We start from the raw sequence: 56,754 nt of genomic DNA on the forward strand, positions 1-56,754 counted from the left end.
AAAGCCGTTTTGCGCAAGATATTTTACTCTCTTCAACTCCTCTCATCTCCATAGTTTCCATGCTGCCCTTGGTCTCAGCTATGAAGAATAGATGCTTTATACCTTTGTCATTACGAAATGCGATGGCCCAATCTGGAGCGTAATTTCCTACAGGTGTTGGAATCTGGAACGCTCTGGGCAATTTTGCATATACAGCTACTTCGTCAGCGTGATCCAACGCCTCTGCAAATTTCCATTCGATGCTGTTCCTGGGTGTTCCGTCTGGGAGTACCCATTGCTGGATGCATTTTTTGGCTTCATAAGCATTACGTTTCTCAACATTTCCGCTTGTTTTAGTGAAGATGTTTGAATCATATTGGCCTTTCGCGCGACTATAACTAATATGATCCACAATCATCGATGCCTTTTGCTCGATGATTAGTCTGCTGGCTCTGGAAATGAACTGTTCAGGATTCTTGCGGAAGAGGCTAAACTTTGACTTTCGGATGCCTTTGAGTATCTCAGCTGCGCAACGGCGGGTAATAACTGCTGTCCGCGCAATCTCTCCAAGTAGATCGTATCGTACTTGTGCTGTTAAATCTGCAACTATTTCACGTGTAGTACTGGCATCAGCGCCTTTATAGAAAAGTTCGCCAGACTCTAATTGGCTGACACGGGCTATTTCTCTTTGTATACCTCTTGTTATTGTAAAAGAGAATTCAGGTACGGTCAGCCGCTCATTAATGGCTTGTATTGATTTGTTTATTAGTTCTTTATCGTTAAAGCTTACTGTATAAGTGTATTTGTGGTTTATGCGTTTCCATAGATTTTGGAATTCTTCTTTGTTCCAATTATCATTCAAGGGGTTATCGCTTATTTTCGTAGCAAGTCCATTGCTGAGGTAGTTAGCTGAGAGTCCTTCTACAATACTATCTAATATAAGTTTAATGGCAGGAGCTTTAAAGCGGATGTCTTTGGGGAATTCAGTCAGTACTTCGGGATTCAAACCGTCGAGTCGATACGTGTCAGTCAGTTTCCCATTGTCATCTATCATATTAGTTTTGAATAAATAGAGGTAAATTTTCTTAGACTCCTCGGCAGAAAAAGTGATGGGCTCACTATCCTCATAGTCTGTGCCCAGTATTTGTGCAGGAATGCTAAACTTTGTGAACAATTCGCTGTCGACCTTCGTTGGTCGTTCTCGTAGGTTCGACTCCATGTCTTTTTGTAGAGAGGCTGCGAACTGTTCATAGCTTTCAGAGGCTATGACCGTTAGCAGATTGATTTCATGAACCATGTCTTTGCCGAGAACGTTCGCATCTTGACGAATGCCTTCATTATTAACGCATAAGCGTAGACCGCGACCCACTTCTTGTCGTTTGCCGATTTCATTGTCAGAGTGTTTAAGTGTGCATATCTGGAAAACGTTTGGGTTATCCCAACCTTCGCGTAAAGCTGAGTGGCTAAAGATAAAACGCGTCGGTTCTTCAAAACTTAGCAAACGCTCCTTATCTTTAAGGATTAGGTCGTACGCGCTTATGTCGTCGCTCTCGTCAGAATTGCGCTTTAATCTTGAGTTTATGGCGTGGCCTTGTTTATCTATGCTGAAATAGCCACGGTGTGCTGTGCGGGCTGTCGTTTTCCGCAAGAAACGTAGGTAGCCATGTTCATCCTCAAGCCGGTTCCTTAAGAACGAACGGACGCATTTGTCATACTCTTCTTCAAACATGACGGCATACTCGCCTTTGATTGGTTCATTGTGGTCGTTGTATTGACGATATTTGGAAACTTCATCAATAAAGAAAAGGCTGAGGCATTTGATACCAAGAGCCCACAGTTGTTCCTCTTTCTTGAGATGTGAAAGAATAGTTTCTCGAATTTGTATGCGACGCATGTCGGCTTCTGAGCCGTCGTTGAGGATCTTTCCTTTATAAAGGATCTCATTATTAAGGAAACGTACATATCCTAGGTGATTCGCCCGATCAGGCACTATGCCATCAGGAGCTATTTGCCAGCCTTCACTGTAGGCTGGCAAATTTCCCGACGCGGTGTACATGCTGTCCCCTTCGTCGAAAATGCTCGTGACGGTGGTGATGTTTCCAGAGTGTTTTCTTTCTTTATACTCGATACGGGCACGAGGAGGATGATTGGGACTCACGATAATATCCCGCAAATATAAATAACCATCCGCGCCGCTCATATTATGCAATTCAAAGCCTTTTACCTCAATGCGCTTGACAAGGCGCTGATTGTAAGCATCCAAAGCGTCTAATGCGTAGACTAAATTATGCTTGACCTTGTGCGTAGCTGAGTAATTCAGCAAGAATAAGGGTTTGAATTGTTTTATACCATTTTGCGTTGCTTTTCCGCCCATTTTTTGTGGTTCATCAAGGATGATAATCGGGTGAACAGCGCTGATGACGTCAATTGGGCGTCTGGAGCCGAAATCGTCTCGTTCAGAAAAAATGATCCTTGCGTCCTTGCTACGTCCACCTTCTTTCATAGATGTATTGAAAGCCTGCATGTTAATAATCATGACTGTGATATCTGGGGATTGAGTAAAGCTGTCTAATTCGTTTAGTCTCGATGAATTGTAAACAAACCAATTGAGCTTTTTCCCGTAACCTTCATTTCCGTCTTTGCCTGAGGTGTAAAAATAATCAGCCGTCATGTCAAGAGATTGTGCGACTCCCTCACGAATGGCGATGGACGGCACGATAATAATGAATTTGCTCCAACCGTATTTGCGGTTGAGCTCGAAAATAGTTTTAGTGTAAACGAATGTTTTCCCAGTGCCAGTCTCCATCTCAACATCCAGCTCTACAGGTCCAAGCATATTTGAGAGTTGAGTCGACTGCGGTAGATCGTTGTACTTTTGGACACGGCGGATGTTATCGAGTATTTGTGATTGTCCAATAAGCAGATTGCTGTTCTGATAACCTGTATCGTCATCTGCTTCCGTACCAGCAAGCGGATATAGATTGTCATATAAGGTATCTTGCAACAAATCGGACCTCTTAATACCAGTATCGCGGATATAACGTATTCCTGATAAATGCGGCTGACCCTGAAATACGTCGCATACAGCCTCAGCTGCTTGTGATTGGTATTGATACTGAGAGAATTTGAACTTCATTCTTGACCCCTAGATGATGCGAATCTGAGTTTGGGCATCAGCAGAATTCGTATTTTGTTTAAAAAGTTCTATGAAATTCGTTCTGGAGGCACTGTCGGGTATACTTTGCTCGCCTAAGACCACATATGAAGGACGTGGATTTAAGTTCGCTATGGTATGCATCAGTCCTTCGGAAATATTGTTGTCAAAGCAAGCTACTAATTGTCCATGATTCACACTGTAGACGGTATTATCGCTATACCGAGGTCCTGTTAATACGGTTATATTGCTGCTGTAGCAAATCTGGAACCTTGGTAATATCTCAAAAAGCAAATCGAGTGAAGAGCGCTTTTCCTTAACGTTACTGATATCTAACTCCAGCATTTCCTGGCTATATGAATTAGCTGGCCGTTTCATATCTAAGTAGTTGGAGGAGTCGATCCGTAGCACTCGGAAGCCTAAATCTAATGACATATTTCGAGGTTTAGTGTCGTGTGTCGCCTTAATTTTATCAGCCGTCCGGCGGATCCGTTCCTCGCCGATCTCACAAATATTGTTATATCCTTGCTTCAATGCTTCACTTGTTTTTGGTATTGATTCAGGTAGCTGTACCAAGATGAACTTGCGTGTTCCGTTGTCGGTTTCATTCATTTGCATAACAGCGTCTGCAGTTGTGGCAGATCCACTAAAATAATCGAGCACAATCGCGCTTTTGTCATCGTGGGTCATAATCTGCAGGATTCGGGTGATCAATTCAACTGGTTTGGGTGTCTCGAAGACATTGCTACCCATGAGTTTTTTTAATTGATTGGTTGCTGTCGATGTTAGACCCGCATCGTCCCACCAGGTCGTTACTGTCTTTCTGCTTTTCTCTGCATCGCTGAAATAGTACTTTTGATAAAGGTTATTGCCCGATAAGACAATAGTTCCGTTCTCGTATTTCTCAGACATTGTTTTTTTAGAGTATCTCCAGTATTTTGAAACACCCAAGAAGCTGTAGTATGGATTCCCCTTTCGCGCTCCTCCAGGGCCGTCAACCGGAACTAATTTATAGGAGCCTTTTCCATCATTATCATTGTGCTCAAAACCAGAGAGATCTGGATTTAATCCGATTTTTTTCTTTTTGCTTTCAAGTGTGTTTATATCTTTGGCATAAAACAAAAGGAAATCATGATTTGATGAAATAATCTTGTCATTAGACACTGAACCACGAGATTTATGACAGATAATGGCCACTCTATTACGAACTCCAAAAATTTCGTCCATTATCTTGATGAGGTTTGCTGCTTCATTATCATTAATGCTAACGAAAATAGCGCCATCTGTTGTCAATAAATCGCGTGTTATTGTCAATCTAGGGTAAATCATCGAGCACCAGTTTGAGTGAAAGCGCCCGTCGGTTTCCTGATTTGGTATGAGCAGATCACCATCTTCATCATATGCTGCGCTAGCAACTCGGTGTTCTTGATCAGATGCAACGAAATTGTCTCTGTAGATAAAGTCGTGACCAGTATTATAGGGAGGATCTATATATACCAGCTTAATTTTTCCCGCATATGTTTCACGTAAAATTTTTAGGGCGTCTAAATTATCGCCTTCGATATATAGATTTTGTGTGTTGTCCCAGTCCACACTGCTCTCCTTGATAGGCCGCAATGTCTTAGTAATAGGAGTGGATGCTTCGATTTTGGCTTTGTGCTTGCCAGGCCATGTGAATTGATATCGCTCACGGGTCCCTTCAGCAACATCGCCGAGCATGTCTCGAAGCGCATCAAAATCAACAGACTTTTTAACTTCACCAGTCTGGGCGTCTTGTACTTCAGTGGCTACCTCAGGAAAAAGCTGGACAATTTTATCAATATTCTCGTCTATCGGATCGCTAGTGTAATTTTGAAGCCTTTTTATAGTATTCATATGCTCTCTCCTTGCAGCTCGGAAAGTTGCGTTAAGGCCTTCTGCAGCTGTTCCCGTAGCTAGTATGCTTCGGGATCTGTACAGCCTTTGCATGAGCCTTGCTTAGCTTTTTGATCTCTTTCTTTGTACTTATTATCTGAATATCAAGCTTACTATCGAGATCGACTTGCTGTGTTTGAGCTTTATTCAGTATCATTCAAGAATTTATCGAATAGAGCCTATGCGCTATCCGAGTTATTCTCGTGTATCCTATCTGTCGTTTCTGATTATCTCACTCTTTGCAGGTAACACAGTATATCCACATTCACGTTAGGCTTAGTACCGGTATCCCGGTGCGATCGCAAAAGTATGTTTTTTGTGACTACACATATAAAGGTCCTTATAAAGTCGTTAGACCTTTTCTTGCGAGTGCGGGTGGTATGTGATCTAACCTCTATAGGTTCTAGTGTCCTGATGTATTCCATATCAATAACATCAATTTCTTCGGTAATCTTTCCAATTTGCAAGTCTGGCTCGTTTCCACGAATAGCTACAGGTATAAATGTGACAGTGATGTCGTCTATCAAGTGCAAGCGCAGCCGCAGATTGACGACAGTGATCGTTAAAAGTTATCTACGGTAACTGGTTTCGTTCAGCATCATCGCATGTGGTGCCTGGTAATCCGGGACTGCGTGCCATAATCAATTTCATAAGTCAATCATTATTGAGCTCTGCTGTTTTGGATAAAAGCTCGGCCTCCTGGACCAGGTAAGCCTGTCCGGCCAGTGCGCGGGTGGCGGCATCCTGCATATCGGCGGCGATGACGCCCTGCTTGGCAAACATGACCACTTGGCCCTTGATGCCATAAGGGGTGAAGCCCTGGAGCTGGACAATGGGCGGGTTGGATGGCATGGCCATGCCCTTGGTTGCCTGGGCCACCACCTGTGCAATGGAGTGGGAGGACTTGGCTATATCGGCATCTCCTCGCAGGGTGAAGGGAACCGTGGTGGCGGCTTCGCCGGCCTCGGTGATCTTCTCGAGCGCCGTGGTGTTGAGGATGGAGTTGGGGATCAGCAGCTGGTTGCCAGTTCTGTCGATGACGATGGTATGGCGCCAAGTCACATCGCGGACGGTTCCGGTGGTGCCCTGGATGGTGATGATGTCTCCGGGCTGGACCACCTTGCTGACCATGAGTCCGAAGCCGCCGACGATATTGGCGATTGTATCCTTCAATCCGAAGGAGAGGGCCAGACCGCTGACGCCCAGGGCGGCGACCACTGTGGATGGGTTGATACCGAAGACGGGTTGCAGGACTGTGGCAGCAGCGAAGATCCAGATCAGGGCGCGGACAATGTTGACGAAGATGGAGGCACTGGGCAGGTTTGTCCGTTCCAGAGCGCGTCGCATGGCCGCCGCCACAATCTTGGAAATCAATGCAGCGCAGACAGCCACGACGATCAGAAGGATGATCTTTCCGAAATTCTGTCGAAACCAGTAAATGACGGCATCGCTGAAGCTGGAGATGGCCTGTTCGGACCTTCCCATGGGATCCTTATTCGGATTCATACCTGTGATGCCTGTGCTGGCTGGAGCTGATATTTCATTGGCAAAATTGGCGGTCAGGTTCATGAGGCCTGGTCCTCTGGCTCGTTTCCGGTGCTGCCCGTCAGGGGCTTGTCCATCCACATGTGCGGGCATCCCTCGTCTTGATCGTGTATGCCCATGTCCCTATAGCCTAAAGACTCATAGAAGCCCGCCACCCGTTCCTGGGCGTGAAGCGTGAGCCGGTCGGCCCCGCGGCTCCGAGCGGTCTCCTCAGCCTTGCTTACCAAATTCGCGCCCAGGTGCTGACCGCGGTAGGGCTTAAGAACGGCCAAACGGCCAAGGGTCCATGTCTTGCCACGGTCGGGAAAGATTCGGCATACGCCGGCGGGATCATCCCCATCGTAGGCCACGATGTGAAGACTGACGTCATCGGTCTGGTCGAACTCGTTGTGAAAGCCCTGCTCCTCGACGAATACGGCCTTACGGATGGCCTTGGCATCCTCGGGAATAGCCTCGCTCACCTCATACCGCATGCTTCCTCCTCGCCACGGCCCTCCGCTGTCTCTAATCTACCAAGCCTGACCCTTGGCGTGAACGGATGTCCGCAACAGGATGACGAATGGTACGTATGGCTGCAGGCTGTCTGACCCAGACGATTACATGGACAGGGACTCTGTAAGCAGTGTGAGCTTGCAGAAGTGACAGTGAAGTGACACAGGAACGATGGGATGGCCATGGACAAGGACTCAAAACTGACAAGTGCGACTGGTGGAGCTGGTAAAGGGAATTGGCGCTCGCAGAAGGAGCGGATGCTTGCTGGCGAGCTTTATGACGCATCGGATCCCGACCTGAGCCAGCTGCGAGTCAAGGCCCACGAACTTTGCCGTCTTTTCAACGCGTCTTCCGAGCAGGAGCGGGAACTGCGCAGTCGGCTTCTGGACGATCTGGTGCCCGAGCATGGTCAGGACGTGGACTTTATGGGGCCTATCTACTTCGACTATGGGTGCTTCACCAAGCTTGGCTCGCGCATCTTCGCCAATTTCAACTTCACTGTTCTGGATACCTGCCCTGTACAGATTGGCGACGATGTGATGATCGGCCCCAACGTCACCCTGGCAACCCCCCTGCATCCCCTGCGGTGGCAGGAGCGGAATCTGAGACGCCATGAGGATGGCACCCTCTACGACTACGAGTTGGGCGCTCCGATCACCATCGGCTCCAACTGCTGGCTGGCATCAAATGTGACTGTGGCCGGGGGAGTGACCATCGGCGATGGGGCGGTCATCGGGGCCGGATCCGTGGTCACCCATGACATCGCACCTGACTCCCTGGCCGTAGGCGTGCCCTGCCGAATAATTCGGGCCATCACCGAGGCTGATCGGATGCAGCTGCCAGGGGAGGGCTGAAAGCCTCCTGGTCTGGCACGGCATCCATGTTGGCCAGCTGCTGGGCTATGGTCTGCGGGTTTCCGCCCGGGCATGCCGCCTGAATGCGCCCGTCTTGGAGAAAAACGACGCGGTGGGCCCGGGCGGCGACGTTGGGGTCGTGGGTCACCATGAGGATGGTCTGGCCGCTGCGGACGGCCAGGTCGAAGAGGTCCATGACCTCCCGCGAGCTATGGGTGTCCAGGGCGCCGGTGGGCTCGTCGGCCATGATGATCTCCGGGCTGGCGGCGAGAGACCTGGCGATGGCCACGCGCTGCTGCTGGCCACCGCTCATGTCGGCCGGATAGGTGTTGGCGTACCCTTCCAACCCGACGTTCGACAGGGCAGACAGGGCCGCTTGGGCGGAGATTTTTCTACCGCCGAAGAGGCTGGACAACATGGTGTTCTGCAGGCAGGTGAAGGCGTTGACCAGGTTGTAGTCCTGGAAGACGAAGCCGATATGGTCGCGCCGAAGCCTGGTCAACTCCCTCTCTTTCATTCGTGTCAGGTCCTCCCCGGCGACGGCCACCCTGCCCTGCCTGACTTGGAGCAGTCCTGCGGCGCAATAGAGGAGGGTCGACTTACCGGCGCCTGAAGGACCCATGATGGCTGTCCAAGTCCCCGCCGGACATTCCAGGCTGATTTCGTCCAACACTCTTGTGCCTTGCTTCTGCCGGGTTCCGTAGTCGTAGCAGACCTTGTCCAGAGTGAGCGGAATCTGTGCGTATGGATCCTTAGCCATTCGATGCTGCATCGTTGCCTTCCTTTCGGTCGTCGCCTGCCAGGTCTCTTCTTCTATGAGACCATGGCAAGAGCTCCTGTCAGGGTGTTTTCAGGGTCGAATCGGGGACGGTTCAGGGTGGGATCCACAGGATTCGCATTCGCTCCTGAAAGGTATGTATCGTGAACGTAGAGGGGTCGCATCTCTTGCCGGAAGGGGGATTGATGGGCGGGTCGTCATCAGAATGACAGGGATTCAGTGATCGCTTATTTCCTTGGAATTGCAAGGATGCAACCGTCAGTTGACAGCAAATATCGGTGTCTTTGCCGGGTGCAACCCAAAGCTGGTGGCGGTCGGAGCCCTGCACGTTTCATCATGGCCTCGTTGCTGGTTGAATCGGCATTCTGCTGATCGGGAGAAAGAATATTATGAGTTTCAGAACCAACGTGCAGTATCTACGTTCGCAGCGCAATATGACTCAGGAGCAGCTGGCCATGCTGGTGGGGGTGTCCCGTCAGGCGGTGTCCAAGTGGGAGTCGGACAAGGCATATCCTGAGATGGACAAGCTCCTGGCCATCTGCGACCTCTTCGGCTGCACCCTTGATGACCTGGTCCTGGGCGATGTTCGGCATCCGGGTTCCGGGCAGCGTGCGTCCAAGCCTGACCATCAGGATGCCGACCAGGCGACTTCGGCAACCCATGTGACTGCGCCTGTCCAGTCTGCCATGGAAGACGTAACCGGCTACGCATCCTTCAGCAATGCCTATAGTCTTCGGATGGCTTTCGGCATCGCCCTTATCATGCTGGGACTGGCTTTCGGTGGTCTCTTTGCCGGAGTCAGCCAGCCGACCGACGCACAGAATGGTCTGGCCTTTCTTTCTCTGATGATCGGCATCGTCCTGGGACTGGCCTGTCTGATACCGGCGGTTTCCGCCAGAAGGGATTTCCGCCGCAGGCATCCTTATGTGGCGGATTTCTATACCGATGAGGAGCGCTCGAGAGTATACCGGCAGACTACTTGGGAGTTGGTCTGCGGTTTGGCTGTCGTGCTCTTGGATGTGGGAATCAACTCTGCTGGGTTCCTGGTCTGGGGCTGGTCCCATCAGGTCAGAGGGTTTGTCTTCTTCCTTCTTCTGGCTCTGGGGATCTTCCTACTAGTCCATGCGGGAACGAGCCACAGAATGATGAACCTCCGAGCCTACAACAGGCAGATGGATTCCGTCGATGACGGTCGCTGGGACACCTATCGTTACGAACACCGGATAAGCAATGCCATCAGCGGAGTCATCATGGGCCTTTGCACGCTGGTGGCCCTGACCATGCTCTTCTCAGGCAATTACGACAACCTTTTTGGTTGGCGCATCCCATTCTGGGCCATCTGGATCATCGGCGGGGTATTTTGCGGAGTGCTTCAGTCTCTGATCGGCATCTTCCGCAAGCCTCCTCGTGCCTGAAACTGTTAATTTGCCTTATTTGGCGGAATGTAGTAGTCTAACAAAGTTGTGTGTTCATCCGTAGCCTTGTGTTGCGGCCTGGAGCACCTGGGACGACTTGGAAAACAACGTAAAGGAAGTCATCATGGCAGCTCGTTGCGCGGTGTGCGGCAAGGGCCCGCAGACCGGTTACAGTGTTTCTCATTCGCATATCCGGAACAAGCGCATCTTCCGCCCCAACCTGCAGTCGGTGCACACCACCGTTGATGGTCAGAACGTGCGTCTGCGCGTCTGCGTCAAGTGCCTCAAGGCCGGCAAGGTGCAGCGCGTCGCCGCCTGAAGGCGGTTCGTCGGTCGTATTGGGACCCCCGGGGGCAAAGCTCCGGGGGTTCTTGTCATCCTGAGGGATGATGATCGGCGCTTGCGGGAGGTGATCGGGTATGTCGGCAGTGGCTCGTGTTGGTCTGCACAGCACCGTGGCCTCGCTGGTGGTCAATAGGCGTAGGGTGAGTGCTCTCAAGGCTCTGGGTGTGGTCACAGTCGGGGATGCGCTGACCTACTATCCTTTCCGCATCGCTGATCCTATGCAGGTCACCACTATTGCCGGCATTCGCCTTGGCGAGCCTTGCGCCTTCGCCGCCCGGGTTGATCAGGTGCACCTGGTGCCGCTGAGCGGTCACCGGGGCTTTCGGCTGGACGTGATGGTGGACGATGCGGCCTTCGTCAGTAGCCACGGCGGCACTCCGCTGGCGGTCAGGCTGGTCTTCTTCTCTCATAAGAAGCCTTATATGGACTGGATGGTCCGTCGGCTGCAGGTAGGGGCGGATTTGGTCGTGGCCGGTGAGCCCGGCATCTACATGGACCAGCTCCAGTTCACCCACCCTGAGACCCTGGTTGTCGCTAATGCCGATCGAGAGGTTTCTGCGGACACATCTCGACCCGATGCGACTAGCCTTGACGAGGCCCTGGAGCGTGTGCGTCGACCGCGGCCGGTTTACCATGCCAGCTCTCGCATCTCCTCGGACCATATTCACGATGTCATTCTGGGGTTTTTGCGTCTGCTGTCGCAGGCTGATAATTCACCTGGCTCAACTCCCGCAGCCGGTGCTGCCGAAGAGGGGCAGCCCAGTGCCGATGTCCGTATTGATCCAGAAGCGCTGGGCCTTGCCATACCTGATGTGCTACCCGAGCAGGTCCGTGCCGACCAAGGGCTGTTGCATCGTGCCCGTGCCCTCTTGGGCATGCATGCGCCCGACAGTCCTGACGACTTCGCTGCGGCACGGAAGACCCTGCGCTATGAGGAGGCCTTTGTCTCGCAGACAGCTCTTCTGCAGACCCGCCGCCAGACCCAGCAGCAGCCTACTTATCCATGCACGGATTCGGGCGCTGACCGTCCAGACACCCTGCCTGCCCGTTTCATCGACTCCCTGCCATTCCAGCTGACCGACGGCCAGCGTCAGGTCATCAATGACATTGGCGTCGACATGGCTAAGGATCAGCCCATGCAGCGGCTTCTGCAAGGCGAGGTCGGCTCCGGCAAGACCGTGGTGGCCCTGGTAGCCATGCTCCAGGCGGTCCAGGCTGGTCATCAGGCTGTCTTGGTGGCTCCGACCCAGGTGCTGGCCGAGCAGCACTATGCTTCCATCGGTGGCATGCTCAAGGCTGTGGGCACCGATGTGACCGCAACTGCCGTAGAAGGCCGCCATAAGCCTGTTGACAACGTCACCATGATTCGTATGACGGATCAGCTGGTCCTGCCTGTGGTGCTGTTGACCGGAGGTATGAGACTGGCCCAGCGCCGCTCCGCCCTGGCTGTTTCGGCCTCGGGCCGTCCCTGCATTGTCATCGCCACCCATGCGGCTTTCTCCAAGACCTTTCAGGCTCCCAATCTGGCCCTGACCGTCATCGACGAGCAGCATCGTTTTGGTGTTGAGCAACGCGAGGAGCTGCGCCGCAAATCCGAGCGCGTTCCCCATCTGTTGATCATGACCGCTACGCCCATTCCGCGTACAGCCGCCATGACCTGGTTTGGAGATCTTGACATCTCCACCCTGACCGAGCTGCCCAGCAACCGCAAACCGGTCCGCACACACGTCATTGCTGAGTCCGACGGAGCGACCATGGGCGCCATGTTCTTGCACTTACGTCGTCGGATCGAAGCTGGGGAAAGGGCCTACGTGATCTGTGCCCGTATTGACGATGAGGATGACCCCTCGGCCTCCTCAGACCGCCCCGGCCAATCCGGTGGGACTGACTCCCAGCCTGAACTGCTGGTTGAGGAGGGCCAAGGTGACAGACAGCGTCCGCCACTGCATTCGGTGGCTGAAATGAGTCAGCGACTGGCCGCCCTGCCGCAGTTCCAGGGCATCGCCATGGCCACGCTGACCGGGCGAGACGACGATGCCACCAAGAACGCCGTCATGGCGGACTTTGCCTCGGGTCGCACGCCCTTGCTGGTGGCCACCACTGTAGTGGAGGTGGGGGTGGATGTGCCCCAAGCCTCCTGCATTGTCATCTTCGATGCCGATCGGTTTGGGCTCTCCCAGCTTCATCAGCTGCGCGGCAGGGTGGGACGTGGCGGCACTGACTCTTGGGCCTTCATGATTTCGCGCGCCCCAGCGGATTCACCAGCTGCCGAGCGGCTTGAGGTCATTCGCGACACCACTGACGGGGCTAAAATCGCCGAAGAGGACATACGCATCAGGGGAGCCGGCGACGTGCTGGGGGATGCCCAGTCCGGCGGTCATTCTTCTCTGAAGCTTCTGCGGGTGGTCACTGATGCGCCCATGATCGCCCGCGCCCGCGCCCAGGCAGGCCAACTCCTGGAGTCCGACCCCACCCTGGCCGGGCAGCCCGAGCTGGCTGGCGCCGTTCTGGACTTCATGAGGGGCAACGAGGGTTTCCTGGTCTCCAGCTGAAAGGACAACGGACCATATGCACATCATCGCCGGCCGATTCAAGGGATTCCCCATTCCCGCAGCCCTCAGAGGGACCCGGCCCACTACCGATCGGACCAAGGAGGCCATTTTCTCCCATCTGGAGTCCGAAGGCCTGCTGTCCGGTGCTCGGGTCCTGGACCTGTTCGCCGGCACAGGGGCTTTGGGATTCGAAGCCCTATCCCGTGGTGCCCAGAGCTTGGTGGCTGTGGAGTCTTCTGGCCGTGTCGCTGGACTGCTGTCACGTTCAGCTGCAGGGCTGCGCCATCACCCGGCTTGGGATTCAGCCATGGACATTCGCGTCAGCAGAAACCGTGCCGAGCGCTTTGTCCGTCCCCTCTCCTCAGGTCATGAGGATGCTGGTCTGTCCGAAGCTTGCTTCGACCTGGTCTTCATGGACCCGCCTTATGATCTGTCGACGGATGACTGCCAGAGCATTATGACCGGTCTGACTGCCCGAAAAATGGTGGATGGCGGAGGCATGATCGTTCTGGAGCGATCGACACGCACCCCGCCGCCCACGGCTCCTGAAGGATGGGCCATTGATCAGGCTCGCAGCTACGGGGAGACAGCAGTCTACTATCTGACGGCCCGCTGATCAGCCCTGCAAATTTGACGGGCAATCAATTTGACGGCTGGTCCAGAGGTCTCGGATGGGTTTTCCCTGTGCCCCAACCTAGGTCTTCCAAGAGACGGCGGTCGTGCTTATCGAGAGTGGAGCAGTCCAATCGGGCGATCAGGTCGGGACGGATTCGACTGGTTCTCTTGATGGCCTCGTCGCGCCGGAATCTGTCCACCTTTCCGTGGTCGCCGCTGGTCAGTATCTCGGGCACAGCCATGCCACGCCAGGTGGTGGGGCGTGTGTACTGGCGATACTCCAGCAGCGGCTCATCGCCAGTGTAGGATTCCTGCACAATGGATGCAGGATTGCCCATAAAACCGGGCAGGAGGCGTGTGATGGCCTCCAGCATGACCGAGACAGCCACTTCGCCCCCATTGAGTACGTAGTCGCCAATGGAATACTCACGAACGTCGATTCCCTGATTCCGGTAGTAGTCGGGGATGCGTGCGTCATACCCTTCGTAACGGCCGCAGCCGAATATCAGCCTCTCCGTCCGAGACAGCTCGGTCGCATCGGCCTGGGTAAACAGAGGAGCGGATGGGTTGGGGAAGATCAGGACTGGTCCGGCGAGATCAGCCTCATGGCTGTCTGCAGATGGATCTGCCTCGGATGCTATGCCGTGGCTTTTGTCGCCGGAACTCTTCATTGCCTCTTTTTCTTCTTCGGTATCGGCAGTGTCGGTTGTCTGATTCATGGTGGGTAGTTGCAGAGCCGACCCGTTTGGCATGTCCAGCAGATCGTCCAGGCACTGGCCCCAGACTTCAGGTTTCATGACCATGCCAGCTCCACCGCCCACCGGCGTATCGTCCACGGAGTGGTGCACGTCATGGGTCCAGTTGCGCAGGTTGTGGGCGCGTATGGTCACAAGGCCTTTCTCCTGCGCTTTGCCTAGCAGGCTGAGTCCAGTTACGTCAAAATACTCGGGGAAGACGGAGACGATATCGATTTGCATGTCACCAACTCTACCCAAGCCTGTTTGGGTTGGAATCGAGCGCGGAGTGGCACATTTTAAGTTCGCCTAAAGGTTCACCACGATGGCGAAATTCGTTTCCACCGAGTCTGTCAGATTGATGGCTGCTGTGCAGCAACTGTTCGGAGATGGTCAGCTCAGTGGGCTATATCGTCTCCTGGTATTTGTCGTCATGAAGATTCATGACAACATTGACGGTGAAAAGACAAAGCAAATCTGCATCTATTCTGACTTGATAGATTAATTTTGCGGTAGTAAACTCAAACTCAAATAGTAAAATAAAACAATGCTCCAAATATCAAACATGAACGCGCGTTTTAAGGAGACTCCTTGGAAAAACTTGAGCTCATTCGTCAGAACCTCACGCCAATCAATGATGCCCTTCCAACATTGTTGCCGCAGGCCAGGCTTCGCTCACTGTCGGCCATGAACGCGCTTGGCACTCCTCGAATTAAGTATCCGAAGCTCTATGCGGACAACTTCAATGCGACGCTCCGCGCAGAAATCGCAGATGAGCCAATCGACGGCTGGCAACTTACGAAGTCCACCTCCTGCCTTCATCTGCGCAATATCGGTTCAGGCCTCAGGCTTCGATTCCTCAAGAAGTTCAAATTCGAGGGAAGTGTTCCTCCCGCTGGACCGAACTTACGGCGTAGGGAGGCATGGGTGCAACCAGCTATGCTCGACCAGGAGCTTTCAGGCAAGAAGCCGCTGAGTGACTCGGAAATTGTCTTGGTTTGGACCGAAGCAAACGGCATTTTCCATTGTTCCGCCTACCAGCCTACTGGTACCGGCCGTTTTCCTAAGGGGGCTCCCTGCATTGCCCTCATGGTTCTTCAGATGGGTGAAGGTTTCAACGGTATGGCGTTCAACGGTGATGATGAGGAAAATGAGCTGTTGGTCCCACGCTCAAATACAATTGTCGAAGAAGAAAGGGAAGAGACGGTCCGATGAATGACTTCAACCCCACGCGCATTGAGCTTGCACGGAAGTATCGGGGTTGGACCAAAAAAGAGCTTGCCGAGCGTTCTGGCATGACCCCGACCTACATCGGCATGCTGGTTGGCAGTCCGACCGCGCATCTTACGGAATCGAGCGTCGAAAAGATAGCCTACGCAACCAGCCTTCCTCTGTCTTTCTTCATGCTGCGCGATCCAGGTCTTGACTGGAATCGCCTCGCTTTTCGTCGCAAGAAAACAATCACCAGGAATCTCAGCAATCGCATCTGCGCGGAGTTCGAGATGTTGGCAGACATGGTCTCCAGGGTCAGTTCGATGTCAAATGTGCCAGATAAGACGGCATCCTGGCTAGATGAGATTGCACCGACCTTGGACCCTCAGGCACAGGGAGTCCGCCGCATTGCGGCAAACGTGCGCGCGATACTGGGGCTGCCTTCCAAGGGAGCAGTGCGTAACATGATACGAAGCGTGGAACGCAAGGGAGTTATCATTGCACCGCTGACGACGAAGGTAGCTGATTCGGTCAGTGATGGAGTTACTTACCCAGACAAGGCCCTTATAGGCTATTTTCCCGAAAACAAGCCTGGTGACCGGCTCAGATTCACTATTGCTCATGAGCTAGGGCATCTGGTTCTGCACCGGTACCGCCGTCCCAAGGATGTGTCCTTGATGGAGAGGGAGGCTAACGAGTTTGCTGGCGAATTCCTTTTTCCTGAGTCCGACGCGCGAGCGATCATCAGCCCGAGCATGATGCTGGAGGACTACCTGTACGTAAAGTCCGGATGGGGAATTTCCATTGGTGCAGCCGTGCGCAGAGCCTTCGATCTGGGTCTGATCGATGGCGACAAATACAAATCCCTGTACGTTCGCATGGCGCAGCGTCATTGGATAAGGCATGAGCCCGTGGAGGTCAAGGCGGAGCATCCGGTACGTCTTGCTCAAATGCTCGGCCGTGCGTTCGGCGGACTGGACGACACTGGTCGTTCCACGGTGCCCAGGGATGGGATTGAGGGATTCCTTGGTGTTCCCTTCGAACTGGCGAACGATTGGTGTGACAACAGGCTGACGGAAAAGGCGGCGAGCTGGACGATCATGAGATAGACAAAGCGGCTATAGAAGCATCTCCATAAAGGCCATATTCGTCAGCAAGATATTCGGAAATGACTTACATGCCGGTAATGTCAAGTCAAAAAAAGAAGCTCAGTGGGTTCTTTGTTGACAGAACAGGAAAGTATGACCGGAACAGCGAGGGCTAGACTTGTCCAGGATCATCGAAGTCGTGGCAAAGTTAAAAACCAACGGAGGGGTAGCCTGGCCTGATCGATGTTGAACGTGAGTTGCAGGAGACACATCAGCGTTAACAGCAAATCTCGATGTCACCAACTCTATCCAAGCCTGTTCAGGTCCAGAGTGAGCGCTGATTGGTACGCCTGCAGGTGCTACACTAGCTGGGTCTTCAAAGGTTATGGAGGTGCACCGGCTCGTCGCAGCATGCGGCTGTTAGCCCGGCGCCACCTTGGAAGATGTCATCAACGCAGCCAGAGAGCTATAACCGTTGCGCAAACTGCAATGAGGGCGGCACCGGATGATGCCATGCCGTACGGATCCGTGGAGATGGCTATGCGAACAGTCTGATGCGTGAGGAGCGGACGGTCCATGGTCGACCATGTTGATAAAAGAACAAAACTGCTGATTGCCGGTACAGCCGGGCTCGCCTTCTGCGGGGTCCTTTTGGAGACCTCGCTCAACGTCACTTTTCCGGAGATGACCCAGTACTTCAAAACCGGGCTGGGCACAGTTCAATGGCTGACTACCGGCTATCTGCTGGTGGTAGCCTTGACGGTTCTAGCCGCCGCCTGGCTGGAGCATTCATTCACGACCCGCGCATTGATCCTCGCCAGCGTGGGAATATTCCTGGGCAGCGACCTGATGTGCATCCTTGCTCCATGCTTTCCCGTCCTTATGGCGGGACGCCTCCTGCAGGGCATCAGCACTGGTATTGCTCTTCCCTTGGTGTTCTCTCTGATCATGAAAAAGGTTCCCCTTCACATCCAGGGCCGTTACGTGGGCAGCGCTGGCATGGCGGTGGCACTGGCACCCTCCTTGGGTCCGACCTTTGGCGGAGCCGTTATCCAAGCCTTATCCTGGCGGGCCATCTTCCTGATCGTGCTGCCCATCGAGCTGGTATTCGGGATTATCGCCTTCATCTCAGTAGACAGGGAGACGGCCCATGTCGGTGCTTTCGCCTGGCTCCAGTTCCTTTTTCTGGGTGTCTTTCTGACCGGTCTGACCATAGGACTGAGCACCTTGGATGTGCATGGCCCTGTCACTTGGCTGTCCTTGTTCATTGGGGTTCTGGCACTTGTTGCAGGCGTCTGGACTCTTACGCACCAGCGCACCAGGCTGATCAACATTGCGGTCTTCCGGAACGGTACTTTCACCCTTGCCTTGATCCTCTACTTCCTGGTCCAGTTTGTTCAGATCGGCCTGACGTTCATCCTGCCCAACATGGCCCAGTCCGTACTGGGTGAGACCTCTACCGTGTCTGGCCTCCTTCTGCTGCCGGGGAGCCTGCTCTCCGCGCTCTGCCAGCCCGTCACAGGCGGCTATCTGGATGGCCATGGCCTGCGTGGACTGCTCGCGGTGGGAAGCACCGCCTTCTTCCTCTCGGCCTTAGGCTTCCTGGTCCTCAGCCGACACTTATCCGTTCCGCTGATGGTTCTCCTCTATGCCTGCTACATGGTCGGTCAGGCCTGCGTCTTCAACAACCTGCTCACGGTTGGACTGCAGCATATCCCAGCCAAACTGGTGCCCGACGGTAATGCGCTCTTCAACACTCTTCAGCAGTATTCAGGTGCCGCCTCGACCGGCGTCCTGGCAGCCATCATCACTGGCATGCCCAAGGCCAGAGGGATTCATGCCGGCGCTCAGGCCTTCCAGTTCGGAGCCGTTTGGGCTTTCGTTTTCGTCTTTCTCATCGTCCTGGTCATCCTTCTGGTGGCCTGGTTCCTAGAACATAGCCTGGCCAGTCAGGATAAGGGTGGGGTTCAGGTTGTATGACCTCTGATTCCTTCTGGAAGGCAGTGGTTTTAATTCAGCAATGAGATACCGACCCAGACGACCCAGCCCAGTGCAAGGACCAGGTAGGGCCACCAGTGCATGCGGGTGATGGCCACGAACTCCCGGATGAAGGCGGTCGGCCAGTAGTAGCCCTTGGTGTGTGAGCCGATTCCATCGGCATTTAGCCCGACCTTGCTGGCGTATTCGCTGGCCCGGAAGACGTGGTAGTCGCTGGTGACCAGGGCTACCCGGTAATGCTCAGGCCCGGTGCCCATCTCGTAGCGGTCGTCCAGTATCTGCTTGGAGTAGCGCAGGTTCTCCAAGGTTGTGGTCGACCTGTCCTCCATGATGATGGCTTCGGCTGGCACCCCGCAGGAGCTGCGCAAATACTGTGCCATGGCCCTGGCCTCGCTGATGGCCTCGTCGGGCCCCTGCCCACCTGAGACCACGAAGCGCCCGTTTCGTCCCTGTCGTTTCCAGAGGTCCACAGCCTTGTCCAGCCGCCCCCGGAGCAGAGGTGTGGGCTCTTCACCGCGCAGGCCGGCTCCGTGGATGATGATGTAGTCGTAGCGGCGTTTGCGGGGCAGCATCCTGTAAAAGTTGGAATAGAGCAGCAAGGCTAGGAAGGAGAAGAAGAACCAGGTGGCTTCCAGGTCGATCAGCCCGGCCAGCTTCTGCAGCCATGAGGGTGCGCCAAACCCGGCCAAGAGGGGTGAAAGAAGCATGTAGGCCACCACGGCCAGTGCAAGCAGGCCGGGCAGCAGAGTGGTCAGGGAGACCCCCTCGTGTCGGATGACGATGACCGTGTTGGCCAGCAGGAAGCAAATCACCAGCAAGGGAGCGGCGATGAGCAGGATGACCAGGGGCAGGATCAGCCAGCGCATGCCGAACTGCAGAAGAAGCGCTCCGCCCAGGGTCAGCAGCAGGAACAGCAACCAGATGGCATTGCGGAACTGCCGTGGCTCCTTGTGCAGGTCCCAGAGGAAGAGCAGGCCGAAGATGATGGCGGGTGCATAGAGCAGGAGGAGTTGCAGGTGGTTGGACATACGCCGATTGCCCCTTTCACGAGGATGGCCGCGCAGGGTCTGAATCCACTGTAGCGAATCGACCAGTCACCTCTCATCCTTGACATGCCAAAGATCCCCAGACCGTCGTGGTAAGATATATGTGGTAAATCTCACACGTTCAAAAGCTGAGGGTGGGCGATTTTCGACGGCGCGGATTCCAGGTCCAGACCATGATGATGATGGGTCCTTTCAAGGATTGCGCATCGATGCCCGCATGAGCGTGGTGGTCGCAAGGCAGCGATGTGTTGGAAGGATTAGGGGTTCAGGTGATGTTGGGTTTCTCCGCAATCCAGAGATGGTTCGGACCTGGCGTGCAAGGTTGTAGAGAGGTGCGGTAATGAAAGTAGTTATATTCTCCACCTGCGTGGTGGACCTCATGTTTCCGAACGTGGGGAAGGCCATGGTGGAGGTGCTGGAGCGGTTCGGCTGCGACACCTATCTTCCCAAGGAGCAGATCTGCTGCGCCCAACCCACCTTCAACAGCGGGTATGTCAAGGAGAGCATGCAGGTCATGCGCAATGAGGTCGATGCCCTGCTGAGCGTGGATGCCGACTATATCGTGGGTCCGGCAGGCTCCTGCGTGAATATGCTCAAGGAGCTGCCCTTCCATTTGCGGGCCGACCCTGTCTATGCAGCCAAGGCCCAGACCATGGCCGACAAGACCTATGAGTTCTCGCAGTTCCTCTATCGGGTGCTGGGTGTGCTGGATGCCGGCGCCGAACTCGATGCTGTAGCCACCTACCACCGCTCCTGCCACATGACCCGGCTGCTGGGGGAGCGGACCAGCCCCTTCGTCCTGCTGGACCATGTCAAGGGACTGACCATGGTCCCCCTGCCCCACATTGAGAACTGCTGCGGGTTCGGCGGCATGTTCTCCATGAAGGAGCCTGAGATCTCCAAGCAGATGGTGGACGAGAAGGTGAACGACGTGCTCAGCACCAAGGCCAGCGTTCTCATCTCCTGCGATCCGGGCTGCCTGATGAACATCGGCGGTCGCTTCAACCGGCGCGGCGAGAAGATCACCATCATGCACCTGGCTGAGGTGCTCAATCACAACGTGGATATGAGCCGCGTCAAGTATGTGGAAGGCCGCTCTGCTGGCGATGGGGCAGTGGGTTCCGTCAGGGCTGCCAAGGAAGAGGGGGCTCTGGTATGAGCAGCATGGTCAATGGCAAGAAAGCCGCGCAATATCTGCGGACCAGCAAGGCTCCCTTCCTGACCAGGGTCAAAGAGTCCGAGCAGGACAAATTCGCCCAACAGGCCGTGGCCAAGGCCCAGGATGCACAGTGGGTCAAGCGGGAGGCCGCCCGTCAGGAACTGGGCAACTGGGAACAGTGGCGCGACCTTGGCGAGCAGATTCGCCAGCACGTCATCCGCTACCTGCCTGACTATCTGGAGGAGTTCGCCGACAACGTGGAGAAGCGCGGCGGCCATGTCTTCTTCGCCCAGACCGACGACGAAGCCGCCCAGTACATCAAGCAGATCGCCATCGAAAAGAAGGCCAAGCACGTCGTCAAGAGCAAGTCCATGGTGACCAGCGAGATCAACCTGGATCCCACGCTGATGACTGTGCCCGGCCTGGAAGTGCTGGAAACCGATCTGGCCGAGTTCATCCTGGAGGAGGATGATTGGGACCAGCCCACGCATCTGGTCTTCCCCGCCCTGCACAAGAACCGCGAACAGGTTCGGCAGGTTTTCGAGAAGAAGCTGGGTTACAAGGGCGACAACGACCCTCAGCACATGGCTCGGTTCTCCCGCAAGGTTCTGCGCAAGCACTTCCTCGAGGCCGACATGGGCATCACCGGTTGCAACTTCGCCGTAGCCGACACGGGCATGATCAACCTGGTGACCAACGAGGGCAACGCCGACCTGGCCATGTGCATCCCCAAGACCCAGGTGGTGGTCATGGGCATGGAGCGTCTGGTGCCGACCATGAAAGAGGCCGAGACCATGGACAACATGCTGGCCCGTTCCGCTGTCGGCCAGAAGCTGACATCCTACCTGACCTACACTGCGCCGCGCACCGGTCAGGAGTCGGACGGACCGGACGATTTCTATGTGGTCATTTTGGACAACGGCCGCTCAAACGCTCTGGGAACGGTCTTCGAGCCCATCCTCCAGTGCATCCGCTGCGCCTCCTGCCTGAACGTCTGCCCCATTTACCGGCACATCGGCGGTCACGGCTACGGATCCATCTATCCCGGTCCCGTGGGTTCGGTGCTCTCGCCGGTGCTGGACGGCGGCTACGACGACTTCGGAGACCTGCCTTACGCCTGCAGCCTGTGCGCAGCATGCACAGCCACCTGCCCGGTCAAGATCCCCCTGCATCAGCTCATGATTGAACACAGGAGGATCATGATGGATGACCAGTCCAAGGCCAATCTGATCGATGACACGGTCATGAGGGTCATGGGTCTGGGAACCGGCCATTCCTCGCTCTTCCGCACTGCCCTGGGTGTGGACCACACCATGCTGACCCCCATATCCAAGAAGCAGCCGGAGACGGCCAAGAACCTCTTCGCCAGTGATCGGCATGTGGAATGGATGCCCTTCGTCTTCGGCGGATGGACCAAGGTACGTGATCTGCCGGATCCGCCCAAGCACGGGGAGAACTTCCGCAGTTGGTTCGCTCATCATAAGAAGGAGCAGCAGGCATGACCGATCGTGAGGTATTCCTGGATTACCTGGCCAAGAAGAGCGGTCGGCCCCGTCACCAGCTCAAGGATCATCCTCTGGTGCCGGTCAACGATTTGCCGGAGACCACCCTGTCGGGTCATACCCAGGACGAGCTCCTGGAGATCGCCCGAAAGAGCAGCGAGGCCGTCCATGTGGACTTCCGCACATGCACCAAGGCTGAGCTTCCCACTGCATTGGACGAGTTCATCGATTCACGCAAGGAAGACAGCGACCATGTGATGCTGCCCACCTCCGACCTGTTCGCAGACTTCGGGCTGGAGGAGTGGAGGGACAGCCTGAACCCGCCCGCCACTTTCTGGAAGCCGGGAGCCAGCCGCGAGGAGAACATCAAGACCGCCGACGAGTCCGGTACGGCCATCGCCTTTGCGGACTTCCTCCTGGCCGAGTCGGGCACCATCACCGTGGCTACCACTCCTGGTCAGGGTCGTGCCTTCCACTTCCTGCCGGTGCACTATCTGAGCATCATTCGCAAGTCGAAGATCCTGCCCCGAACCCGGCAGGCCATGGACTACTATGACCCAGCCCTGGTCTCAGGTGAGCTCAAGACCTCCAACATCAACTTCATCACCGGCCCCTCCAACACGGGCGATATCGAGATGGTGATCGTGGTGGGCGTGCATGGTCCCCTGGATATGACATATCTGGTGGTTGAAGACATGTAGCTCCGTAACATTTCCTGCTTATGCAGGCGCATTTCCCGCAAGTGGGGAGTCAGTGGCTTGAAGAAAGATGCTGACTCCCCACTTGCGGTTTTGCTCAAAGACGGGTTCAGCCCAAGCCAGGCAGAAGCCCTCCAGGTGGATCGATGGCCACATACCCGTTTTCAATGTCAACCTGGGGTACCAAGGCTTCGACGAAGGGTATCAGCCCCTCCGTTTCCTCGTCGTTTTCTGCGGTGGTCATGTGGATCTGCAGCTGCTGCTGGGCTACACCATCCAGTACATCGCTGACTTGGCCGACCACTCGTCCGGACGGTTCACCTAGTGAGTTGCCCGGGGCCATGCGAACCTCGAGTCCAATCAGATCCTCGGGATACCAGGCGTCCTCCTGCGCCAGCTCCTCGGCTGGATCAGCCTGGACATACAGTTCGATGCCATTCAACGCTTCGGAGGCGTTCCTGTCTTCCACTCCTTTGAAGAGGACGATCCAACGCTGTTTGAAGCGACGGGAGGAAACCACCGTGAAAAACTGTCCGTCCTTGGTCTGCAACTGGGAGCCGGGGGCGAAGCGCCGCTCAGGCTCGTCGGTGTAGACATATACGTTGACCTCGCCCTTGAGTCCCTGGGCGCGGCCGATACGGCAGACCCTCAGCAACCTTCGCTGCTGAGGGTCCGGACCCTGCGGGTCGTGATTGGTGGACCGGCTGGGGCTCACCGGCGTACGTCCATGATGTCGACGCGCACCTTGTGGTCGGCCAGAGCCTGGATCACGGTGCGGATGGCGTTGGCGGTCCTGCCGCCCCTGCCGATCACGCGGCCGATGTCCTCGGGGTTGACACGCACCCGCAACAACTCTCCGCGAGAGTTCTCGTGAGACTTGACCGACACGTCATCGGGAAAGTCCACGATGTTCCTGATCAGGTGCTCAACGGCCTGTGCAAGCATGATAGCCGGTCCTTCCAATCTTTAGTGAGTGTGCCTTACTCAGCTGCCTGCTCGGCCTGGGCGGCATCTGCCGACTCATCGGCCTTGGGGGCTTCCTTCTCCGCCTCGGCCTTGGCCTTGGCATCAGCCTCGGACTTAGCGGCCTTGAGCTTCTGAGCTTCGTTCTGTGCCTGCTCGATGCGGGCCTGGGCGTCGACCTCGGCCTGTGGCACCTTAAGGGTGCCTTCCTTGCCGGGCAGATCCTTGAACTTCTGCCAGTCGCCGGTGATCTTCAGGAGGTTGAAGACGGGGTCGCTGGGCTGAGCGCCCACACCCAGCCAGTACTGGGCGCGCTCGGAGTCGATCTTGATTGAAGAGGGCTGGGTGTTGGGATCGTAGGTGCCGATCTCCTCAATGACCTTGCCATCGCGCTTCTTGCGGGAATCGACCACGACCACGCGGTAGAAGGGATAGAACTTCTTGCCCATTCTCTTCAGACGAATTCTGGTTGCCAAAACGGCTCTCCTTGGTACTTGGTATGCCCGGCGGCGTCTCCATGTGGGGCATGGTGGCGCTCCTGGCGTGTTCCTCACGGCCGTCGGAATGAGAGGGCTCCTCCGGACATGAATAACAGCAAAAGTATACCTCAACCTTGGGATATGGCGGGTGGGAAACCTGTATGGTGTTCAAAGCTGGCGCGGCAGAGTCAGACGGGCCACTAGAGCTCGGTGGTCGCTGCCTGAAATTCGGAGGGCATGCATGGATTGTGGGTCCAGGTTGCCGTCCGTCAGAATATGGTCGATTTCGATCAACGGGGGTAGCACGCTTGCGGAGGGGAAAGTCAGGTGGCTGCCGGCTTTCAGGTGCAAAGAAGCGTCATGTAGCCCGGATTCGGCCAGCATAGCGCGGAAGGTCGGATGCTGCAGGGTGGCGTTGCAATCGCCCATGACGATGGTGGGCACAGTCGGATGAGTCAGCCTGGCCAGGGCAGCGATGCCCATGCCCCACTGTCTGGCGCCTCGTTGGGGTGATTTGGGATGGACGCTGGCCACTCGGATCGGTCCAGAGCTGGTCTTGAGCTCGACCAGGGGTACTGCCGCCGCCGGAAGGTCCAGGGCCGACGGGGAGGCTTTGACGGGTTGATGGGCCGAGAAGATAACGTTGTAGCCGCCGTTGTCGTCAGGGCCCGCAGTCCCCTGTGTCAGATAGGGTAGGAGCTGATTCAGGCCTGCAGCCTGAAGTGATTCCAGCAGCTTCTCCTTTACCTCTTGCAGGGCCAGAACCTCTACTCCGTAGGCGCGCACGCAACGTACGATTTCCTCAGGATCGGCCCTGCCGAAGCGGCAGTTCAGAGTCATGACGCTCAGTCCATGGCCAGGAGATGATTGACCGGCCCGGTCTGCTGGAGGTAGTCGGTAGCGCAGGCGCTGGCAGCTGACCAGAGTAAGTTCAATCAGCGCCAGCAGGCATTGGGGCCAGGCGCCCGCGACGACCGTCCATATCAGTATGGCCAACAGAGGAGCGGTCAGCAGGTCGATCAGGGCGATCAGCTCTACCAAGGGGCGGTGCCAGTCAGCCCCGGCGGGCAGGAAGCGCAGGGTAATCCATAAGGCGATGAGCCCCAGGAGAATCCAGAGAAGGGTGTTCACGTGCCATTGTCTCCTGCAGGAGGGAGGGGGTTATCGGCCGCCGAAGAGACCGCCCAGTCCGCCGCCAAGGTTGGGGGGCAGGTCCGGCAGGCCCTCGGGCATCTGCGGCGTTTCGGGGCGCTTGGCGAAGGCCGAACCGCCGGAGGATTTGCCCTTGCCCGACAGGCGCTCGCGTAAAGCCTTCTCTTCGGCCTCCCGCTTCATGGGATTGCCTGAGCGGGAACCCTTGCGGCCTTTCTTGCCTTTTTTGCCCTTCTTACCGCCGCCAGCGCCCATGCCGCCCATGCCGGGGATCGAGCGGCTGCCATTGGTCATCCGCTTCATCATCTTGGCAGCCTGCTCGAACCGCTGTAGCAGGCCGTTGACTGCAGAGACCGTAGTGCCGGCGCCATAGGCGATCCGGGCCCGTCGTGAGCCGTCGATGATGCTGGGGTCGCGTCGTTCCTGGGGGGTCATCGATTGGATGATGGCCTGGGTCCGGTCCACCTCTTTTTCGTCGAACTGCTCCAGCTCTTTGCGGTGCTGGGCCATGCCCGGGATCATCCCCAGGATGCTCTTGAAGGAACCCAGCTTGCGGACCTGCTGGAGCTGCTCCAAAAAGTCATCCAGGCCGAAGCTGCCCTCGGACATCTTCCCGGCGGCCTTGCGGGCTTCCTCCTCGTCGAACTGGCGCTGGGCCTGCTCGATCAGGGTCAGGATGTCGCCCATGTCCAGAATGCGGGAGGCCATACGATCGGGGTGGAAGACCTCGAAGTCCTTGAGACCCTCGCCGTTGGAGTCGAAGAGGATGGGCTTGCCGGTCACCGAAGTCACCGACAGGGCCGCGCCGCCGCGGGCATCGCCGTCCAGCTTGGACAGCACCACACCGGTGAAGTCCACGCCCTGGTCGAAGGCCTTGGCTGTGGCGACCGCGTCCTGGCCGATCATGGCATCGATGACGAAGAGGATCTCATCGGGGTGGACGGCATCGCGGATATTGCGGGCCTGCTCCATCAGCTCTTGATCCACGCCCAGTCGACCGGCCGTATCAATAATGACCACGTCGTAGAGCTTGTCCTTGGCCACCCTGATCGAGTCGGCCGCGACCTTGACGGGATCGCCTGTGATCTGCCCCGGGGCCGCCAGCTCGGATCCTTCGGTCTGCACGCCTGGCTCGGGTGCGTATACCGGCACTTCGGCGCGCTCGCCGACCACCTGGAGCTGGGTGACCGCATTAGGCCGCTGCAGGTCGGCCGCCACAAGCAGGGGGGTGTGGCCGGCGTCCTTGAGCCAGTAGCCCAGCTTGCCGGCCAGTGTGGTCTTGCCTGCACCCTGCAGGCCGGCCAGCATGATGACTGTGGGTGGATTCTTGGCGAAATTAAGCGGTCGATCCACTCCCGCGCCCAGGATACTGGTCAGTTCGTCGTAGACGATGGAGACCACCTGCTGGGCCGGGTTCAGAGCCTTGGAGACCTCCTCGCCCAAGGCGCGTTCCCGGATGCGTCCGGTGAAGGAGCGCACCACATCCAGGGAGACATCGGCATCCAGAAGGGCGCGGCGGATCTCGCGGATTGTGCCGTCGATGTCGGCCTCGGTCAGCTTCCCCTTGGAGCGCAGATGGGTGAAGGCCTGGGAGAGCCGATCGGTCAAAGATGAAAATGCTGCCATAATGTCCCAAGTCTACCTGTCAGCCGGGAGATTGGCTCTGGTTTCAGCAATGCCTGTGCCCAAGACCTGCCTGGCTGGTTCTGATATGGAACGACGATTTTGTTCAATAGCAGAAGACGTGTTACCCTAAATTTGCAACGTTGCAAATTAATATGAACCGGTCGGTCCGGCTCGCTGGGTGTCGATGCTTGATGCCTAGGGGCCGACGGGTTCTGAAAAGCGATGCAGGGTTGCCGGCATACGGGTGCGCCGGTCCCATCGAGAGGAGCAAGAGGGATTGTGAGTGTCTTCAAGGAAGAAAGACACGGGGGAGGTGGAACCCACATGCCCTTATTTGCGCGACGTTGGCTCAGGCTGTTGCTGAGCCTGGCGGCCATATGCGGCATGGTGGTCTCGACCGCAGGCTGTGGCGGCGGCGATCAATCCGCCAAGCAGATCTACTTCTGGAATGGTTTGACCGGCGATGACGGTCCGGCCATGCAGAAAATCATCAAGGCCTTCAATGCACAGAGCCCCGAGTATAAGGTGGTCTTCCAGCCCATGAACGGCGGAGATCTGACCACCAAGATCTACAGCGTCATGCAGACCGGGAAGAACATCCCCGATCTGGTCATCAACGATTCGTTCTCCACTTCGGTTCTGCAGAGCCAGGGGCTGCTCAACCCCTCCTCGGTGTGGACCAAATACCACCCGGAGCTCAAGGAGTCGAGCTTCCTGCCGCAGGCCTGGCAGAACACCGTCGTCAAGGGGAAGTCCTACGGCATCCCCCTGTACATGTTCCAGATGGCCATCTATTACAACAAGGATCTGATCCACAAGTACGGGCTGGACTATATCCTGGACGACCGGCTAGTCACCACTGATGAGATCGCCTCCATGAAGGGCAAGCTGCCCAAGGACGTCTACGGGCTCTGCCTGGGCAACCTGCCCTGGGCCATGATGTCCCTGCTCTACAGTACTGGCACCAACATCGAGGATGGCGTCAAGGATATGACCGGTCCGGGCTGGCGCAAGCCTCTCAAGGCTCTGCGTGATCTCAACGACCAGGGCATGCTCTCGCCCATCGACAGCGACGGTGAGCAGGTCTTCGCCTCTGGGCATGCGGTCTTCGGCATGCTGGGCACCTGGGCGCAGGGCAACATGTCCTCCACCCTGGGCAAGGACAAGGTTGGCGAGATCAACACCCTCCAGTACGGTACCGAGCATCCTTCCAACTTCCTGTACCAGCAGAACTGGCTCCAGCTCAAGGACAAGAACCGGCCCGAGGCCAAGGTCAAAGCGGCCGCCGACTTTGTGGACTTCGTCTACAGGAATTGGATGATGTGGTCGGACGTAGGGTCCATCTCTCCGGCCTACCGTGACCTGAACAACCCGGAATACCAGAAGCTCATCCAGGCCTCCTTCACCAATGACAAGCGTGAACGGCAATGGATAAAGACATCCAACTACATCTATGGCGGCTATGCCACAGCCGGGTGGGGATCCTTCATGGACATCGTCTATCGGAACATCTCCCTGGAGGAAGGTCTGAAGACGCTTGATCTGATGACTCAGGGCCAGATCCAGATTCAGGAGCAATCATGAGCGCGCACGGCACAACCGCAGTCATGGATGGACGGGGCAAGCGCCGTCCGCTGGGACAGAAGTCCTTCTGGCATGCCTTCCCCTACATCGCCCCGCACATGGTGGTCTTCGCCATCTTCGGCGTCATCCCGATCTTCTTCGGCATCTACCTGGCCTTCACCAGGTGGAACCTGGTCGGTTCCCCCACCTGGGTCGGGCTGGACAACTTCAAGCTGATCTTTGACAAGTCCACCTACTTCTACTCCATTTTCTGGAGGGACATGTGGCACACGATCATCTTCGTGCTGATCAGTGTGCCCCTGACCATCGTCGTCCCCCTGCTGCTGGCCTGCGCCCTGCAGACCAAGCACCTGAAGGGAGTGGGGCTCTTCCAGGCCATCTTCTATGTGCCCGGTCTGATCTCCGTGGCGGCAGGAGCCCTGGTCTGGCGGCTGGTCTTCAACTCCCAGTTCGGCCTGCTCAATACCACTTTCCGGTGGGACATCAATTGGCTGGGCAAGCAGCCCTGGGCCTGGATCGCCATCTTCGTCCTCAGTCTCTGGGGAGGCATCGGTGGCAACCTGATCATTTATCGGTCGGCCCTGTCCGGGGTAAGCCAGGATCTGTACGAGGCGGCCTCGGTGGACGGGGCCGGACCCATCCGGCAGTTCTTCAGCATCACCCTGCCAGCCATCAAGCTGCCGCTCTTCTATACGACCATCATGACCACGGGTGGTGCCTTCAATGTCTGGGGTCAGCCTCAAATGCTGACCGGCGGCGGTCCTGCCTATACTTCGCAGGTGCTGCTGATGGACATCAGGAACCTGGCCTTCCCGCAGGGGCCTTCGGCTGCTGGCATGGCCTCGGCAATGGCCCTGCTGCTGGGGATCATCCTCATGCTGATCTCCCTGGTCCAGATATTCTTCATGAACAAGGAGGACTGACATGAGTTCGGCAACCCTTGATATGGCATCCCTGGGCAAGGGGCTCAAGGCTCCTGGCCCCAGCGCAACGGTTCCCGGCGGCGAGAACGTGCCCGAAAACCACCACAAGGTGCTCAAGCCTTCGCTGGTGGCCATCTATGCGGTGCTGATCGTCCTGGCTGTGGTCTGGATCATTCCTGTGGTCTATACCATCACGACATCGTTCAAGTCACCCCAGGAGTTCCTGAAGAACGCCTACAACTTCCTGCCTGCGCACTGGGTCACCGTCAACTATCTGACCCTGCTGCAGGCCTCGGCCTCCTACCCTGTCTTCAACTGGCTGGGCAACTCGCTGGTCATCTCGCTGTCCCATGGCATCCTGGCGGTCTGCGTGGTGGCTCTGGCCGGGTACGGCTACTCCCGAATCAACTTCAAGGGCAGGGACACGCTCTTCTTCGTCCTCCTGCTCATTTCGATGTTCCCGGGTGTGGTCAACATGATTCCCTCATACCGCATCGTGGCCACTTTCGGCTGGATCAACTCATACTGGTCCTGCATCATCCCCGGCTTGGGGAACGTGGCGAATATCTTCCTGGTGCGCAACTTCATGAAGGGGATCCCCAAGGAGATCGACGAGGCTGCCGAGATTGACGGCGCCGGCGACTTCCGCATCTTCCGCAGCATCATGCTGCCTTCCATCCGACCAATCCTGATCGTGATCTTCCTGTTCGCCTTCACTGGAGCATGGAACGACTTCCTCTGGCCCACCCTGGTCTTCAACGACATTAAGAAGACCCCGGTCACGGCCGGCCTGCAGCTGCTGGGCAATCAGATGATGCAATACAACCAGATGGGCACGCTTTGCGCGGCCACCTGCCTGGCCATTATTCCCACCCTGCTGCTCTTCGTGTTCGCCCAGCGCTACTTCCTGCAGTCGCTGAACATCACCTCGGGCCTCAAGGGCTGAAACAGTGAAGGTGGCAACAATGGCAAAGGAAAACCGTAGCAATCATCTGGCGGGCAAGGACGTAGCGAGCAGAAGGACCGAGAAGATCATCCTCCTGGTGGCGGCAGCCATCAACGTGATCATGGCCTCGGTCACCATGTTCATCTACTCGCCCTGGTTCAAGGACGAGGGCTATGCCATCCTTGGCCGTGCCGGACGTCTGGCCGACGACATGGCCACAGTCAACGGCGCGGCAACCGTGGCCCAATCCTACGGTTTTCTACTGCTCATTCTTGGGGCGGTCTCCTTCATCGTGGCTCTGCGGGCCATGCGGCCCTCGACGATTATTCGGGGGGTGCAGTACTGGATGATCTTCTGCATGGTCTTTTCCTTGGCCACGGCGGATTGGCTTTCGCTGATCGCCTACGGCCTGGCCTTCGTCACCTATGTGGCCAGAAACAAGACCATCCGCCGGATCTCGTCGAGTCGAAGGTGACCAGCCCCGAGGGTATGCGGCGCCCCTGACCGCTGCACTTCCAATCCCCTCCCGCTTGTCCGAAACCATCGGGCAAGGGGGAGGAATTTTTGATTTTGGGCAATCTTCTTCTGCGTGCCTTGTTGACATGACCCATGGCCGGCTTCTATACTGAGTCGAAACGATTCGACATCTCGGGTGCATCGACGGAGATGGTCAGTGCCCTGCAATCCGCGCGAAGTCGAAACCTTTCGACACGTTGAATCGCAGTAGATGGATGCAAGGATGCAAGGAAGTTAGGAGCCATCATGAAGATCAGAAGAGGGATCGGAGCGGCCTTGGCCTTGGCCATGTCGATCCTGCCGCTGGCGGCCTGCGGATCGGGGGGCGATGCTCCCCAGGAAGCCCATCCGTCCAGCATCAAGATCTGGTACTACGAGGAGCCCAGCAGCGGTCAGGCCCGGGGCTGGCTGAAGGCTGCCGATATCTTTACCCGCCAGACCGGCATCAAGGTGGATTTCGAGGTCAAGTCTTTCACTCAGATTGCCCAGAACGGCAGCCAGTTCCTTAATTCGGACGACGCCCCGGACGTCATGGAGTCCAATCGCGGCAACGGCTCGGCCGGGGTTCTGTCCACCCTGCAGCTGCTGACCGACCTGAAACCCTATGTACAGAAGTACGGCTGGGACAAAAAGGTACGCGGCCAGGCGGCGGCAGTGGGCAAGTACGATAAGCGCGGCGTCATGGATGGGAACACCTGGTACGGGGTTTCCTCCTACGCGGAGATGCAGCGCGTCTACTACAACAAGGACCTTTTTGATAAGTACAAAATCCCCATCCCTCGTACTTTCGACCAGTTCGTGGCAGCCCTCAAGGCTTTTAAAAGCCACGGGGTCACGCCCATAGCGGCCGATGCCCAAGAATACGGTGTGCTTTGGCTCTGGTGGCAGCTGGCCATGACCAAGGCTGATGCCCGATTCGTCGACGATTGGCAGCTCTACAAGCATCCAGTCAACTGGCGCAGCAAGCCGCTGACCTTCGCCACCAATACCATCCGTGACTGGATCGACAAGGGATACATTTCCAAGAACGCCACCGGTATGAAGGCCGAGGATACGACCACGGCATTCATCAAGGGGACCTATCCCATCTACCAGACCGGCACCTGGAACCAGACCCGCTTCATGGAGCAGGTGAAGGCCTTCGACTGGACGGCATCCATCTTCCCAGGGGCCAAGATGGTCGAGGGCTGCGCGGGCAACCTGCTGGTCATCCCGCAGAAGTCACGGCGCAAGGATGCCGCAGCCCGCTATATCAATGTGGTCCTGTCCAAAGAGGTTCAGAACTACATCGGCAACAAGGGCGGCGTGCCGGTGGCGGCCGATACGGACGCCATCACCAACCCCAAGAGCCGTGACCTGGTCAACGAATACACCAAAGCCTCGGACGCCAGCCGGATGAGCTACTATCCCGACTACCCCGCGCCCAACCTGACCGACGCCATGCCGGCCGCCTTCCAGGAGCTGGTCAACGGCACCAAGAGCCCCGACCAGGTTCTGGACACCCTGCATAAGAACTACGACGACGGCGTCGCCCAGCTCGATCTGGATGACGACTGAGCTGCGTCAATCCGCCAAGGAGAGTACAAGCATGTCTGACACACATAGCAGGAAAAAGGCGCAGTCCCGAATCCCGGGCAGTGCGCCCTCGCGGTTCGTCCCTTATCTGATTCCCGGTCTGATAGGCATTGTGGCCATCGTCATCGTGCCCATCTTCTGGAACATCTACCTGAGCTTCACCCGCTGGAGAGGGGTGGGGCCAACCAAATGGGTGGGTCTGCGCAACTGGCGACGGCTCATGGGCGACTCGACCTTCTGGGTCTCCTTCGGGCACACCCTCTGGATCATTGTGGCCATCGTCATCATTCCCACGGTTCTGGGCCTGCTGATCTCCTCGGCCCTGACTGATGTGATCCAGAAGAAGTTCGGCCCTCATACCTCCTCGACCCTGCGGGCCCTCTACTACCTGCCCCAGGTTCTGCCTGTGGCCGTGGCCACCATCATCATGGGCTGGATCTTCCGGCCTGAAGACGGTGCGGTCAACGACCTGCTGACCAAGATCGGCCTGGGCGGATTGGCCCACAACTGGCTGGGTTCGACCACCACGGCCCTGCCCATCCTCATGGTCATCCTGATCTGGATCCAGCTGGGCTATCCCATCGTCATCTTCATGTCTGGACTGCAGCGGGTGGATCCCGAGCTCTACGAGGCGGCCAGCCTGGACGGGGCCAACTGGTGGCAGAAGTTCCGCGTCATCACCCTGCCCTCCATCATTCCCGAGCTGCTGGTGGTCATCCTCACCTCCACCATCGGCGCTCTGAAGACCTTCGCTCCGGTCTATCTGCTGACCAAGGGCGGGCCCGGCACCTCCACCATGGTTCCCTCCTACTACTCCTACAACCAGTTCTTCCAGGTGCAGCAGGTGGGCTACGGCGCCGCCATTTCGACATCCCTGACCGTGGTCATCGTCATCTTCTCCATCGTCTTCACCATTGTGCAGAAGCGCGTGCAAAAGAGCATCGCCTGAGGAAGGCTAGGAAGCACATCATGAATAATCAAGCTACACTGCAAGCCGACGCCCGGGTGTCCTCCCGGCACGCCCGTAGAATCCGCACCTGGGGGAACTGGGCCGGTCTGATCCTGCTCATCGCGGGAGCTGTGATCATGCTCTTCCCCCTGCTGATCCTGGTCCTGAACGCCTTCAAGACCACGGCTGACTACAACGCCACGGGCCCCCTGTCCGTGCCCGCCCACTTCAGCATGGACGGCATCATCTCATTCTGGAACAAGAGCAATTTCCCGCTCAAACTGGGCAACTCCCTGCTGATTTCCCTGGTGGTTGCCGTGGTCGGGGTCCTGCTTTCGGTCCTCAACTCCTTCGCCCTGGGCATCGGCAGGGTCAAGGGCAACACGGTCATCCTCCTGTTCATCATGCTGGCCAACATGGTTCCCCAGGAGGCCCTGCTTTACCCGCTCTACGTCATGTTCAAGTGGATGGGCTTCTATAACTCCCAGTGGTCCATCATCATCATCTTCACCATCATCCAGAGCGCCTACGGCACCTACCTGCTCTCCTCGGTCTACGGGACCTTCCCCCAGGCCATCCTGGAGGCGGCCACCGTCGACGGGGCCTCGCGCTGGCAGATTCTGCGCAAGATCGTACTGCCGGTGTCCTGGTCGACCATCAGCGTCCTCTTCGTCTTCTTCTTCATCTGGACCTGGAATGAGTACATGATTCCCATGGCCTTCCTGATGAGCGAGAAGACGCAGACCATCCCGCTGGCCTTGGCCACCATGCAGGGGCAGCACACCATGGCCGCCACCGACCTGGCCTCCGCCTCCCTGCTCAGCATCATTCCCACCATCATCTTCTTCATCTTCTTCCAGAGGAAGCTCTCGCAGGGAATAGTGGCGGGCGCTGTCAAGTAACCGCCGCTGCACAAGTACACTGAACATGGCCGCCCGCTGCAAGAAGGCAGAGGAGGGGAACGGGCGGCCCGAATATGAAAGGCAATCACAACCATGGGTATGACCATGCCGAACATCACCAACGGTCTTGAGGCGCTGACCCGCTCATCCGCGGACCGCACCCGCTGCATCAACGCCGAGAACCCTCGGGGAGGCAAAGGCAGAGCGGCCATGACAGCCAGCAATCTCGGTCCATCCAGAAAGGGGACCCCCTGTCTCAAGAACATTCCTCCCGGGCAGGACATGGTTCTGGCCGACCTGTCCGGCGCGGGCGAGATCCGCCATATCTGGATGACTGTGACCGATGCCACCTCACCCACCGGGCCCAACGTCCTGCGCAATCTGATCCTGGAATGCTACTGGGATGGCGAACAGACACCCTCAGTCTGCGTGCCCCTGGGCGACTTCTTCTGCTGTGGTCACGCCCAGGCCTGCCGGGTGGAGTCCGTGCCTGTGGCCGTCTATCCGCGTCGAGGCTTCAACTGTTACTGGCCCATGCCCTTCCATGACGGGGCCCGGATCGTCCTGCGCAACCGGCACAACGAACCCATTGAGGCCTTCTTCTACCAGATCGACTATGTGGAGAAGGACGAGCTGCCCGAGGAGGTCATGACCTTCCATGCCCAGTGGCGCCGTCAGCGGGTCACCGAACTTGGCCAGGACTATGTGATCCTGGATGGGGTGCATGGCCGGGGCTCATACGTGGGCACCTATCTGGCTCTGACCGCCCTGGAGAGCCGCTGGTGGGGCGAGGGCGAGATCAAGGTCTACCTGGATGGGGACAAGGACTATCCCACCTGGTGCTCCACAGGCAGCGAGGACTACTTCGGCGGCGCCTGGAGCTTTGCCGGGCAGGACCCGGATGGCCGGATGCGCGAGGCCACCTACAGCGGGGCCTACATGGGATTTCCCTTCCACTCCAGGCAGTTGGACAACCGCGAATCCCAGTACTGGGATGCTGACACCCCCGTGACCAGGGGGTTCTACCGCTGGCACATCCCCGACCCGATTATTTTCAGCAGCGATATCAAGGTGACCTTGCAGCAGATAGGTGTGGACGAACAGGGCTACTTCGAACGTCAGGATGATCTGGCCAGCGTGGCCTATTGGTACCAGCAGGAGCCCCATAAGCCCTTCCCGCAGAACGTGCTGGAGACGGGGGAGCGGGACCGCCGACCCCGTTGATTGGCTCAGGCGGCCTCCTGCTTCTGTCGGCTGATGGAGGCGCGATCGATCAGCCTGGGGCGCTCCAGTAGGACTCGTCCAGCCAGAGAAGCCCCCTCCTCCACAGCCTGTGTCAGCAGATCCGCAGCCTTGGCGCACAGTGAGCGGGGGGTAAGTGGCATCTCAGAGATACCCTGAAGCTCAAGAGTATGGCTGACCTTGCCTGCAGCGCAGGACAGAACAGCCACGTCATCGGGAATGCTCATGCCGTCTGAGCGCATGCGGACCACCACAGTGTCCAGTAGGGAGGGGCGGATCTGGCCGATCAGACCATCAATGTGGCCGTGATGGATGATGTCCAGCACTTGCTGGGTGTAGGCCAGATCGCTGCCGGTAGGGCCCGGTTCAAGCTGCAGATCCATCCCCAGACGGCAGGCCCAGGTTTTGAGACTGCGTAGCAGGATGAGGCGGAAGCCGGACCCGCGCCGGTATTCGCCCTCCAGATCCTCCAGAAAGAGCAGGCGTTTGCGTCCCGCTCTGGCCATGGCTTCCACCGCCATACGACCCATCAGGTCAAAGTCCAGATCCACACAGGCGCATGCTGTGTGCTGCCGAGGCAACCCCAGTGCCACGCAGGGGCGTCCATACGAGGCGGCCTGGGCGGCGCGGATGTCATCGTCCACCAGATCCATCAGCACCACTCCGTCGGCCAGATTGCTACGAGTGACCCGCCGGATATCTTCAACGCCATTCTCGGCAGTCAGCAACAGGGAGTCATAGCCCCGGGCATGCTCGCAACTGGCCATCTCGATGAAGTAGTCCGCATATGAGTCCCGGTTCTGACCGGGTCGGAGCGGGGCGCTCAGAGCGACGATCTGATTGCGCTTGGCCCGCAGCATCCTGGCGCCGGCATCCGGGGCGTAGTCCAGTTCGTCGGCGGCCTGCATGATTCGCTGGTAGGTTCCGGGAGAGACGGGACGTTTGCCGGAGAAGGCATAGGAGACTGTGCTGACCGAGACCCCGGCCCTTCTGGCGACGTCGCGTATGTCGGACATGGGTTCAGCGGCTCAGGTCCCAGGTGCTGCCAGCGGGTGTATCCGCCACAGCCACGCCGGCCGCCGTCAGCTGGTCCCGGATGGCATCGGCACGGGCGAAGTCATGATCTTTTCGTGCTTGATTGCGTTCCTGCAACTGCTGGCCTACCAAGGCATCCAAGGTGTTCATGGCTCGATTGTCACGGACGGCCGCGGCTCCTGCCCAGTGGGGATCAAGTGGATCAAGTCCGAAGACATCAAGCATGGCTCTGACTTGGAGCAGGGCATTAGCCAGCCACTTCCGGTCCAGAGTTTCAGAATTGGCATCCATGGTCGCGTTGGCCTGACGGATCAGCGCATAGAGGGCAGCCAGACCGCCAGAGACGTTGATGTCGTCATTCATGGCCTGCACAAAGTCCTTTGGCAGATCGTCCGCGCCCAGTCCCGTTACCCGAGTGCGCTCGGGCTGTGATCCCAGGATTCGTCCGGCCCGGTCCACGAAGTTGCTGATGCGCTCGTAGGCACCTTCGGCTTCCTGCAGGGATTGGTCGGACCATTCCAGCATGGACCGGTACTGCACTGAGACCAGGGCATAGCGCACCACCCAGGCCGGATGCTGCGATAGCACCTGGTCCACGGACAGCCCGTTGCCCAGGGACTTGCTCATCTTCTCGCCCTTCTGGGTCACCCAGGCCGTGTGCATCCATCGATGGGCGAACCCCCAGCCGGCTGCGTGCGACTGGGCCATCTCGTTCTCATGATGGGGGAATCGAAGGTCAAGACCGCCTCCGTGGATGTCGAAATCCGCACCCAGATAGCGGTGGCTCATGGCCGAGCATTCCAGATGCCAGCCCGGCCTGCCCGTGCCGAAGGGTGTTTGCCAGCGAGCCGTGGGCGGATCGGTGGGTTTGGGCGCCTTCCAAAGTGCGAAGTCACGGGGGTCGCGCTTGCCGGGCTCTTCATCGGCGTTGGCAGCCTGGTCATCGGTGTCGATACTGGGTCCCAGCCGGTCGTTGGCGGCGGCCTGTTCGTCAGCGGGCTGGGTGCCGGTCTGCTGGTGGGTCAGGGCACCATACTCAGGCCAGGAGGCCACGTCGAAATAGACGTTGCCTGATGGTCGGCCCTGCTCGTCGGGCACCACATAGGCATGGCCGTGGTCGATGATGCGCTGGATCAGGTCGACCATCTCGGGGATGTGTCCGGTGGCTCGAGGTTCATAGGTGGGTGGCAGGACTCCCATGGTTTCATAGGCGTGGGTGAATTCGCGCTCGTAGATGTAGGCCCGCTCCCACCAGCGCTGGCCGTTGGCCGCCGCCTTGGTCAGGATCTTGTCGTCAATGTCGGTCACGTTCCGGATCAGGGTCACCTGGTATCCCAGCCTGAGCAGCCAGCGTCGGATCACGTCGAAGGCCAGGGTGGTCCTGATATGGCCAATGTGGGGCGAGCTCTGCACCGTGGCTCCGCACACATAGATGCCGACCTTGCCCGGTTCAATGGGTCTGAAGGGGGTCACCTGGTGATCAGCAGTGTCATACAGACGTAGACCAGCTGCGGCCAGACTGACTGAAGCCTTGGAATCATGCGGTTGCGAACTCGTGTCCATATCCTTGAGCCTACCAAGGCTTGCTGACTGTCCAGGGGGAAATGCCGAGCCCGCAGACTCGGTCCGACGGCATGTGTGCAAGAATGGAATCATGGCGAAACCTAGGGTGCTGGTACTCCAGCATGTGGATTGGGAAAAGCCGGGTCGCATTCTCGACAATCTTCAGGAGTGCGGGCTGGACACCGAGATCACCAATATCGTGGATGAGAAGAAGCCCGAGCTGCCGCGCTCGCGTGAGCTGGCGGGGCTGGTCATCATGGGCGGGCCCATGTCGGCTGATGACTACGCGCAACACCCCGGACTCAAGGCGGAGACCAAGCTGGCCAAGGCGGCGATGGCTGCCAACAAGCCCATTCTGGGGATTTGCCTGGGTCATCAGATTCTAGCGCGGGCCCTGGGAGGCACCCTGATGAAGAACCAGGAGCCCGAATACGGCATGGGACCCATCCGCTGGGTGGGGCAGGACGACGACGTGGCCATGTGGAGCAAGAACACGGATGTGCTGCACTGGCATGCCGACCAGGTCACCCTGCCGCCGGGGGCCAAGCTACTGGCCCGCTCCCAGGCCACCAAGGTTCAGGCTTTCCGGCTGGGGTCGGCCCTGGGCCTGCAGTTCCATCTGGAGGTGACGGCGCCCATCTTCGAGGAGTGGATGCAGGTGCCGAGCATGGTCGGCACGATGAAGAAGTCCAAGATCGCTAAAATGCGCGACGAGTTTATCAAAGGGATGCCGCAGATGCAGCCTCTGGCCGACGCAATCTTCTCTGCTTTTGCGGCACGATGCTCGACCCAGGCCGCCCAGCTGGCCGTCGCCTGAGATTACTCCAGTTCCTCCCCGATGGTCAGCCACTCCTCCTCCAGCTGGTCCGATTGCCCGGTCAGATCTTTGAGCTTGCTGTTGAGCTCGTTGAGACCCTGGTAATCGCCGGGGTCGTGCTCGGCCATCTGTCGCTCAAGATCCTTGCGCTGATCGGCCAGCTTGGCCAGCTTGCGCTCGATGGCGGATGCCTGCTTGCTCAGATTTCGTCTGGCAACTCGTTCGGCCTTGGCCTGATTGGGATCCCCAGCCTCCTTGGCTGATGTCTGACTTGGAGCATCCGCAGCCTCCCGGTCGGCAGACTCGACCATATCCAGGTAGTCCTGAACACCGCCGGGCAGATGAACCACCTTGCCGTTGATCAGCGCGAACTGCTGGTCGGTCACCCTCTCCAGCAGGTAGCGATCATGGGAGACCACAATCAGGGTGCCCGGCCATGAGTCCAGCATGTCTTCCATGACAGCCAGCATGTCGGTATCCAGATCGTTGCCAGGCTCGTCCATGATCAGCACGTTGGGCTCGTCCAATAGGATGAGCAGGAGCTGCATACGGCGCTTTTGCCCGCCAGACATGTCGCTGATTCTGGTCATCAACTGGGAGCTTTCAAAGCCCAGGCGCTCCATCAATTGGCTCGGGGACACCTCCTTGCCTTCGACCAGATAGGTGGGCTTGTAGCGGCTGAGGACCTCTTTGATTCGATAGCGGCCGAGCTTTTCCAGCTCGTCCAGACGCTGGGTCAGCACCGCAAAGCGGACCGTCTTGCCGACCTTGACGTGTCCTGCCGTGGGAGACACACTGCCGTCAATCAGACCCAGCAGAGTGGACTTGCCTGCTCCGTTGGCGCCTACGATGCCGAATCGGTCGCCAGGACCGATTAGCCAGGTCACGTCGTCCAGGACCTTGTGTCCGCTGATGGTAAGGGTGTCGGCCGCTGCAGTGCCCGGACGGTCCTGGCCATCTTCGCCATCCTTGTCGGGATCAGCAGCCACTGTTACTGAGCCCATCAGAGGGCGTTCGGCATGAGGGGAGGGGACCCGGTTGTCATTGCCTTCGGCGGCATCTGAGTCGGTCCCCGGATAGATTTTGGTCACGTCGACCAGGTCCACCACCTGTTTGCCCAAGCGGGAGGTGGCCATCCGCTTGAGTTCCAGGCTGTTGCGCATGGGTGGTACGTCGGCGATCAGCTCCTGCGCGGCCTTGACATGGAACTTCTGCTTGGTCGAGCGGGCCCGGGCGCCTCGGGTCAGCCAGGCCAGTTCCTTGCGGGCCAGGTTCCGGCGCTTGGTCTCGGCCAGGTCCGCCTGACGCTCGCGCTCCACCCGCTGGAGCATGTAGGCGCTGTAGCCGCCCTCGAAGGGGTCGATGGTTCCGTCATGCACCTCCCACATGGAGGTGCAGACCTCGTCCAGGAACCAGCGGTCGTGGGTGACCAGCAGTAGGGCTCCGGAATTCTTGGCCCAGCGGTTCTTCAGATGCTCGGCCAGCCAGTGGATGGTGAGCAGGTCCAGATGATTGGTTGGCTCATCCAGGGCCAGGATGTCCCAATCCTGGAGCAGCAGCCGTGCCAGATCCACCCTGCGGCGCTGACCGCCGGACAGGGTGCCCACCTTGGCCTCCAGCTCCATGCCACCCAGAAGGGACTCGACGATTTCGCGGGATCTGGGGTCGGCGGCCCACTCGTAATCTTGTCGGTTCTCCAAGGCCGCCTTGCGGACCGTGTCCTCGTCTTTCAGGGGGTCACGCTGGTCCAGCATGCCGAAAGTGAGCCCATTGCGCATGGTCACCCGGCCCTGATCGGGTTCCTGGGTGCCTTTCAGCAGGTGCAGCAGAGTGGACTTGCCGTCGCCGTTTCGGCCCACGATGCCAATCCGGTCACCCTCGAAGATGCCCTGCGTCACATCCGTGAAGATGGTTTTGGTGGCAAAGGATAGAGCGACGTGTTCCAGACCGAGATCATAGATGGGCATGATTCCCCAATCTACCGCCAGCCTTGGATGGAATGAGCTGTGGGCTCTTCAGGGAAGGGGGATTATTGGTCCTGGTCGTTCTCCTGGTCCCGCTGACGAATTCTGTCCAGATAACCGGTTCTGTCCGCATCGGTGATTGGCCGCAGGACAGTGCAGGGGTTGCCGACCGCAACTACCTGATCCGGTATGTCATGGGTGACGACAGACCCTGCCCCGATGACGGCTCCACGGCCAATCCGCACTCCTCCCAGGACGACCACGTGACCACCCAGCCAGGCACCCTGGCATATCTCGATGGGTCGGGCCTGGCAGGCACCAGCCTTCCGCTCCTCATAGTCCAGGGCATGGTTGGTGCAGAAGAGCCCTGCGCCGGGGCCTATCCACACGTTCCTGCCTATGGTGATCGGGGCGTTGTCCAGCATGACGGCGCCGTAATTGATCAGAGTCTGACTGCCGATCCGTATGTTGCAGCCTACCTCGCATCTGAAGTCCGGGTTGATGACGACATCCTGCCCCACTTGGCCGAGCAGATCTTCTAGAATCCTTCGGCGTTCCTGCTTCTGTCCGGGGCCGGTCCTGTTGTATTCCATGAAGAGGCTTTCGGCCCGTTCCCTTTGGCGATCGATGTCGGGGTGGGTGTCCTGATAGACCTGGCCGGATACCATCCGCTCCCATTCGATTCGGCCCGTCCGGCTCATTCCTTCCATTACATCGTCAGTCATGGGCACCACCTTCTAGGATTTGAGGATGAGTCAGCGGCCGGTGATCTGCGAGCCCAGTACCTTTTCGCTCAGGGCCCGGGGTCCGCGAGTGACGGCCACGGCGCCCGAACGGACCAGTTCGATGATGCCGAAGGGACGCAGCAGACGCAGCAGGGCTTCCAACTTGCCCTCGGCCCCGGTGGCCTCAATGGTCAGGGACTCGGGGTGGACGTCGACCACGCGCACGCGGAAGAGTTTGACAATCTCCAGCACGTCGGAGCGGTTGCGTTCATTGGCCTTGACCTTGATCATGACCAGCTCGCGCTCCACGGCCTCGTCGCCCTTGAGTTCGACGATCTTGAGCACATGCAGGAGCTTGTTGAGCTGCTTGATGATCTGCTCCAGCGGGACGGCCTCCACGTCTGCCGTGACCGTGATCCGGGAGATATCGTCTCGCTCAGTCGACGAGACGGACAGGGAGTTGATATTGAAGGCGCGCCGGGCGAACAGGCCGGCCACCCTGGCCAGGACGCCGGGGCGGTTCTCGACCAGGACGGAAAGGGTGTGCCGTTCGGAACCGGGCTTGGATGCTGGATAATTGGCCATGTGGTGCCCCTTTCCTACTTGTTCATGCGACCGGCGGCGTCGCTGGCCATGGCTGCCCGGTCGGCTCCAGTCTGCTCATGCGGCTCGGGCTGCTCCTGCTCCGGACGGATGCCGGCCAGGGGCTGCACGCCAGGCTTATAGATGATGGTGTCATTGGAGGCGCCTGCCGGGACCATGGGCCATACCATGGCATCCTTCCAGACGCGGAAGTCGATCAGAACCGGCCGGTCGGTCACCGCGTTGGCCTTATCGATGGCCTCCAGAGCCTGCTCCTGGGTAAAGGCCCGCAGTCCCAGGCAGCCATAGGCCTCGGCCAGTTTGACGAAGTCGGGGATGCCGTTGCCGTCCGTGGGCTTGGCGCCGCCGTCCTCCAGGTTGGTCTGGGAGTAGTGGCTGCCGTAGAAGAGGGTCTGCCACTGACGGACCATGCCGTAGACAGAGTTGTTGAGTATGGCGATGCGGATGGGCAGTCCCGCCTGCCCGGCCGTGGCCAGCTCCTCGGAGGTCATCTGGAAGGAGCCGTCCCCGTCGACCAGCCAGACGGGCCGCGGATCTTCCTCTTCCCTGGTGCCGATTGCTGTTCCTATTGCAGCGGGCAGGCCGTAACCCATGGTCCCCAGTCCGCAGGAGGAGACCCAGGAGCGGGTGCGTTCGAAGTCGATGAACTGGCTGGCCCACATCTGGTGCTGGCCCACGCCGGATACCCAGATGGTATTTGGATCGGCCTTGTTGCTCAAGGTCTGAACCACCCACTGGGGGGCTAGGGTGCCGTCTGGGCTGGGTTCAAAGGTGGTGGGGTAGTCGTGCCGCCAGCCGTCGATCAGCCGCCACCAGGGCTTGAGGTCAGGCTTGCCCCAGGTGCGTTGAGCCGCCTTGAGCGCCGGAATCAGGTCGTCCAGCACCTGGCCCACGTCCCCGACGATGGGTACGTCTGCCTGCCGGTTCTTGCCGATCTCGGCCGGGTCGATGTCGATGTGGATGACCCGGGCCACCGGTGCGAAGTCCTCCAGACTGCCTGTCACCCGGTCGTCGAAGCGTGTGCCCACGGCCACCAGCAGGTCGGAATGCTGGATGGCCCCGTTGGCGGCCACCGTGCCGTGCATGCCGGGCATTCCCAGAACTGCTGGATCGGAGTCGGGCACGATGCCTCGCGCAGGCAGGGTGGTGACCATGGGGGCACCGGTGGCTCGAACGAGCTCCTGGACCTGTCGACGGGCATCTGAACGGACTGCTCCGCCGCCCACATACAGGACCGGCCTGTGTGACTGGACCAGGAGCCGGGCGGCATCATCCAGGACGTGTCCATGGGCCCGCGTCACCGGGTTGTAGCCGGGCAGGATCATCTCCTGGGGCCAGGAGTAGAGCATTTTGCCATTCTGAGCCGTCTTGCTCAGGTCCACCACTACCGGGCCCGGCCTTCCCGAGCGGGCGATGTGGTAGGCCTCAGTCATGACCCGGGGGATGTCCTGGGCCTTGGTCACCAGATAGGAGTGCTTGGCCACCGGGTAGGTGATGCCCACGATGTCGGCCTCCTGGAAGGCGTCGGTGCCGATGGAGTCCACGCCCACCTGGCCGGTCACCACCACCAGGGGAACCGAGTCCATCATGGCATCGGCTATGGGGGTGACCATATTGGTGGCTCCAGGTCCGGAGGTCACCAGGCAGACCCCCACCTTGCCCGTGGAGACGGCGTAGCCCTCGGCAGCATGCCCTGCGGCCTGCTCGTGGCGGGTCAGTGTGAAGTTGAAGCGCGCCTGTTTATCAATGGCGTCATAGGCGGGCAGAATGGCCCCTCCTGGAACGCCGAAGACCTGGGTGACCCCCAGGTCCTCCAGGGACCGAATAAGCGCCTGGGCTCCCGTCATGGGCTCGCCCTGGGCGGGGACATCCTTGTCGTCATGGTCCCAGTTCCTGGGTACTGAGCTGAACGCTTGCAGAGGTGTCGGCAGACTCATGTTTTCTCTCGACCTCCAGACTGCGCGCCGACCTGCGGCCGTGCATGTCGAAATACGAACCTGTCGGAGCGTCGGCGGGGTGGGCGGACGATTCCCGATCAGGAGGAGGCACCTATGCCGTTCGTGACGGCGTACCTCCGGGTTATGCCCATAGTCTAAACAGGGGTCTGGTCGGGGCGTGGCGGCAGTACCGCATGCCGAAATTCCGGCTCGAACTTCAGGCTGATTGCTCGGCGCGCAGGGCCGCAAGCAGATCCTGATCGTCCAGCCGCTTCCACCCCTGGGCGGCAGCAGCCAGCTGGGCCTTCCGCTTGCTGCTGGCCCGGCCTTTGCCGATCACGGTCCCGCCGTCCTCCAGTCGCAGTTCGGCGGTGAAGACCTGGGCGTATTCCGGCCCGGAGACCGCCATGGCGTACCGGGGCTCGCCCAAGCCCAGCTTGTGGGCCTTGACGGTGATCGAGGTCTTCCAATCCAGTGCTGGCCCCTCGGTGGCCACCTCGGCCAGGGTGTCGTCAAGAAGGGTATGGACGGTGGTCCTGGCCCCCTCGATGCCGTGCTCCACAAATACCGACCCGATCAGTGACTCGACGGTGTCGCAGAGTATGGAGTCCTTGTCGGCCCCGCCGTTTTCGCTCTCTCCCCGGCCCAGAAGAATATACTGCCCCAGATGCAGCTTCTGCCGGGCGATGGCCGACAGGGCCTCCTCGGAGACTGCCTTGGCCCGCATCTTGGCCAGCTGGCCCTCGGTCATGTCCGGATGAACCTTGTATAGGGTCTCGGTGGCCACCAGTTCCAGAACTGCGTCGCCCAGGAACTCCAGCCGTTCGTTGTTGGGCATGCCTGGGTGCTCATGGGCGAAGGAGCGATGGGTCAGGGCGTGCACCAGCAACTCCGGGCTGATCCTGCCACCTAGGGCCTGGAAGAGATCCTCAGCCGCCTGGTTGCCGGAATCCACTTGCTCCTGTTCCTCCTGCTGCATATGGTCTTTCTCGCTTTCCCGGCCTTGTCGTCCGATGATATGGAAAAACCCCTGCCACCCGTCGATGGCCGGGGTTCTCTCATTGCGTGTCGATCGCCGATCGGCTCACTTGCTGAACTGCGAGCGAATGGCGTCGCGGTAGACGCGCCCGCGGTACATGCCGCAGCTGGGGCATGCCATGTGCGGCAGCGCAGGAGCTCCGCAGTTGGGGCAGGTCACCGTAGCGGCGGCCTGGGTCTTCCAGTTGGCGCGCCGGGAATGGGTGTTGGCGCGCGAGGTCTTGTACTTTGGCAGTGCCATATTGTCCTCTGTTTCGATCGAATACTTCGAGCTTAAGCGTAGAGCAGTCTACCGCAACCTCCGGTCATTCGCCAGTCTGGCCGTCGCTGCCGGGGTTCTCCTCCTGCTCCAGACGCTGCTTCAGTCCCTCCAAGGCAGCCCAGCGATCGTCCATCATCTCGTGGTGGTGATCGGGATGGTCATTCAGATCCATGCCACACTGGGGGCACAGACCCCGGCAGTCGGGTCGGCACAGGGGCTGCAGGGGAAGGGCCTCCACCAGGGTGTCACGCAGGAGGGCCTCCAAATCCATAAAGGCGCCTCCGCTGACCAGAGGATAGGTCTGGCCGCTGGCCTCGTCCTGTTGGGCCAGAATCTCCTCCTTGCCATGGGTCGGCTCTGGTTCGGGCTCCTTGTATGGGAAGAAGACCACCGGATCGTCTTGGATGCTGGTATTGACGGGCCTCAGGCAGCGGGTGCATTCGGTGTTCAAAGGCACGCTGATGTGGGCCTGCAACAAAAGGCCATCCACCAGGGAGTCGATGTCACCCTCCACATGCACGGGCGTTCCTGCAGGGATGCCCACCACCTGGTCGCCGATGCCTTCCGGGGCTGGAAAATCACGGTCCACCCGGGTGCTCTGCCCTGCTCGCGTCGACACCTGAGCCACTGAAACCGCCCAGGGGGAATCCTCCGGTCTGCTCATCCCTGCGTCTCCTCTCCTTGGTCCGGAGCTGACGCGTTCATGCTACGCGCCGCCTCTTGCTCACGCTGGTGGAGAACCTCCAGGCCGGCACGCACATCCTGACCCATCTTGTCCAACTGGGTATCAAGCTCGCCCATGACCTGGGCGGCGTAGCCATTGGCTCCCTGGACCAGACGGTCTGCCTGGGCCTGGGCCGTGTCAATGATGGTCTGGGCATTCTGCCGGGCTATGGCCACCACATTCTCCTGGCCGGCCAGGAAGCGTGCCTGCTCGCCGGCCTCCTTGACGATGTCCGCAGCTCGACTCTGGGCATCGGATATGGTGGCGTTGGCCTGGGTCTGCGCCGTGTTCAGCCGACGCTCCGCCTCCCTCATGAGCGCCGAGGCCCGCTCCAGTTGCACTGGCAGCATTTTCTTGAGTTCATTGAGGTCGTCGGACAGCTCGTCTCGGTCCACCTTGACCAGTCCCGGGCTGAAAATAGGGGCCTTGGCCTCATCCAGCATGGCCTGGATCCGGTCGATGATGTCATAGACGGTGGTGAATTCCGATCGAGGATTCCCGCTCTCGCTTCTATCCTCCTGCAGGTCGGGCAGGTCCTTCATGTCGACTGCGTGCCTGGGGACGCTTGTTCTGGTCGAGTCATCGATAGGCTCGTTATCGTCCCTTTCCTGGGTCTGCTCGTTCATCATTGGCTCTTTTCCGTGTGCGGTGTGTCCCTGTGCAAAGTGCCTATCAGTGCGTTCACGACGCTGTCGGGGACCATACCGGTGACATCCCCTCCGTGTCTGGCCACGTCCTTGACGATGGTGCTGGAGATGTGCTCTCGCACCGGATCGGCTGGCAGGAAGAGCGTTTCCACCCCGGACAGCTTGCGATTGACCAGGGCCATACCCAGCTCGGCCTCATAGTCCCCGTTCTGCCTCAGACCCTTGACGATGACCGAGGCGCCCACCTTACGGCAGTAGTCGGTGATAAGACCATCGGTAGAGGCTACGGTGATGTTCGGATACCCGTCCTCGTCCAGGGCCCGGCGGATCATGGCCACCCGCTCCTGTTCGCTGAACATGGGGGTCTTGGCGGCGTTGACGGCCACAACCACGTGGACCGTCTCAAAGAAGCAGGCGCAGCGTTCGATCACATCCATGTGGCCGGAGGTGACCGGATCGTATGAGCCAGGGCATACAGCGATAGTCATGATTCTCAGCGTAGCGCGTCATAGGGAGCGAACGTGCAGCTCGCCGCCGTACCATAGATGTCATGACTGCAAGCAAGAGCATTCGCATGGAGGATCCGGAGCGGGAGCAGAACCCCGACCAGGGCACCGGTACGGCCGTTCTGGACCGTCCGGACACCGAGACCGCCGAGAAAACCCGGCTGAACGACCAGGGCGATGCCGACCGGTTCGCCCACTACGTCTCCCGTGAGCGCATCGCCGAGTCCAAGCTGACCGGCCGGCCTGTCGTAGCCCTCTGCGGCAAGGTCTGGGTGCCCAAGCATGACCCCTCCCAGTATCCGGTTTGCCCGGACTGCAAGCGCATCTACGAACAGATGACCGGCGGCAGCCACTGAGCGTTGCTGAGCGGTCCAGGCTACTTCAGGACTGCTTGCCCAGGGCGATTCGGTCGATTGTTGCCAGCTCTTCCTGGCTGAAATCGGCCGACTCTACAGCCTTGAGATTGTCCAGAATCTGCTCGGGCTTGGAGGCGCCGATGAGCACCGAGGTGACAGCGGGGTCCCTGAGCAGCCATGCCAGGGCCATCTCTGCCAGACTCTGGCCGCGTTGACGGGCCAGGTCGTTCAGCGCCTGGATTTGCTTCAGCCTCTGTGGGGTCAGGGCGGACTCCTTGAGGAAGCGACCGTCGGCACGAATCCGGCTGTCCTCGGGAATCCCATGCAGGTAGCGGTCGGTCAGCAGTCCCTGGGCCAGCGGGCTGAAGGTGATCAGTCCCTTTTTTTCTTTCAGCACTGCCTGTTTGAGACCGTTGTCCTCGATGGTTCTGTCGAAGATGGAATAGCGGTTCTGGTTGATGACGAAGGGGACGTGCATCTCGTTCAGGATGGCCGAGGCCCGCTTCATGGTCGGCCCGTCGTAGTTGGACAGTCCCACGTAGAGGGCCTTGCCACTGGTGACCGCCTGGGCCAGGGCGCCCATGGTTTCCTCCAGAGGCGTGTCCGGGTCGGGGCGGTGGTGGTAGAAGATATCCACATAGTCGAGTCCCAGCCGTTTCAGACTCTGGTCCAGTCCGGACAGCAAATGCTTGCGTGAGCCGAAGTCCCCATAAGGGCCAGTCCACATTTCATAACCGGCCTTGGTGGAGATGACCAGCTCCTGGCGGTGGTGGCTGAAACACCGTCGCAGGATGATTCCCATGTTGCGCTCGGCGGCGCCTGGTCCGGGACCGTAATTGTCAGCCAGGTCGAAGTGGGTGATGCCATGGTCGAAGGCCGTCGTGCACAGCTCCTGCATACGTTCCAGGGGCGTGGTGTCACCGAAGTTGTGCCAGCAGCCCAGGCAGATGGGCGGCAGTTTCAGGCCGCTGTCGCCGCAGCGCCGGTAGGTTGTGGAATCGTATCGGCTCGGGTCGGGCTGGTAGGTTTCGGATTGCGTGTTCATCAGATGCTCCTCACCAGGGTGGGAAGGACTGGTTCGCCCTTCATCAGGCTCAGGGCGTTGATGGGCATCTCCTCAAGGGCCTTGGCCCGGTGCTCCCGGGCATCCAGAACGGCCTGCCCACCCTGGTACTCTGGCATGCTCTGGCCATGGTCCACATAGGTGACCAGCAGATCCCGCCAGTCCTGCTCAGGCTTATAGGCTGCCAGAGCCTCCTCGGCACCCGAAATGACGTGCTCGGCGTCGGCCACTCCGTTGTGGTAGGAGCGGTAGGCCAACTTGCGTCCCGGCACCGAAGCCTTGCCCACCGACTTCTTGGCGACGGCCTGCATAACCCCGTCGGAGTTCTCCCGCTCGGTCAGTTTGTAGACCATGGCGCAGGTAGGGGCTCCCGAACCGGTGACCAGCATGGTGCCCACCCCGTAGGAGTCAACCGGGGCATCCTGCAGGGAGGCGATGGCGTACTCGTCCAAATCGTTGGTAACGGTGATGGTGGCCTTGGTGGCTCCCAGTGAGTCCAGCTGGGCGCGGACCTGCTGGGCCAGCGAGCCCAGGTCTCCGGAGTCGATGCGGACCCCGCCCAGCTCCGGTCCGGCCACCTCGACGGCCGTCCTTACGGCCTCCTCGATGGAGTAGGTGTCGGTCAGCAGGGTGGTTCCCTTGCCTAGAGCCTGAATCTGCCCTTGGAAGGCCTCGCGCTCGCTGTCATGCAGGAGGGTGAATGAATGGGCTGCGGTTCCGATGGCCTTGAAACCGTATTCTTTGGCTGCCAGCAGGTTTGAGGTTCCTTGGAATCCGCCGACTATGGCCGCTCTGGCCGCCGCCACGGCCGCATACTCGTTGGCCCGGCGCGCGCCCATGTCCATGCAGGGCCGGCCCTTTGCCGCGGTGACCATGCGGGAGGCAGCCGATGCCACAGCCGAGTCGTAGTTGAGTATGGACAGAATCAGGGTCTCCAGCAGGGTGCATTCGCCGAAACTGCCTTCGACCTGCAGAATGGGGGAGTCGGGGAAGAATATCTCGCCCTCCCGATAGCCGCGTATGGTACCGGTGAAGCGGAAGTGCTCCAACCAGTCGATGGTGGTCTGGCTGACGATGTGACGGTCGGACAAAAAGCGGAGCTCATCCTCGCTGGGGTGGAAATTCGCCAGCGCATCCAGAATCCGCCCAGTGCCTGCTACCACCCCGTAGCGGCGTCCTGCCGGCAGATGTCGGGTGTAGACCTCGAAGACGGATTGGCGTCCGGCCGTGCCGTCCTGCAAGGCGGCGTCCAGCATGGTGTATTCGTACATATCGGTCATCAGAGCCGTGGAGGTTCCGGTGTCCCTACTGTTGTTTTCGGCGTTCATATCTTCCCCTTTGTGGGTGGAAAAGCCCTTGGTTGGCACCCAGTCTAATCCTCTGACCACCTGGCTCGCCCTGCCCTCCCAAGGTCGGGATAAGCTGGTCCGCATGAGATTCGTTGTGGGCATCTACCGATTGCTGATCGCCTTTTTCTGCCTGGGCGGCACCTACGAGGCCTGGCTGCTGGGGATCGGCAATAAGTGGGTCTATTTTACCTTCCAGACCAATATCGCCTTAGGCCTGGTCATGCTCTGGGCCGGAGCGGCCACCCTGCTCAAGGGCATCCAGCCTCCAGCTTGGCTCAAAGGCTGCCTGACACTCTACATCGTCATCACCGGGTTGGTGGCCATCCTGGTTCTGGGGCTGAACAGCACGGATTACAAGCTGGTCCTGGGCATCCGGACCACATGGATGATTCACGTCATCAGTCCCATCCTGGCATCGGTGGACTTCCTCTTGTTCGACCCTCATCGTCGTTTCCACTGGCACAACGTACTTACCTGGCTGATCTATTTCCCCTTCTACGTAGCTTTTGTGCTGATCAGGGCCGCCATTTGGCCTCATTCAGGACCGGAGCCGGGCGGAAACCCTTACCCCTATGCCTTCTTGGACCTCAGACACCTGGGCTGGGCCCAATTGATGGTCAACCTGGCTGAGTACCTGGTCGTTTTCTTCGCCCTATCGCTGGTCATCTTCCTGATCGATCGCATCCTGCCGGCCAAGACACCGCTGACCATTGATCGGTAGACGGCTGACGGAATAATGGGGACCAGACCAGGGGAGCCTGGGCGAAACGGAAAGGATCATCACTGATGGTTGCTATCAAGGACATGCTCCAGGAGGGTGCCGTGCTGCGGCCTGACGGCAGGGCGGCTGATGAGTTGCGACCGGTCGTCATCACCAGGCATTGGACGGAGGCTCCTGAGGGTTCGGTGCTGATCGAGTGTGGCAAGACCCGGGTTATGTGCACCGCCTCCTTTACCCCGACGCTGCCCCGTTGGCGCAAGGACTCCGGCCTGGGTTGGGTTACGGCCGAGTATGCCATGCTTCCAAGGGCCACCAGCGACCGGACTGCACGAGAATCGGTCCGGGGAAAGGTCGGCGGGCGCACCCAGGAGATCAGCCGGCTGATAGGCCGTTGCCTGCGCGGTGTGGTGGATATGAAGGCTCTGGGCGAGAATCAGATTCAGCTTGACTGCGACGTGCTTCAGGCCGACGGCGGCACTCGTACCGCCTCAGTCACCGGCGCCTATGTAGCCATGGTCGATGCCCTCAGATGGGCCCAGGACCACCATCACATCCGCAGTGCCGACAAGGTGATCAAGGATTGCGTCTCGGCCGTCTCGGTGGGCATCATCGATGGCAAGCCCATGCTGGACCTTCCCTATTTGGAAGACAGCCGGGCCATGACTGATATGAACGTGTCGATGACAGGCTCCGGCGATTTCATAGAGATACAGGGAACGGCGGAGCATCGCCCCTTCAGCCGTCAAGAGCTCGGCCTCTTGTTGGACCTGGCATCCAAGGGGAACAAGGAGCTTCAGGCCGCACAGCGCAAGGCTCTGGCAGCTGACTGACGCCCGGGGCGGGCATTTTAGCGAAAAGGATCGGTATGGGGCAGGGCAAAACAGTGGTTGTGGCCACACACAACGAGGGCAAACTACGTGAGCTTCGTTGCATACTTGACGGTTTCCTGGCCGATGAGGGCCAGAGGATCGAGTTGGTTTCGGCCGGCCAGTTGGGACTGCCCGATCCGGTGGAGACCGGCACCACTTTTCAGGAGAACGCCCTTCTCAAGGCTGGGCAGGCTGCCCATGAGTCCGGTCTGCCCGCGCTGGCGGACGACTCGGGGCTGGTCGTTGATGTGATGGGCGCCGCCCCGGGGATCCTTTCGGCAAGATGGAGCGGCCGTCACGGCGACGACCAGGCCAATTTGGAGCTCTTGCTGAACCAGCTGAACGACATTCCCGACGACCACAGGGGAGGGCGGTTTGTCTGTGCTGCCGCCCTGGTCGTTCCGGATGTGCCAGGATATGCCGTCCGTGGGTGCCAGGTGACCAGGCTTGGCGAGATGCCTGGAACCATCATCCGCCAGGCACGTGGGGAAAACGGGTTCGGCTACGACCCGATCTTCGTACCGAGGGATCAGCCGCAGGGCACCGGCAAACAGCGACTGCTAACCTCGGCGGAAATGACCTCGGACCAGAAGAATGCCATATCGCACAGGGGCAAAGCATTGGCAGCCATCATGCCGATTCTCGTCAGCTGGGTGCTGGGGGACGGCCATATAAAAGGCTGATAGGCCTGGCGGAGTCAACACCGTGAAAGGCCGTGGAATACCGGCTGTGAAAACACCCTATTTGAATCCCAGATTACGCCTTCAATTTCGGTACTCTTAAAGCAAGTAAGGGGGATAGAAGACACCGTAAATGAAGATGCGGCACTTGTGATCTAAGGTTTCGTGGCCTGCACTGGGGACATATCAAGCGTGCAGTCCATCTGATTCTGGAGATGGTCTCATTGTGGTGTGGGGGGTAGCGTGTTGAAGCATTTGCAAGAACGGGGCACTAAGGGTCCACAGCATGTGGATCGCCCTATCATCGCTGTTTTGATAACTCTTTTGGCGACGCTGGCCATGGTCGTTCCCCTCGGGTTGAGCGCTCTGTCGGCAAACCAGGCCAATGCCACCGATGAGCAAGGCGCAACAGCAAGCGCAAAGCCGTTGCTCTATAAACTTCTGGCTTATAATGACAAAATTGATTCCTACGAGGATGAGCTGCGCATGGACTTCATCCTGCGTGTGAAGCATGGCGCATTCGATCCGCAATGCCAAAACGGGGATGATTCCTCTGCGGCTGGAACGCAAACTTGTGCATTGTCTTTCTTCTACGAATTCGAGGGAGAGACCAGCAAAACGCACTATCGGCGACTGCGTTATATGCAGACCATACCGTCAGACAGCAGTGATCCTAATAATCCAACTTCTATTGCCGACCCTGGCGCTGGTGCAGTGAAATGGGCGTATAACCAGGGCGAATACTTCACGGTCCACAAGGTGATCAACTCTGGCCTTTATGATTTTCTGGTAATCTCCATTGAAGGAGATTTGTCTTATGGAGACAAAAACGATAACCCGCAATATTACCAGGTGGGGGGCTATCCTCAGCCGCTCAACCTCTATGCGGTTGTTGGTCCGCAGAATACTTTGACCTGCGGCTCTTCCCCGTGGGCTTATAATAGTGATGATTGCACTGACTTCCATCCTGAATCTTTGGTCGGTTTAGGCGATACGGTCTCCAACATCACTGCAGATCAGGGGAAAAACATAAAGCTGTACATGGGCGATTGCTACGCCAACAATCCGAACCGCTGCAGCGGGCCTGCATCCTTTGTCGGCTGGGACAATTATCCGGTGCTGTGGAGCGGGCATCAGGCCAACTGGGGCCTGGTAACCGATTATGGGCTTTCAGTTGATCTGGGAAACAATCAGAGCAAACCCTATAACCCAGGGATAGCACCGCCCAACTCCTTCTTTGTCTATTGGTTCAATGTCCGAGGCGGGAGCAATATATGCTCCAAGACCGATTCTTACTACTACCAGTGGGTTGGTCTTAAAAACAGCCAGTGGATGCCTGTCGATTCCTTGACCCCCAAACCCGTACTGTTAGGCAATAAACAACAAATCAGTAAGAACAATGCAAAGACAACCTCCTGGGGCATTCAATACGATGTGGGAACCAACAACGCTAATAATTCCGGCGTTCAAGCCTCGAATATGGCGCAGCCGGCGACAGGTCCAGCAAACGAGCTGAACGTGAACGCAGCGAATCCGACTGGTCCGCAGGCAAAAGACGGGTCAATCGATTTCAAGCGCATTACAGAACAAGAGGGCTTCGACGGGTACTTCAAGCTGGTCACCTGGCCTGTGACCAGGAATATGGATGACACCGGCACTAGCAACAACTGCACGGTCAACCCCGAAGTATACAACCCAATGCGAGTGGGTCTTGCCGGCATAACGGACGATATGGATGCTACGCAAAAGGATAAGAATCTGGACACGGGATGGACCATTGACACTGCCTTCTATAAGTATGATGTGCCACGTCCCAACGATCCGACCATAACCAACATCCAGAATGATGCCGACGGCTCCTTGAATGCCTCGGGGAGCGTCTATACCGGCACGCTTGATCCGGTGGTCAGCGGTGAGTGCACTCCCTCCAAAGACGACACGCATCCCAACACGGTTACCCTTTATGGCGAGGATCCCAGCAAACCCTTCAAGGAAGGGCAGAGTAAGAGCAGTGACGACTTGGTGAAAAGCTCGGACAACTGGGGGTTCAAACTGGGAGAGACCGTATGTAAGGTCGATCCCAAGAGCAAGCAGGGAGGGTCCTGGCAGATACAGGACACCAACAAGCAGTATCCGTCGCCTGATCCCGGCAATAAGTATAACGGCTACAGGCGCTATCACGCCTGGGTAACTGAGTCAGCCTCCGGGTTTGGTTTGACCTCGCTCTTCTCGAACATAGGAACAGCCTATTTCGTCTCCAACGAGAAGGCTCCCGACGGCAAGCTCTCTGTAACGGTGCCCCATACAAAAAACGGGAATCTGCCGGCAAACTCGGTCGTCACCTTGAAGGGCACGGTTTCACCCATATATACAGCCTGGTCTTCGGGAGGTCTGGGGATGACCGATTCCAAGATGGCCATTTCCATGAAACAGAACACTGCCTCGGACTGGACCAGTCTGGTGACCACACCGGCCAACACCTTCCAGAGGGACTCGGCGGTCAATACTACTGTGCCTTCCTTCACGGACCCCGCGTCAGGATCTGTGCTGAATGTCGTCAAGACGACGGCTTCCACATGGTCCTGGAGCTTGAACATACCAGCTGACAAATTCAAGGCCTACAACGGTGACGACGAGACAGAAAAGTATACCTTCCAGGTCAAGATGATCAACCCGCTGAATGCCCCTTCGGATCCGGTTTCCATCAATCAAAAGGTCGACATCACGCCAACCACTCTGACCTTGGAACGGTATGACGTCTTCCAAGTAGGAGGGAAAGCATACAAGTATGTCAACGGTAATACAAGGATTCCTGAGACCAAAGGCACTCTGGTCCATATAACCTGGCCCGGCAATACAAGCACCGATGTCGCTGTGGGAGACCAGGGTTCATGGCAGGCGAGTACCCCTGAGGGGATAAACAAGGGAGGAATCACTGCCCAGGTTTCTTCCGATGATGCTGAAAGCGCTGATCCTCAAAGCGGCAACTTCAAGGGAGGAAACGAGTCAGCCACAGTGTCGCACGAGCTGGAATTCCGGCCCTCCAATGCCTCCCTGCCCCTCACTGGAGGATGGCCGCTTTCCGTGCTCAAGATACTGTCGATGCTGGCACTGGGTCTGGTCGGCTTTGTCGCCTGTCTAAGGAACAGGCAAGAGAGCCGATACTGATTCTCCGGCATAAGGCAGGGTCTGCACTCGTATCCATGGAATTTGGGGTATGAGCGCAGACCCTGCTGGTGTTTCCTGTGCGCGAGATGGGACTCGAACCCACACGTCCGAAGACACAGGAACCTAAATCCTGCGCGGCTACCATTACGCCACTCGCGCGTACGACATACCTCGCCGTTTAAAAAGCAGCTGGTAGAAGAGCCACTTGACAGAATCGAACTGTCGACCTTCTCATTACGAGTGAGACGCTCTGCCAACTGAGCTAAAGTGGCCTTCGCCTCCCCTCCGGACATACCGGAAGAAGACAACATGCTACATCATACTGGATGCGCGCGATAAAAAACGCCTTGGGCCTTGGACCGAGGGTGTACAAGCTTCTTGACACAATGGAGGGCATGGATCTCAATGATTTCTATGCCGTCATTCCGGCCGGTGGCGTGGGTACCCGGCTCTGGCCATTGAGCCGCCAGGACCGGCCCAAGTTCCTCTACGATCTGTTGGGATCAGGCAGAACAATGATCCAGGGCACCTTTGACCGGCTGGCTGGCATCTGCGGGGCCGATCATGTGGTCGTCTCCACTGGTCAGCGGCATGTGGACCAGGTGCGTCAGCAGCTTCCGGACCTGGCTGAGGACGCGCTCTTCGCCGAGCCTGTTCCTCGCGATTCCACGGCGGCTATAGCCTTGGCGACTGCTGTGCTGGCCCAGCGGCACGGTGGGGAAATCATCGTGGGCTCCTTCGCCGCCGACCACGTCATCCGAGACGACAAAGCGTTCGCTGCCTCTGTGGA

At 58.3% G+C, this 56,754-nt stretch carries 51 protein-coding genes, 2 tRNA genes and 1 pseudogene (2 of these 54 only partly in view); 27 read left to right on the forward strand and 27 right to left on the reverse strand.

Features of this window, described 5'->3' with window-relative positions; genetic code table 11:
* From ACVWNW_RS06275 to ACVWNW_RS06290, 4 genes are all read right to left on the reverse strand, one after another.
* Positions 1–3,115, reverse strand: the 5' portion of a protein-coding gene (locus tag ACVWNW_RS06275) for a restriction endonuclease (RefSeq protein WP_454481744.1). 89 nt of this gene lie to the left of the window's left edge; 3,115 of the gene's 3,204 nt are visible here — the first part of the coding sequence; it begins with the start codon at positions 3,113–3,115; the stop codon falls past the left edge of the window.
* Between the two features lie 9 nt (positions 3,116–3,124).
* Entirely contained in the window at positions 3,125–5,008 is a 1,884-nt protein-coding gene (locus ACVWNW_RS06280) for a site-specific DNA-methyltransferase (RefSeq protein WP_454481746.1), read from the reverse strand.
* 693 nt (positions 5,009–5,701) lie between these two features.
* Positions 5,702–6,532, reverse strand: coding sequence for a mechanosensitive ion channel family protein (locus ACVWNW_RS06285; RefSeq protein ID WP_454481748.1), 831 nt, complete (start codon positions 6,530–6,532; stop codon positions 5,702–5,704).
* Positions 6,533–6,612: 80 nt separating this feature from the next.
* Positions 6,613–7,065, reverse strand: a complete 453-nt coding sequence (locus ACVWNW_RS06290; RefSeq protein WP_454481750.1) for a GNAT family N-acetyltransferase — start codon at positions 7,063–7,065, stop codon at positions 6,613–6,615.
* A 201-nt stretch (positions 7,066–7,266) separates the two neighbouring features.
* Here ACVWNW_RS06290 and ACVWNW_RS06295 point away from each other — a divergent pair, with 201 nt between their 5' ends.
* On the forward strand, positions 7,267–7,938 hold the full coding sequence (locus tag ACVWNW_RS06295; RefSeq protein WP_454483414.1) for a sugar O-acetyltransferase: 672 nt from the start codon (positions 7,267–7,269) through the stop codon (positions 7,936–7,938).
* Here the strand turns inward: ACVWNW_RS06295 and ACVWNW_RS06300 are convergent.
* Positions 7,898–8,710 (reverse strand): ABC transporter ATP-binding protein, encoded by an 813-nt coding sequence (locus ACVWNW_RS06300; protein ID WP_454481752.1) that lies wholly within the window; start codon positions 8,708–8,710, stop codon positions 7,898–7,900. The two genes, ACVWNW_RS06295 and ACVWNW_RS06300, sit on opposite strands and share 41 nt — an antisense overlap.
* A 395-nt stretch (positions 8,711–9,105) precedes the next feature.
* Between ACVWNW_RS06300 and ACVWNW_RS06305 the strand changes: the two genes are divergently transcribed.
* The 4 genes and pseudogenes from ACVWNW_RS06305 to rsmD all read left to right on the forward strand — a co-directional run.
* Entirely contained in the window at positions 9,106–10,131 is a 1,026-nt protein-coding gene (locus ACVWNW_RS06305) for a helix-turn-helix transcriptional regulator (RefSeq protein ID WP_198191503.1), read from the forward strand.
* Positions 10,132–10,255: 124 nt separating this feature from the next.
* On the forward strand, positions 10,256–10,450 hold the full coding sequence (rpmB, locus tag ACVWNW_RS06310) for a 50S ribosomal protein L28 (protein WP_029677698.1): 195 nt from the start codon (positions 10,256–10,258) through the stop codon (positions 10,448–10,450).
* A gap of 100 nt (positions 10,451–10,550) precedes the next feature.
* A complete protein-coding gene (locus ACVWNW_RS06315; RefSeq protein WP_454481754.1) occupies positions 10,551–13,028 on the forward strand; it encodes an ATP-dependent DNA helicase RecG in 2,478 nt (825 codons plus the stop codon).
* A 10-nt stretch (positions 13,029–13,038) separates the two neighbouring features.
* Positions 13,039–13,644, forward strand: a pseudogene (gene rsmD / locus ACVWNW_RS06320) (16S rRNA (guanine(966)-N(2))-methyltransferase RsmD); the annotation flags it as partial.
* 25 nt (positions 13,645–13,669) lie between these two features.
* Here rsmD and trmD read toward each other — a convergent pair.
* The gene (gene trmD, locus ACVWNW_RS06325) at positions 13,670–14,620 is read right to left on the reverse strand and encodes a tRNA (guanosine(37)-N1)-methyltransferase TrmD (protein WP_454481758.1); all 951 of its coding nucleotides are present in this window, start codon (positions 14,618–14,620) and stop codon (positions 13,670–13,672) included.
* Positions 14,621–14,702: 82 nt separating this feature from the next.
* Between trmD and ACVWNW_RS06330 the strand changes: the two genes are divergently transcribed.
* The 4 genes from ACVWNW_RS06330 to ACVWNW_RS06345 all read left to right on the forward strand — a co-directional run bounded on the left by ACVWNW_RS06330 (position 14,703) and on the right by ACVWNW_RS06345 (position 18,657).
* Positions 14,703–14,882 (forward strand): hypothetical protein, encoded by a 180-nt coding sequence (locus ACVWNW_RS06330; protein WP_461196344.1) that lies wholly within the window; start codon positions 14,703–14,705, stop codon positions 14,880–14,882.
* Positions 14,883–14,968: 86 nt separating this feature from the next.
* Positions 14,969–15,592, forward strand: a complete 624-nt coding sequence (locus ACVWNW_RS06335; protein ID WP_454481760.1) for a hypothetical protein — start codon at positions 14,969–14,971, stop codon at positions 15,590–15,592.
* Positions 15,589–16,698, forward strand: a complete 1,110-nt coding sequence (locus ACVWNW_RS06340; protein ID WP_454481762.1) for a helix-turn-helix domain-containing protein — start codon at positions 15,589–15,591, stop codon at positions 16,696–16,698. Before ACVWNW_RS06335 ends, ACVWNW_RS06340 begins: the two co-directional genes overlap by 4 nt.
* Positions 16,699–17,253: 555 nt before the next feature.
* Positions 17,254–18,657 carry an MFS transporter gene (locus ACVWNW_RS06345; RefSeq protein WP_454481764.1) on the forward strand — a complete coding sequence of 468 codons (1,404 nt, stop codon included), beginning with the start codon at positions 17,254–17,256 and terminating at the stop codon, positions 18,655–18,657.
* A gap of 29 nt (positions 18,658–18,686) precedes the next feature.
* On the opposite strand, the gene ACVWNW_RS06350 is transcribed toward ACVWNW_RS06345, so the two are convergent.
* Positions 18,687–19,703 (reverse strand): YdcF family protein, encoded by a 1,017-nt coding sequence (locus ACVWNW_RS06350; protein WP_454481766.1) that lies wholly within the window; start codon positions 19,701–19,703, stop codon positions 18,687–18,689.
* Between the two features lie 358 nt (positions 19,704–20,061).
* On the opposite strand from ACVWNW_RS06350, the gene ACVWNW_RS06355 reads away from it, so the two are divergent.
* From ACVWNW_RS06355 to ACVWNW_RS06365, 3 genes are read left to right on the forward strand one after another with little or no spacing between them, the layout of a single operon-like run.
* The gene (locus ACVWNW_RS06355; RefSeq protein WP_211120060.1) at positions 20,062–20,880 is read left to right on the forward strand and encodes a (Fe-S)-binding protein; all 819 of its coding nucleotides are present in this window, start codon (positions 20,062–20,064) and stop codon (positions 20,878–20,880) included.
* Positions 20,877–22,382, forward strand: a complete 1,506-nt coding sequence (locus ACVWNW_RS06360) for a LutB/LldF family L-lactate oxidation iron-sulfur protein (protein WP_121912588.1) — start codon at positions 20,877–20,879, stop codon at positions 22,380–22,382. Before ACVWNW_RS06355 ends, ACVWNW_RS06360 begins: the two co-directional genes overlap by 4 nt.
* Positions 22,379–23,083: a LutC/YkgG family protein gene (locus ACVWNW_RS06365; protein ID WP_454481769.1), complete on the forward strand. Its 705-nt coding sequence runs from the start codon at positions 22,379–22,381 to the stop codon at positions 23,081–23,083. The genes ACVWNW_RS06360 and ACVWNW_RS06365 overlap by 4 nt, the downstream gene beginning before the upstream one ends.
* Before the next feature lie 106 nt (positions 23,084–23,189).
* Here the strand turns inward: ACVWNW_RS06365 and rimM are convergent, their stop codons facing one another.
* From rimM to ffh, 5 genes are all read right to left on the reverse strand, one after another.
* On the reverse strand, positions 23,190–23,795 hold the full coding sequence (rimM, locus tag ACVWNW_RS06370) for a ribosome maturation factor RimM (RefSeq protein WP_046322447.1): 606 nt from the start codon (positions 23,793–23,795) through the stop codon (positions 23,190–23,192).
* Positions 23,792–24,025: an RNA-binding protein gene (locus ACVWNW_RS06375; protein WP_015021362.1), complete on the reverse strand. Its 234-nt coding sequence runs from the start codon at positions 24,023–24,025 to the stop codon at positions 23,792–23,794. Before ACVWNW_RS06375 ends, rimM begins: the two co-directional genes overlap by 4 nt.
* 35 nt (positions 24,026–24,060) lie before the next feature.
* Positions 24,061–24,519, reverse strand: coding sequence for a 30S ribosomal protein S16 (gene rpsP / locus ACVWNW_RS06380; protein WP_029677710.1), 459 nt, complete (start codon positions 24,517–24,519; stop codon positions 24,061–24,063).
* 171 nt (positions 24,520–24,690) lie between these two features.
* Positions 24,691–25,653, reverse strand: a complete 963-nt coding sequence (locus tag ACVWNW_RS06385) for an endonuclease/exonuclease/phosphatase family protein (protein WP_198207434.1) — start codon at positions 25,651–25,653, stop codon at positions 24,691–24,693.
* Between the two features lie 30 nt (positions 25,654–25,683).
* The gene (ffh, locus tag ACVWNW_RS06390; protein ID WP_454481773.1) at positions 25,684–27,300 is read right to left on the reverse strand and encodes a signal recognition particle protein; all 1,617 of its coding nucleotides are present in this window, start codon (positions 27,298–27,300) and stop codon (positions 25,684–25,686) included.
* 324 nt (positions 27,301–27,624) lie between these two features.
* On the opposite strand from ffh, the gene ACVWNW_RS06395 reads away from it, so the two are divergent.
* The 8 genes from ACVWNW_RS06395 (at position 27,625) to ACVWNW_RS06430 (ending at position 35,919) form a co-directional block, all read left to right on the forward strand.
* Positions 27,625–28,884, forward strand: a complete 1,260-nt coding sequence (locus tag ACVWNW_RS06395) for an ABC transporter substrate-binding protein (protein WP_454481775.1) — start codon at positions 27,625–27,627, stop codon at positions 28,882–28,884.
* The gene (locus ACVWNW_RS06400) at positions 28,881–29,807 is read left to right on the forward strand and encodes a carbohydrate ABC transporter permease (RefSeq protein WP_232348751.1); all 927 of its coding nucleotides are present in this window, start codon (positions 28,881–28,883) and stop codon (positions 29,805–29,807) included. The genes ACVWNW_RS06395 and ACVWNW_RS06400 overlap by 4 nt, the downstream gene beginning before the upstream one ends.
* 1 nt (position 29,808) lies before the next feature.
* On the forward strand, positions 29,809–30,753 hold the full coding sequence (locus ACVWNW_RS06405; RefSeq protein WP_232339503.1) for a carbohydrate ABC transporter permease: 945 nt from the start codon (positions 29,809–29,811) through the stop codon (positions 30,751–30,753).
* A gap of 19 nt (positions 30,754–30,772) precedes the next feature.
* Positions 30,773–31,228, forward strand: a complete 456-nt coding sequence (locus ACVWNW_RS06410; protein WP_261254046.1) for a hypothetical protein — start codon at positions 30,773–30,775, stop codon at positions 31,226–31,228.
* Positions 31,229–31,515: 287 nt separating this feature from the next.
* The gene (locus tag ACVWNW_RS06415) at positions 31,516–32,826 is read left to right on the forward strand and encodes an ABC transporter substrate-binding protein (protein WP_144178072.1); all 1,311 of its coding nucleotides are present in this window, start codon (positions 31,516–31,518) and stop codon (positions 32,824–32,826) included.
* Between the two features lie 31 nt (positions 32,827–32,857).
* On the forward strand, positions 32,858–33,793 hold the full coding sequence (locus tag ACVWNW_RS06420) for a carbohydrate ABC transporter permease (RefSeq protein ID WP_024627639.1): 936 nt from the start codon (positions 32,858–32,860) through the stop codon (positions 33,791–33,793).
* 20 nt (positions 33,794–33,813) lie between these two features.
* Positions 33,814–34,695 carry a carbohydrate ABC transporter permease gene (locus tag ACVWNW_RS06425; RefSeq protein ID WP_046322455.1) on the forward strand — a complete coding sequence of 294 codons (882 nt, stop codon included), beginning with the start codon at positions 33,814–33,816 and terminating at the stop codon, positions 34,693–34,695.
* Between the two features lie 99 nt (positions 34,696–34,794).
* Positions 34,795–35,919, forward strand: coding sequence for a glycoside hydrolase family 172 protein (locus tag ACVWNW_RS06430; protein WP_454483416.1), 1,125 nt, complete (start codon positions 34,795–34,797; stop codon positions 35,917–35,919).
* A 5-nt stretch (positions 35,920–35,924) separates the two neighbouring features.
* Here the strand turns inward: ACVWNW_RS06430 and ACVWNW_RS06435 are convergent, their stop codons facing one another.
* Both ACVWNW_RS06435 and cysS read right to left on the reverse strand, forming a co-directional pair.
* The gene (locus ACVWNW_RS06435; RefSeq protein ID WP_454481779.1) at positions 35,925–36,953 is read right to left on the reverse strand and encodes a LacI family DNA-binding transcriptional regulator; all 1,029 of its coding nucleotides are present in this window, start codon (positions 36,951–36,953) and stop codon (positions 35,925–35,927) included.
* 4 nt (positions 36,954–36,957) lie between these two features.
* The gene (cysS, locus tag ACVWNW_RS06440; RefSeq protein WP_144178067.1) at positions 36,958–38,535 is read right to left on the reverse strand and encodes a cysteine--tRNA ligase; all 1,578 of its coding nucleotides are present in this window, start codon (positions 38,533–38,535) and stop codon (positions 36,958–36,960) included.
* Positions 38,536–38,626: 91 nt separating this feature from the next.
* On the opposite strand from cysS, the gene ACVWNW_RS06445 reads away from it, so the two are divergent.
* Positions 38,627–39,352, forward strand: coding sequence for a type 1 glutamine amidotransferase (locus tag ACVWNW_RS06445; protein WP_454481781.1), 726 nt, complete (start codon positions 38,627–38,629; stop codon positions 39,350–39,352).
* 2 nt (positions 39,353–39,354) lie between these two features.
* Here ACVWNW_RS06445 and ACVWNW_RS06450 read toward each other — a convergent pair whose 3' ends face one another.
* The 9 genes from ACVWNW_RS06450 to coaD form a co-directional block, all read right to left on the reverse strand.
* Positions 39,355–41,319 (reverse strand): ATP-binding cassette domain-containing protein, encoded by a 1,965-nt coding sequence (locus ACVWNW_RS06450; protein WP_454481783.1) that lies wholly within the window; start codon positions 41,317–41,319, stop codon positions 39,355–39,357.
* Between the two features lie 62 nt (positions 41,320–41,381).
* Positions 41,382–42,041, reverse strand: a complete 660-nt coding sequence (locus ACVWNW_RS06455) for a sugar O-acetyltransferase (RefSeq protein WP_082097694.1) — start codon at positions 42,039–42,041, stop codon at positions 41,382–41,384.
* 30 nt (positions 42,042–42,071) lie between these two features.
* Entirely contained in the window at positions 42,072–42,626 is a 555-nt protein-coding gene (gene ilvN / locus ACVWNW_RS06460) for an acetolactate synthase small subunit (protein WP_015021375.1), read from the reverse strand.
* Between the two features lie 14 nt (positions 42,627–42,640).
* Complete coding sequence (locus ACVWNW_RS06465; protein ID WP_454481786.1) at positions 42,641–44,581, reverse strand: acetolactate synthase large subunit; 1,941 nt, start codon at positions 44,579–44,581, stop codon at positions 42,641–42,643.
* A 217-nt stretch (positions 44,582–44,798) separates the two neighbouring features.
* Entirely contained in the window at positions 44,799–45,560 is a 762-nt protein-coding gene (gene rnc, locus ACVWNW_RS06470) for a ribonuclease III (protein ID WP_144178063.1), read from the reverse strand.
* A 105-nt stretch (positions 45,561–45,665) separates the two neighbouring features.
* Positions 45,666–45,860, reverse strand: coding sequence for a 50S ribosomal protein L32 (gene rpmF, locus ACVWNW_RS06475; protein WP_015021378.1), 195 nt, complete (start codon positions 45,858–45,860; stop codon positions 45,666–45,668).
* A 64-nt stretch (positions 45,861–45,924) separates the two neighbouring features.
* Positions 45,925–46,545, reverse strand: a complete 621-nt coding sequence (locus tag ACVWNW_RS06480; RefSeq protein ID WP_144178062.1) for a YceD family protein — start codon at positions 46,543–46,545, stop codon at positions 45,925–45,927.
* The gene (locus ACVWNW_RS06485) at positions 46,542–47,234 is read right to left on the reverse strand and encodes an ATP synthase subunit B family protein (protein WP_046322470.1); all 693 of its coding nucleotides are present in this window, start codon (positions 47,232–47,234) and stop codon (positions 46,542–46,544) included. The genes ACVWNW_RS06480 and ACVWNW_RS06485 overlap by 4 nt, the downstream gene beginning before the upstream one ends.
* Positions 47,231–47,740 carry a pantetheine-phosphate adenylyltransferase gene (coaD, locus tag ACVWNW_RS06490; protein WP_046322473.1) on the reverse strand — a complete coding sequence of 170 codons (510 nt, stop codon included), beginning with the start codon at positions 47,738–47,740 and terminating at the stop codon, positions 47,231–47,233. The genes ACVWNW_RS06485 and coaD overlap by 4 nt, the downstream gene beginning before the upstream one ends.
* A 62-nt stretch (positions 47,741–47,802) precedes the next feature.
* On the opposite strand from coaD, the gene ACVWNW_RS06495 reads away from it, so the two are divergent.
* Positions 47,803–48,114 (forward strand): DUF3039 domain-containing protein, encoded by a 312-nt coding sequence (locus ACVWNW_RS06495; RefSeq protein ID WP_024627652.1) that lies wholly within the window; start codon positions 47,803–47,805, stop codon positions 48,112–48,114.
* Positions 48,115–48,139: 25 nt separating this feature from the next.
* Here ACVWNW_RS06495 and ACVWNW_RS06500 read toward each other — a convergent pair whose 3' ends face one another.
* Positions 48,140–49,159: an aldo/keto reductase gene (locus ACVWNW_RS06500; RefSeq protein ID WP_454481790.1), complete on the reverse strand. Its 1,020-nt coding sequence runs from the start codon at positions 49,157–49,159 to the stop codon at positions 48,140–48,142.
* Positions 49,159–50,505, reverse strand: coding sequence for a nicotinate phosphoribosyltransferase (locus ACVWNW_RS06505; RefSeq protein ID WP_198230003.1), 1,347 nt, complete (start codon positions 50,503–50,505; stop codon positions 49,159–49,161). The genes ACVWNW_RS06500 and ACVWNW_RS06505 overlap by 1 nt, the downstream gene beginning before the upstream one ends.
* A 103-nt stretch (positions 50,506–50,608) precedes the next feature.
* On the opposite strand from ACVWNW_RS06505, the gene ACVWNW_RS06510 reads away from it, so the two are divergent.
* The 4 genes from ACVWNW_RS06510 (at position 50,609) to ACVWNW_RS06525 (ending at position 55,964) form a co-directional block, all read left to right on the forward strand.
* Positions 50,609–51,247 (forward strand): Pr6Pr family membrane protein, encoded by a 639-nt coding sequence (locus ACVWNW_RS06510; protein ID WP_454483418.1) that lies wholly within the window; start codon positions 50,609–50,611, stop codon positions 51,245–51,247.
* A 65-nt stretch (positions 51,248–51,312) separates the two neighbouring features.
* Positions 51,313–52,077 carry a ribonuclease PH gene (gene rph, locus ACVWNW_RS06515; protein WP_454481793.1) on the forward strand — a complete coding sequence of 255 codons (765 nt, stop codon included), beginning with the start codon at positions 51,313–51,315 and terminating at the stop codon, positions 52,075–52,077.
* Between the two features lie 35 nt (positions 52,078–52,112).
* Positions 52,113–52,799, forward strand: a complete 687-nt coding sequence (gene rdgB / locus ACVWNW_RS06520; RefSeq protein ID WP_144178052.1) for an RdgB/HAM1 family non-canonical purine NTP pyrophosphatase — start codon at positions 52,113–52,115, stop codon at positions 52,797–52,799.
* A 336-nt stretch (positions 52,800–53,135) separates the two neighbouring features.
* Positions 53,136–55,964, forward strand: coding sequence for a hypothetical protein (locus ACVWNW_RS06525; RefSeq protein ID WP_454481795.1), 2,829 nt, complete (start codon positions 53,136–53,138; stop codon positions 55,962–55,964).
* 78 nt (positions 55,965–56,042) lie between these two features.
* Here ACVWNW_RS06525 and ACVWNW_RS06530 read toward each other — a convergent pair.
* Together ACVWNW_RS06530 and ACVWNW_RS06535 are read right to left on the reverse strand one after the other, a co-directional pair.
* Positions 56,043–56,123: transfer RNA gene (locus tag ACVWNW_RS06530), tRNA-Leu, on the reverse strand.
* Positions 56,124–56,163: 40 nt separating this feature from the next.
* Positions 56,164–56,236: transfer RNA gene (locus tag ACVWNW_RS06535), tRNA-Thr, on the reverse strand.
* Between the two features lie 123 nt (positions 56,237–56,359).
* Between ACVWNW_RS06535 and ACVWNW_RS06540 the strand changes: the two genes are divergently transcribed.
* Positions 56,360–56,754, forward strand: the beginning of a protein-coding gene (locus tag ACVWNW_RS06540; protein ID WP_454481797.1) for a mannose-1-phosphate guanylyltransferase. 730 nt of this gene lie beyond the right edge of the window; only the first 395 of its 1,125 coding nucleotides appear in the window; it begins with the start codon at positions 56,360–56,362; its stop codon lies off the right edge, out of view.

It is taken from the genome of Bifidobacterium sp. JNUCC 75 (assembly GCF_054819865.1).

What these genes read in the sequence shown, in the direction of transcription:
- ACVWNW_RS06280 (WP_454481746.1), bottom strand. Translation starts at nt 5,008, where the DNA reads ATGAATACTATAAAAAGGCTTCAAAATTACACTAGCGATCCGATAGAC.
- ACVWNW_RS06285 (WP_454481748.1), bottom strand. Translation starts at nt 6,532, where the DNA reads ATGGGAAGGTCCGAACAGGCCATCTCCAGCTTCAGCGATGCCGTCATT.
- ACVWNW_RS06290 (WP_454481750.1), bottom strand. Translation starts at nt 7,065, where the DNA reads ATGCGGTATGAGGTGAGCGAGGCTATTCCCGAGGATGCCAAGGCCATC.
- ACVWNW_RS06295 (WP_454483414.1), top strand. Translation starts at nt 7,267, where the DNA reads ATGGACAAGGACTCAAAACTGACAAGTGCGACTGGTGGAGCTGGTAAA.
- ACVWNW_RS06300 (WP_454481752.1), bottom strand. Translation starts at nt 8,710, where the DNA reads ATGCAGCATCGAATGGCTAAGGATCCATACGCACAGATTCCGCTCACT.
- ACVWNW_RS06305 (WP_198191503.1), top strand. Translation starts at nt 9,106, where the DNA reads ATGAGTTTCAGAACCAACGTGCAGTATCTACGTTCGCAGCGCAATATG.
- rpmB (WP_029677698.1), top strand. Translation starts at nt 10,256, where the DNA reads ATGGCAGCTCGTTGCGCGGTGTGCGGCAAGGGCCCGCAGACCGGTTAC.
- ACVWNW_RS06315 (WP_454481754.1), top strand. Translation starts at nt 10,551, where the DNA reads ATGTCGGCAGTGGCTCGTGTTGGTCTGCACAGCACCGTGGCCTCGCTG.
- trmD (WP_454481758.1), bottom strand. Translation starts at nt 14,620, where the DNA reads ATGCAAATCGATATCGTCTCCGTCTTCCCCGAGTATTTTGACGTAACT.
- ACVWNW_RS06330 (WP_461196344.1), top strand. Translation starts at nt 14,703, where the DNA reads ATGGCGAAATTCGTTTCCACCGAGTCTGTCAGATTGATGGCTGCTGTG.
- ACVWNW_RS06340 (WP_454481762.1), top strand. Translation starts at nt 15,589, where the DNA reads ATGAATGACTTCAACCCCACGCGCATTGAGCTTGCACGGAAGTATCGG.
- ACVWNW_RS06345 (WP_454481764.1), top strand. Translation starts at nt 17,254, where the DNA reads ATGGTCGACCATGTTGATAAAAGAACAAAACTGCTGATTGCCGGTACA.
- ACVWNW_RS06350 (WP_454481766.1), bottom strand. Translation starts at nt 19,703, where the DNA reads ATGTCCAACCACCTGCAACTCCTCCTGCTCTATGCACCCGCCATCATC.
- ACVWNW_RS06355 (WP_211120060.1), top strand. Translation starts at nt 20,062, where the DNA reads ATGAAAGTAGTTATATTCTCCACCTGCGTGGTGGACCTCATGTTTCCG.
- ACVWNW_RS06360 (WP_121912588.1), top strand. Translation starts at nt 20,877, where the DNA reads ATGAGCAGCATGGTCAATGGCAAGAAAGCCGCGCAATATCTGCGGACC.
- ACVWNW_RS06365 (WP_454481769.1), top strand. Translation starts at nt 22,379, where the DNA reads ATGACCGATCGTGAGGTATTCCTGGATTACCTGGCCAAGAAGAGCGGT.
- ACVWNW_RS06375 (WP_015021362.1), bottom strand. Translation starts at nt 24,025, where the DNA reads ATGCTTGCACAGGCCGTTGAGCACCTGATCAGGAACATCGTGGACTTT.
- ffh (WP_454481773.1), bottom strand. Translation starts at nt 27,300, where the DNA reads ATGGCAGCATTTTCATCTTTGACCGATCGGCTCTCCCAGGCCTTCACC.
- ACVWNW_RS06395 (WP_454481775.1), top strand. Translation starts at nt 27,625, where the DNA reads ATGCCCTTATTTGCGCGACGTTGGCTCAGGCTGTTGCTGAGCCTGGCG.
- ACVWNW_RS06400 (WP_232348751.1), top strand. Translation starts at nt 28,881, where the DNA reads ATGAGCGCGCACGGCACAACCGCAGTCATGGATGGACGGGGCAAGCGC.
- ACVWNW_RS06405 (WP_232339503.1), top strand. Translation starts at nt 29,809, where the DNA reads ATGAGTTCGGCAACCCTTGATATGGCATCCCTGGGCAAGGGGCTCAAG.
- ACVWNW_RS06410 (WP_261254046.1), top strand. Translation starts at nt 30,773, where the DNA reads ATGGCAAAGGAAAACCGTAGCAATCATCTGGCGGGCAAGGACGTAGCG.
- ACVWNW_RS06415 (WP_144178072.1), top strand. Translation starts at nt 31,516, where the DNA reads ATGAAGATCAGAAGAGGGATCGGAGCGGCCTTGGCCTTGGCCATGTCG.
- ACVWNW_RS06420 (WP_024627639.1), top strand. Translation starts at nt 32,858, where the DNA reads ATGTCTGACACACATAGCAGGAAAAAGGCGCAGTCCCGAATCCCGGGC.
- ACVWNW_RS06425 (WP_046322455.1), top strand. Translation starts at nt 33,814, where the DNA reads ATGAATAATCAAGCTACACTGCAAGCCGACGCCCGGGTGTCCTCCCGG.
- ACVWNW_RS06430 (WP_454483416.1), top strand. Translation starts at nt 34,795, where the DNA reads ATGACCATGCCGAACATCACCAACGGTCTTGAGGCGCTGACCCGCTCA.
- ACVWNW_RS06435 (WP_454481779.1), bottom strand. Translation starts at nt 36,953, where the DNA reads ATGTCCGACATACGCGACGTCGCCAGAAGGGCCGGGGTCTCGGTCAGC.
- cysS (WP_144178067.1), bottom strand. Translation starts at nt 38,535, where the DNA reads ATGGACACGAGTTCGCAACCGCATGATTCCAAGGCTTCAGTCAGTCTG.
- ACVWNW_RS06445 (WP_454481781.1), top strand. Translation starts at nt 38,627, where the DNA reads ATGGCGAAACCTAGGGTGCTGGTACTCCAGCATGTGGATTGGGAAAAG.
- ACVWNW_RS06450 (WP_454481783.1), bottom strand. Translation starts at nt 41,319, where the DNA reads ATGCCCATCTATGATCTCGGTCTGGAACACGTCGCTCTATCCTTTGCC.
- ACVWNW_RS06455 (WP_082097694.1), bottom strand. Translation starts at nt 42,041, where the DNA reads ATGACTGACGATGTAATGGAAGGAATGAGCCGGACGGGCCGAATCGAA.
- ilvN (WP_015021375.1), bottom strand. Translation starts at nt 42,626, where the DNA reads ATGGCCAATTATCCAGCATCCAAGCCCGGTTCCGAACGGCACACCCTT.
- ACVWNW_RS06465 (WP_454481786.1), bottom strand. Translation starts at nt 44,581, where the DNA reads ATGAGTCTGCCGACACCTCTGCAAGCGTTCAGCTCAGTACCCAGGAAC.
- rnc (WP_144178063.1), bottom strand. Translation starts at nt 45,560, where the DNA reads ATGCAGCAGGAGGAACAGGAGCAAGTGGATTCCGGCAACCAGGCGGCT.
- rpmF (WP_015021378.1), bottom strand. Translation starts at nt 45,860, where the DNA reads ATGGCACTGCCAAAGTACAAGACCTCGCGCGCCAACACCCATTCCCGG.
- ACVWNW_RS06480 (WP_144178062.1), bottom strand. Translation starts at nt 46,545, where the DNA reads ATGAGCAGACCGGAGGATTCCCCCTGGGCGGTTTCAGTGGCTCAGGTG.
- ACVWNW_RS06485 (WP_046322470.1), bottom strand. Translation starts at nt 47,234, where the DNA reads ATGATGAACGAGCAGACCCAGGAAAGGGACGATAACGAGCCTATCGAT.
- coaD (WP_046322473.1), bottom strand. Translation starts at nt 47,740, where the DNA reads ATGACTATCGCTGTATGCCCTGGCTCATACGATCCGGTCACCTCCGGC.
- ACVWNW_RS06495 (WP_024627652.1), top strand. Translation starts at nt 47,803, where the DNA reads ATGACTGCAAGCAAGAGCATTCGCATGGAGGATCCGGAGCGGGAGCAG.
- ACVWNW_RS06500 (WP_454481790.1), bottom strand. Translation starts at nt 49,159, where the DNA reads ATGAACACGCAATCCGAAACCTACCAGCCCGACCCGAGCCGATACGAT.
- ACVWNW_RS06505 (WP_198230003.1), bottom strand. Translation starts at nt 50,505, where the DNA reads ATGAACGCCGAAAACAACAGTAGGGACACCGGAACCTCCACGGCTCTG.
- ACVWNW_RS06510 (WP_454483418.1), top strand. Translation starts at nt 50,609, where the DNA reads ATGAGATTCGTTGTGGGCATCTACCGATTGCTGATCGCCTTTTTCTGC.
- rph (WP_454481793.1), top strand. Translation starts at nt 51,313, where the DNA reads ATGGTTGCTATCAAGGACATGCTCCAGGAGGGTGCCGTGCTGCGGCCT.
- rdgB (WP_144178052.1), top strand. Translation starts at nt 52,113, where the DNA reads ATGGGGCAGGGCAAAACAGTGGTTGTGGCCACACACAACGAGGGCAAA.
- ACVWNW_RS06525 (WP_454481795.1), top strand. Translation starts at nt 53,136, where the DNA reads ATGGTCGTTCCCCTCGGGTTGAGCGCTCTGTCGGCAAACCAGGCCAAT.